Annotated in this window: 27 protein-coding genes (1 of these 27 running past the window's edge); 21 read left to right on the top strand and 6 right to left on the bottom strand. The window is 45.6% G+C overall.

Going from position 1 to position 57,671, the window contains the following annotated elements:
- From DW640_RS10615 to DW640_RS10585, 7 genes are all read left to right on the top strand, one after another.
- A protein-coding gene (locus DW640_RS10615; protein WP_199610326.1) for a glycoside hydrolase family 3 N-terminal domain-containing protein crosses the window boundary here: on the top strand, positions 1–1,166 show its final stretch. It extends 1,699 nt beyond the left edge of the window; the window shows 1,166 of its 2,865 coding nt (coding positions 1,700–2,865); the start codon falls outside the window, past its left edge; the stop codon is at positions 1,164–1,166.
- A 17-nt stretch (positions 1,167–1,183) separates the two neighbouring features.
- Positions 1,184–2,248, top strand: coding sequence for a polysaccharide deacetylase family protein (locus DW640_RS10610; protein WP_117578075.1), 1,065 nt, complete (start codon positions 1,184–1,186; stop codon positions 2,246–2,248).
- Positions 2,249–2,253: 5 nt separating this feature from the next.
- On the top strand, positions 2,254–3,972 hold the full coding sequence (locus DW640_RS10605) for a sialate O-acetylesterase (RefSeq protein ID WP_061473507.1): 1,719 nt from the start codon (positions 2,254–2,256) through the stop codon (positions 3,970–3,972).
- A gap of 34 nt (positions 3,973–4,006) precedes the next feature.
- The gene (locus tag DW640_RS10600; RefSeq protein ID WP_117578073.1) at positions 4,007–5,704 is read left to right on the top strand and encodes a family 43 glycosylhydrolase; all 1,698 of its coding nucleotides are present in this window, start codon (positions 4,007–4,009) and stop codon (positions 5,702–5,704) included.
- 22 nt (positions 5,705–5,726) lie between these two features.
- Positions 5,727–8,657, top strand: a complete 2,931-nt coding sequence (locus tag DW640_RS10595; protein WP_117578071.1) for a glycoside hydrolase family 2 protein — start codon at positions 5,727–5,729, stop codon at positions 8,655–8,657.
- Between the two features lie 25 nt (positions 8,658–8,682).
- Positions 8,683–11,244 (top strand): glycoside hydrolase family 3 C-terminal domain-containing protein, encoded by a 2,562-nt coding sequence (locus DW640_RS10590; protein ID WP_117578069.1) that lies wholly within the window; start codon positions 8,683–8,685, stop codon positions 11,242–11,244.
- A 214-nt stretch (positions 11,245–11,458) separates the two neighbouring features.
- Positions 11,459–14,518: a glycoside hydrolase N-terminal domain-containing protein gene (locus DW640_RS10585; protein WP_074858932.1), complete on the top strand. Its 3,060-nt coding sequence runs from the start codon at positions 11,459–11,461 to the stop codon at positions 14,516–14,518.
- Positions 14,519–14,966: 448 nt separating this feature from the next.
- On the opposite strand, the gene DW640_RS10580 is transcribed toward DW640_RS10585, so the two are convergent.
- Complete coding sequence (locus DW640_RS10580; protein ID WP_074858928.1) at positions 14,967–18,662, bottom strand: glycoside hydrolase family 2; 3,696 nt, start codon at positions 18,660–18,662, stop codon at positions 14,967–14,969.
- A 680-nt stretch (positions 18,663–19,342) separates the two neighbouring features.
- On the opposite strand from DW640_RS10580, the gene DW640_RS10575 reads away from it, so the two are divergent.
- From DW640_RS10575 to DW640_RS10555, 5 genes are read left to right on the top strand one after another with little or no spacing between them, the layout of a single operon-like run.
- A complete protein-coding gene (locus tag DW640_RS10575; protein WP_225637778.1) occupies positions 19,343–21,079 on the top strand; it encodes a DUF5010 domain-containing protein in 1,737 nt (578 codons plus the stop codon).
- A 36-nt stretch (positions 21,080–21,115) separates the two neighbouring features.
- Entirely contained in the window at positions 21,116–24,421 is a 3,306-nt protein-coding gene (locus DW640_RS10570) for a TonB-dependent receptor (protein ID WP_055229557.1), read from the top strand.
- 11 nt (positions 24,422–24,432) lie between these two features.
- Positions 24,433–26,439: a SusD/RagB family nutrient-binding outer membrane lipoprotein gene (locus DW640_RS10565; RefSeq protein ID WP_117578067.1), complete on the top strand. Its 2,007-nt coding sequence runs from the start codon at positions 24,433–24,435 to the stop codon at positions 26,437–26,439.
- Positions 26,440–26,460: 21 nt separating this feature from the next.
- On the top strand, positions 26,461–27,741 hold the full coding sequence (locus DW640_RS10560) for a hypothetical protein (protein WP_117578065.1): 1,281 nt from the start codon (positions 26,461–26,463) through the stop codon (positions 27,739–27,741).
- A 2-nt stretch (positions 27,742–27,743) separates the two neighbouring features.
- On the top strand, positions 27,744–29,891 hold the full coding sequence (locus DW640_RS10555) for a BACON domain-containing protein (RefSeq protein ID WP_117578063.1): 2,148 nt from the start codon (positions 27,744–27,746) through the stop codon (positions 29,889–29,891).
- Positions 29,892–30,697: 806 nt separating this feature from the next.
- Here the strand turns inward: DW640_RS10555 and DW640_RS10540 are convergent.
- From DW640_RS10540 to DW640_RS10525, 4 genes are all read right to left on the bottom strand, one after another.
- Positions 30,698–33,265 (bottom strand): hypothetical protein, encoded by a 2,568-nt coding sequence (locus DW640_RS10540; RefSeq protein WP_117578061.1) that lies wholly within the window; start codon positions 33,263–33,265, stop codon positions 30,698–30,700.
- Positions 33,266–33,481: 216 nt separating this feature from the next.
- Positions 33,482–35,737: a GH92 family glycosyl hydrolase gene (locus DW640_RS10535; protein ID WP_117578109.1), complete on the bottom strand. Its 2,256-nt coding sequence runs from the start codon at positions 35,735–35,737 to the stop codon at positions 33,482–33,484.
- Positions 35,738–35,754: 17 nt separating this feature from the next.
- Positions 35,755–39,006: a glycoside hydrolase family 2 protein gene (locus tag DW640_RS10530; RefSeq protein WP_196993379.1), complete on the bottom strand. Its 3,252-nt coding sequence runs from the start codon at positions 39,004–39,006 to the stop codon at positions 35,755–35,757.
- Positions 39,007–39,187: 181 nt separating this feature from the next.
- Positions 39,188–40,210, bottom strand: a complete 1,023-nt coding sequence (locus tag DW640_RS10525) for a YafY family protein (protein ID WP_117578057.1) — start codon at positions 40,208–40,210, stop codon at positions 39,188–39,190.
- Between the two features lie 111 nt (positions 40,211–40,321).
- On the opposite strand from DW640_RS10525, the gene DW640_RS10520 reads away from it, so the two are divergent.
- Together DW640_RS10520 and DW640_RS10515 are read left to right on the top strand one after the other, a co-directional pair.
- A complete protein-coding gene (locus DW640_RS10520) occupies positions 40,322–41,839 on the top strand; it encodes a TROVE domain-containing protein (protein WP_225665788.1) in 1,518 nt (505 codons plus the stop codon).
- Positions 41,840–42,156: 317 nt separating this feature from the next.
- On the top strand, positions 42,157–44,037 hold the full coding sequence (locus tag DW640_RS10515) for a DUF4980 domain-containing protein (protein WP_117578055.1): 1,881 nt from the start codon (positions 42,157–42,159) through the stop codon (positions 44,035–44,037).
- Between the two features lie 200 nt (positions 44,038–44,237).
- On the opposite strand, the gene DW640_RS10510 is transcribed toward DW640_RS10515, so the two are convergent.
- Positions 44,238–45,110, bottom strand: a complete 873-nt coding sequence (locus DW640_RS10510) for an aldose 1-epimerase family protein (RefSeq protein ID WP_022469961.1) — start codon at positions 45,108–45,110, stop codon at positions 44,238–44,240.
- Positions 45,111–45,421: 311 nt separating this feature from the next.
- Between DW640_RS10510 and DW640_RS10505 the strand changes: the two genes are divergently transcribed.
- The 7 genes from DW640_RS10505 to DW640_RS10475 all read left to right on the top strand — a co-directional run bounded on the left by DW640_RS10505 (position 45,422) and on the right by DW640_RS10475 (position 57,604).
- Positions 45,422–48,535, top strand: a complete 3,114-nt coding sequence (locus DW640_RS10505) for a TonB-dependent receptor (RefSeq protein ID WP_170848655.1) — start codon at positions 45,422–45,424, stop codon at positions 48,533–48,535.
- A gap of 27 nt (positions 48,536–48,562) precedes the next feature.
- On the top strand, positions 48,563–50,275 hold the full coding sequence (locus DW640_RS10500; protein ID WP_008767780.1) for a RagB/SusD family nutrient uptake outer membrane protein: 1,713 nt from the start codon (positions 48,563–48,565) through the stop codon (positions 50,273–50,275).
- Between the two features lie 26 nt (positions 50,276–50,301).
- Entirely contained in the window at positions 50,302–51,687 is a 1,386-nt protein-coding gene (locus tag DW640_RS10495) for a DUF4960 domain-containing protein (RefSeq protein ID WP_008763287.1), read from the top strand.
- Between the two features lie 18 nt (positions 51,688–51,705).
- Entirely contained in the window at positions 51,706–53,274 is a 1,569-nt protein-coding gene (locus tag DW640_RS10490; RefSeq protein ID WP_048698303.1) for a glycoside hydrolase domain-containing protein, read from the top strand.
- 129 nt (positions 53,275–53,403) lie between these two features.
- On the top strand, positions 53,404–55,233 hold the full coding sequence (locus DW640_RS10485) for a DUF4980 domain-containing protein (protein WP_117578053.1): 1,830 nt from the start codon (positions 53,404–53,406) through the stop codon (positions 55,231–55,233).
- A 279-nt stretch (positions 55,234–55,512) separates the two neighbouring features.
- The gene (locus DW640_RS10480; protein WP_117578052.1) at positions 55,513–56,682 is read left to right on the top strand and encodes a sugar MFS transporter; all 1,170 of its coding nucleotides are present in this window, start codon (positions 55,513–55,515) and stop codon (positions 56,680–56,682) included.
- Positions 56,683–56,716: 34 nt separating this feature from the next.
- Positions 56,717–57,604 carry a carbohydrate kinase gene (locus DW640_RS10475; RefSeq protein WP_117578050.1) on the top strand — a complete coding sequence of 296 codons (888 nt, stop codon included), beginning with the start codon at positions 56,717–56,719 and terminating at the stop codon, positions 57,602–57,604.
- Positions 57,605–57,671 lie beyond the last annotated feature (67 nt).

The raw sequence follows: 57,671 nt of genomic DNA, 5'->3' as shown, positions 1-57,671 counted from the left end.
GATGTGACTTTACCAATCCGGACGAAACCAATATTCCGAAAGCTGTGAAGGCAGCTTCCCAATCAGATGTCGTGATTATGGTACTGGGTGACTGCTCTACCAGTGAAGCGACCAATGATGTCCGTAAGACATGTGGAGAAAATAACGACTGGGCGACTTTAATCCTTCCGGGCAAACAGCAGGAATTGCTGGAAGCAGTCTGTGCAACAGGAAAGCCGGTGATACTGATTCTTCAGGCAGGCCGTCCTTATGATATTCTGAAAGCATCCGAAATGTGCAAGGCTATCTTAGTAAACTGGTTGCCGGGACAAGAAGGTGGTCCGGCTATGGCAGATGTACTGTTTGGTGATTACAATCCTGCCGGTCGCCTGCCGATGACATTCCCGCGTCACGTAGGACAACTTCCTTTGTATTATAACTTCAAGACTTCAGGACGCCGTTACGAATATGTAGATATGGAATATTATCCGCTTTACCGTTTCGGATTCGGACTTAGCTACACTTCATTCGAATATTCTAATCTGAAGATACAGGAAAAGGCGAATGGCAATGTGGAAGTTCAGGCTACAGTGAAGAACGTAGGAAGCCGTGCGGGTGATGAAGTCGCTCAGCTATATGTGACGGATATGTATGCCAGTGTGAAAACCCGTGTTATGGAATTGAAAGACTTTGCCCGTATTCATTTGCAGCCGGGAGAATCGAAGACTGTTTCGTTTGAAATGACTCCATATGATATTTCATTGCTCAATGACCGGATGGACAGAGTCGTGGAAAAAGGAGAGTTTAAGATCATGGTAGGCGGAATGAGTCCCGATTACGTAGCTAAAAATGAAATCAAACATAGTGTAGGCTATAGTGATAACAAGAAAGGTGTCACGGGAATGCTTAATTATACACATGAGTTTGGTGCCAATTTCGATCTTGCCGTGTCCAAGGTAGAAGAGAACCTTGTCAAGAATCAGAAGACAGTGTGGGTGAGTGTGAAAAATACAGGTACGTTGATGGATATCGGTAAGGTGGAAATGTTTGTGGATGGTAAGAAGGTGGGAGATGCCATTCATTATGAACTGGGAGCAGGCGAAGAAAAACTGATTCCGTTCAAGCTGGCAAAAGAGAATAAGCAGCCTGTAGCGTTTACGACCAAATACAAGATGGTGTCTTTATAAGATTCCTTTAATAGTAAATGAATGATAACTTTTACCGGATAAGTGATATGTATCAGAGGCTTATAACCTGTTTTGGACTGTTACTGATTGTTTCCAGTCTCTTCGTAAGGGCAACCGAACCGGTTCATGACGTACCGGTCAAGATACGAATCGCTGACTTTAAGGATGCCAAGGCCGGTGCTGTAAGCTATACATTTGATGATGGATTGCGCAATCAGTATCTGATTGCTGCTCCCATCATGGAGAAGTTGCAGATACCGGGAACATTCTTTGTCATTCCCGGGCAGGTCTCGGTTACGCTGCAGGAAGCTGAGGCCAAGAAGCCGGGTGCATGGGGAGGTGTTACCTGGGAGGAGATACGTACATTGGCGGCTAAAGGTTTTGAAATCGGTAATCATGGGTACAGTCATAAGAATCTGGTGACTCAGGTAAAAGAACCGGAAGAACTTGAACATGAGATAGAAAATAGTGCCGATATGATCCGAAAGGAAACGGGTATTTTCCCCGTTTCTTTTTGTTACCCTTACAACAGCTTCAATGAGCAAGTCGAAAAGATCGTAGAAAAACGTCATGTTGTAGCCCGTACTTTTCAGCAAGGCATTGGAGCCAGAGATACCACGGCAGAGAATATCAATCAATGGGTTGATAAACTGATTAGCCAGAGGAAATGGGGCGTAGCTATGATTCACGGTTTGACAGACGGATTTGATCCGCTTCGCCCTGATGTTTTTGAATCTCATCTGACTTATGCGAAGAAGCATGAAAAAGATCTTTGGATCGATACTTTCGGTACTATCGGCCGATACATCAGACAGCGTGATGCGACCACTATCAAGGACGTGAAAATCGATTCTAATTCAGTGTCTTTTATTCTGAATTGTAATTTAAATAAAGAACAGTTTGATATTCCGCTGACTCTCGTTATCTTAACGGAAAACAAAGTAACTGAGGCGAAGGCGAAACAAGGAAGGGAATCCCTTCCTGTCACGATACAGGATAAACAAATAATGATTCACTGTACTCCCGATTCCAAACGGGTCACAGTGAAATGGAAATATAGTAATGTAGATATAGACTTATAAATAAAATGAAACGACTTCTTTTCATATCATGGATATTCTTGTTGTCCGTAAGCTTTGGGCTGACAAAGATGAAAGCCGATGTACGGATGCCGCTGATCTTCGGTGATCACATGGTGTTGCAGCAAGACACAAAGATTGCCATCTTTGGATGGGCTGATGCCGGAGAAACCGTAGAGGTAGTCTTTGCCGGACAGAAAGTGAAAACGACTGCTGACACTGACGGAACATGGAGAGTGAACCTGAAACCGATAAAAACAAAGAAAGAAGGGCAGACTCTGACGATTGCCGGTAAGAACAAACTTGTCTACTCGGATGTGTTGGTAGGCGATGTATGGGTTGCTTCTGGACAATCGAATATGGAATGGGGAATGAAGGTAAGAAAAGAATATGCTGACGATATAGCCGCTTCGGAAGATCCTTTGCTGCGTTTGTTCTTTGTTCCCAAGAATACGTCGTTAGAGCCATTGACCGATATTGAAGTTCCTCAGGGAACATCTAACCCCGAACGGGCTGCCAGATGGGTGCTTTGTACACCGGAGATGTTGGCTAAGATCAATGGACAAGGCTTTTCGGCAACAGCTTATTACTTTGCACGTGATATGCGTGCTGCAAACGGACGCCCGTTGGGAGTTATCCAGTCCGCATGGGGAGGTACGCGTGCAGAAGCCTGGACCAGCCTTTCCGGATTGAAACAAGAACCGGCTTTGGCTCACTATGTAGCTGCGTATGAGAAGAATGTGAAAGATAATCCGGAAATACTCGCCACTTATCCACAGAAACAGAAAGAATTTGATGAAGCGGTAAGGGAATGGGATAAGACCGTAGGAAAAGAATGGAATCAGGCACAAAAAGAATGGGCGATAGCTGTGCAGGCAGCACAAGCAGCAGGAAAGCCGGCTCCTCCCAAACCACAGCCCAGAGTTCCCCGTCCGCCCAATCCGCGTAAACCGAATGGGGGAAATAACGGTCCGTCCAATCTGTTTAACGCAATGATTTCTCCTTTAATCCCTTTGAGTATAAAGGGAGTCATCTGGTATCAGGGAGAATTTAACTCCGGCGGCTCTGGAAAAGAATATGCTACCTTGTTCTCCCGGATGATTACGGATTGGAGAGAGAAATGGGGAATCGGTGATTTTCCTTTCGTATATGTGCAGCTTCCCAATTTCGAACCGGTAGATCCCGAGCCGTCTGTCGAAGGAAACGGCTGGCGCTGGGTACGGGAAGGACAGCTGAAGGCCTTGAATCTGCCCAACACGGCAATGGCTGTGACAATCGATGTAGGAGATCCTTTCGATTTGCATCCGGTAGATAAATACGATGTCGGACACCGGCTGGCTCTTGCTGCCCGGAAACTGGCGTACGGAGAGAAAATTGTCGGCATGGGACCTCTTTATAAAAAGATGTCTGTGAAAGGAAATAAGATCATTCTGGAGTTTACCAATCAGGGTAAAAAACTGGTGATGGGAACTTCTCCGTACATTCCGGCAGGAAAACCGCCTCATCCGAAACCGACGAAGCTGACAGGCTTCGGCATTGCGGGAGCGGACCGTAAGTTTGTATGGGCGGATGCGGTGATTGAAGGAAATAAGGTGATTGTGTCCAGCAGTGAAGTGGCTGTACCTGTGGCCGTACGTTACGGATTTTCCAATAGCCCCCGTTGTAACCTGTATAATGAGAAAGGCTTGCCGGCATCTCCTTTCCGTACGGATAGCTGGGATAAATAACACGAACCGGCGAACTAATAAACAGAAAAACACCATGAAAAGAGCTACTTCCCTATTAATGGCAAGCGTATTGGCAGGATGTATCGCTTCCTGCTCATCAGAGAAACGAATGCCCCGGCATCGGATTGTAACGAATCCGATCAACCTGAACTATCGTTTCCAGCCGAAAGACGAATCGCGTCGCGAAGCCGCCGATCCGGTCTTGGAATACTTTAAAGGATATTACTATCTGTTTGCTTCCAAGTCCGGAGGTTACTGGCGTTCTGAAGATTTAGCGGATTGGGAATACATTCCCTGCACTACCATACCGACTCTGGAGGATTATGCTCCTACCATTCTTCCTGTCGGAGATACGCTGTACTTTACCACTTCCAGCGGTAAAACTCAGATATTCAAGAGTGCCCATCCTGAAAAGGATGCGTGGGAACCGGTAGATACGAAGCTGACTTACCGGCTTCATGATCCGGCTTTCTATAGAGACGATGATGGGAAAGTGTATATGTATTGGGGATGCTCGGATAAAGATCCTATCATGGGCGTGGAAGTAGATCCGAAAGACGGTTTCCGTGCCATTGGAGAAGCCAGAGCGTTGATCGAACACCACGGAGATAAATATGGATGGGAAGTGCCCGGAAAGAATAATGAAGAGCCGCGTCAGGGATGGAATGAAGGACCTTGTATGCTGAAATATGAAGGACGTTATTATTTGCAGTATGCAGCTCCGGGTACTCAGTATCGCATCTATGGTGACGGGATTTATGTAGGAGATAACCCGTTGGGACCTTTTGAATATATGGAAGATAATCCATTCTCCTTTAAGCCGGGCGGATTTATCGGTGGGGCAGGGCATGGCCATACCTTTCAGGATAAGTATGGCAACTACTGGCATATAGCATCTATGACAATCTCCGTTCGCCATTCTTTTGAACGGAGACTGGGACTTTTTCCGGTAGCAATCTCTGCCCGCAACGGAATGTATGCCCATACAGCCTGGTCGGATTATCCTTTCTATATACCCGACAAAAAGGTGGACTTCAATAAGACCGATCTGAGTATGGGATGGAATCTGCTTTCTTTCCGGAAACCTGTTTCCGATTCCTCCTCTCTTCCCGGCTATGAACCGGACAAAGCCAATGATGAACAAATCGAAACCTGGTGGGCCGCTCAAACCGGAAAGAAGGGAGAATGGCTTCAGATTGACATGGAAACTCCGGTGACGGTCAATGCGATACACGTGAACTTTGCCGATCATCATTTTAAAGTATTTGCACCTCATCCTCCTGTTGTTTATCAGTTCTTGATAGAAGGTTCGGCAGATGGAAAGGAGTGGATGAATCTCGTTGATGAAAGAGAGAATAAGAAAGATGAGCCTCATCGTCTTTTCACGTTAGATAAGCCTGCAAAACTCAGATATCTGCGAATCAGTAATTCGAAAGAGCTGGAAGGATGTTTTTCTTTGTCCGGTTTCCGCATATTCGGTAAGGGGGAAGGGACTGCACCGTCCGCAGTGACCGGTTTTCGGGCGATACGGGATGACAGTGACCGGAGAATTTACCGTTTTACATGGGATGCTCAGACAGGGGCTACCGGATATATCCTGCAATGGGGAACGCAGAAAGACAAGTTAACGCATTCAGTGACGGTATACGATAATCAGTATGAGGCCCGTTACTTCAACAGGGATTCGGAATATTATTTCTCTATAAAGGCATTTAATGAGAATGGTAATTGATTGATTGAAAGGAGGGTTGAGCATGAAGAAAGATAGAAGCAGTATACGGAGAATCGTTTTGCAGAGTTTTAGATGTGGTTTGTTCATTGTTGGCGGATTACTTTCTGAGACGATGACGGCACAAAACCGGGCAGTGGTGTTCGACCGTGATTTCTCTCCGGCGGAAGGCTTGGTTATTCCACAGGAAAAGCCGTATCGGGATGAAGTCTGCCTGAACGGATTTTGGGATTTACAATGTGTTGCAGTCCTTTCTTCATGGAAAAGCGGTTCGGGAATAGCTCCGGAACTGTCTGCCCCCAAACCGGACCAGTGGGAGAAAGTAAAGATCAAAATACCTTCTGCAATCAATGTGAATGACTGGGGAAGAGGCAGTAAGGTCGGTGAAGGAACACAACGTCCGTATGCGCCGGGATCAGTCTACTTTCCAAGTTATCCCGAACATTGGGTACATACCCGTATGGGGTGGCTGCGCCGTAACTTCCGGATTCCTGCGGATTGGGAGCAAAAGCGGATTCTGCTTCATTTCGAAGCTGTTGCGGGAGATTGTGTGATACAGGTGAATGGAAAAGAGATTTGCCGGAACTTTGATGCTCATCTTCCTTTTGAGGCGGATATTACAGCGTATGTGAATCGTGAAGGTGAGAATGAGCTGTTGGTTGGAGTAAGAGATACCAAGTTATTCGACAAGTCGCATCCCGTCTATCAGAAAATGGGAGCGACTTATCCTACCGGTTCCAATACTGATTATTTATTGGGTATCTGGCAGGATGTATATATGTTTGCTGTGCCTGAGATACGGATTACGGATGTATTTGTACAACCGTGGGTAGATAAGAATGAGCTGAAGGTAGAAGTAGAATTGATAAATCTTTCACCGGAAAAGGCGAGCCTGACATTGAATGGCGAAGTCCGGGAATGGGTGAACCAGGCAGGAAAGGATATTCTGACAGCTCCGGAGATAAAATGGACGTTGGGGAGCACGGCGCTTACCATGCCTGTTACTACTGTTACGCTTCAAAAAGGAGAGAAGAAGAAAGTTGTTATTACTCAACATCCGGATCATCGATTGAAATTCTGGACTCCGGATACTCCGGACTTATATACTCTGCTGTTGACCGTAAACGGAAAGAAGCAGGTCTATGACTGCAAGGCAACCCGTTTCGGATGGAGACAGTTTAAGATTGTCGGCGATGAATTTCAGCTGAACGGAAAGAAAATACAGTGTTTCGGAGATATCCAGCATCCATTTAGTGCTTATATCTGTTCGCGACGCTTTGCTTATGCGTGGTATCAGATGATCAAGGACTTTGGTGGAAATGCGGTTCGCCCGCACGCGCAGCCCTGGCCGCGTGTTTACTATGAATTGGCAGATGAAATGGGATTGATGGTACTGGATGAAACGGCTTTGTTCGGTAGTTCCATTCGTCTGAATCTTGAAGAAGACGTAACATGGCAGCGTTCACATAAGCATTTGGAACGTCTGATCATGCGCGACCGTAACCATCCCTCGGTCATAGGATGGAGCGCGGGGAATGAAATGTTTGCTATCGCTTTATTGAATAAGCCGGCAAAGGAGGTCGCCGCCGTTTGGGATGACAAACTGGTGGAACTGACAGGAAGTGCCCGTCAGTTTGATCCGACCCGTGACTTTCTGACGTTGGACGGTGATCGCGATATGGACGGACGTCTGCCTGTATGGAGCAAACACTTTTCTCATGGTCTGAAACTGGACGATTTACCCAAAGGACTGAATAAACCTTTGATCGTAGGTGAATCCGGGGCAACTTATTACGGGCGTCCTCATCAGCTATATCCTTTTGTCGGAGAGAAAGCCTATTTGTCTTATGAAGGGCGCAGTGAAGCATTGGCAATCGATGTCTTTCAGAATGTGAAACAGATGGCCATTCCTTATCTGGCGTATTATTCTCCTTCGGAAGTATGTTGGTTCGGCTTGGAGCACATGAATCTGGGATACCATGATTTTAGCCGCCTTCCGAATCTGTCGGATGGAATCTTTGCCGGCAAACCGTATGAAGAAGGCAAACCGGGATATCAATATGAACGTATCCCTCCTTATGTAACCACTTTTAATCCGGGATTGGACAGTTCGCTTCCTTTATATAAACCGCTTCCGATGTTTAATGCACTGAAAGCGGCATTGAACGGTGGCGAATGGACTGCATTCAAAGAAGTAAAACATCCTGTGAAACCGGAATTACCTTCCCCTGTCTATGCTGTTGCATATTTAGCCGGAAAGGCGAATCCGGATTTAATCCGTTTCCTGACTGAATCCGGTATTTCATTAACAGAGAATCCGGGAAAAGCAAACCTATGGATAGTAGATGCGGAACAAGTGACAACGGCAGATTTGCAAGGATTACAATCCGCTTTGAAAAAATGGAGGAAGAAGGGCGGTATGTTGCTGGCATTGGGCAGCGGAGAGAAGTTGAGTGCGGACTTCTGCCGATGGTTGCCCGATGAAGTCAGGCTGACGAAACGTAAAGCCACTGCTTTGGAGATGAACAGAAGTACTTACTGGGGAAACTATTTTGAACTTCCCGATCTATATTTCGGTGAAATGGAAGGAGACCGTTACATCTTGAAGCAAGGGCTGGCGGGAGCATTGGTGGAAAAAGGCAATGTCATATTAAAAGCTTCCCGCACGGACTGGAATTTATTTAATACTTCTCCCGAACACTGGAAATGCGCTCAGGTCGTCTTGTATGAAGCATTACAAAAGCCGGAAGGAGCAGCTTTGATCACATATCCGTTGCAGGATAAGACAGATTTGGTTCTGTCAGTCATAGATTATCGCTTGCAGACGAAAGAAACAACTGCCTTCTGGAACTCGATGTTCCATGTAATGGGCATTGCGACAGACGGAGGCGGTTTCAAGTCTCACGGGGTAAAGGAGAAGAAACATGACTTGTTGATGGATGGTCCGGTAGATTAATAAAAACAGATAATAGGATAGAAAAATGATCATGATGAAAAGGTATAAAAAGATTTTGTTGACAGGTGTGTTGTCAGCCTTGTCTTGTTCGTTCGTTCACGCACAGGAGCTATACAAGAATGAAAATGCGCCTGTACATGAACGGGTAATGGATTTGATTTCCCGTTTGACGGTGGAAGAGAAGATCAGTTTGCTTCGTGCCACTTCTCCCGGTATTCCCCGTTTGGGTATCGATAAGTACTATCATGGCAATGAAGCATTGCATGGAGTAGTACGTCCCGGACGTTTCACCGTATTTCCACAAGCCATCGGACTGGCAGCTACCTGGAATCCGGAGTTGCAGAAAAGGGTCGCTACAGTAATCTCGGATGAGGCACGTGCCCGTTGGAACGAGCTGGATCAGGGAAGAGAACAGAAAGAACAATTCAGCGATGTGCTGACTTTCTGGTCGCCTACTGTGAACATGGCACGTGACCCGCGTTGGGGACGGACACCGGAAACGTATGGAGAAGACCCTTTCCTGAGTGGAATAATGGGAACAGCCTTTGTGAACGGACTGCAAGGAGATGATCCGCATTACCTGAAAATCGTTTCTACTCCCAAGCATTTTGCCGCCAACAACGAAGAGCATAATCGCTTTGTCTGCAATCCACAGATATCGGAGAAACAATTGCGTGAATATTACTTTCCTGCTTTCGAAATGTGTGTGAAGGAAGGAAAAGCCGCTTCCATCATGTCCGCCTATAATGCGCTGAATGATGTGCCCTGCACGCTGAATCCGTGGCTGCTGCAAAAGGTGTTGCGTCAGGACTGGGGATTTCAGGGATATGTCGTTTCCGATTGTGGCGGACCTGCCTTGCTGGTCAATGCCCATAAATATGTAAAGACGAAGGAGGCGGCCGCCACTTTATCCATCAAGGCGGGACTCGACCTTGAATGCGGTGATGATGTATATGACGGCCCTTTATTGAATGCTTACAAACAATATATGGTATCGGATGCCGATATTGACTCCGCCGCCTGTCATGTGCTGACGGCCCGCATGAAACTGGGACTTTTTGATAGCGGGGAGCGAAATCCGTATACTAAAATCTCTCCGTCAGTGATCGGTTCGAAAGAACATCAGCAGATAGCTCTGGACGCTGCCCGCCAATGTATCGTTTTACTGAAGAATCAGAAAAACAGGCTTCCGCTGAATGCTGACAAACTGAAATCGATCGCAGTAGTCGGCATCAATGCCGGCAAATGTGAATTTGGCGATTACAGCGGCGCTCCGGTAGTAGAACCGGTTTCCATACTACAAGGTATCAGAAACAGGGTGGGCGATCGGGTGAAAGTCGTCTATGCTCCCTGGAAATCGGCTGCCGATGGGCTGGAACTTATTCAGGGAGAGAACTTCCCGGAAGGACTGCAAGCTGAGTATTTTGACAATACCCGCCTCGAAGGTACACCGAGAGTGCGTAAGGAGAGTTGGATCAACTTTGAACCTGCCAATCAGGCTCCCGATCCGTTCCTGCCCAAATCTCCGTTGTCTGTCCGTTGGACGGGAAAGTTGAAACCGACCGTTTCCGGTCGCTATACTTTCAGCTTTACATCCGATGACGGTTGCCGCCTGAGCATTGATAATCAGATGCTGATTGATGCGTGGCAGGCACATGCCGTATCTACGGATTCCGCTTCCATTTATCTCGAAGCGGGAAAAGAATACCAGTTGAAAGCGGAATATTATGATAACCGGGATTATGCCATTGCAAAGTTGCAATGGAAAGTTCCGCAGATAGGCAAGGCAACTCGTCTCGATTTGTACGGAGAAGCCGGGAAAGCGGTTCGCGAATGTGAAACGGTAGTTGCTGTGATGGGTATCAATAAATCGATAGAGCGTGAAGGACAGGACCGGTATGATATTCAGCTTCCGGCAGATCAGAGAGAGTTTCTGCAGGAAATCTATAAAGTGAATCCCAACATAATTGTTGTTTTGGTAGCAGGCAGTTCATTGGCTGTTAACTGGATGGACGAGCATGTTCCTGCCATTGTGAATGCCTGGTATCCGGGTGAACAGGGAGGAACCGCTGTTGCCGAGGTATTGTTCGGTGATTATAATCCTGCCGGACGTCTGCCGCTCACCTACTACAAGTCTTTGGATGAACTGCCTCCGTTTGATGATTATGATATAACCAAAGGGCGTACTTATAAATATTTCAAAGGAGATGTCCTTTATCCGTTCGGCTACGGACTGAGTTACTCTTCTTTTACATACAGCGATCTGCAAGTAAAAGACGGGGCTGGTGAAGTCACTGTTTCATTCCGGTTAAAGAATACCGGTAAGAGAAATGGCGATGAGGTTGCTCAGGTTTATGTGCGGATACCGGATACCGGAGGAATTGTACCTTTGAAAGAATTGAAGGGATTCCGTCGTGTTCCTTTGAAATCAGGAGAAAGTCGTCGGGTAGAGATTAAGTTGAATAAAGAGCAACTTCGCTATTGGGATGTAGAAAAAGGACAGTTTGTAGTACCCAAAGGGGCATTTGACATAATGGTTGGCGCTTCTTCCAAAGATATTCGTCTGCAAACAGTCATTGATTTATAGACTTTATTTAAATTTGAACCGGAAAGAAGATTAAGATTATATTCACTGAGGTAATGCCTTCTGATTGCACAGTCTGTGCCACCCTATTGGCACAGTTGTGCCACCGCACTGGCACTGTTATGCCAAGCCTTTGGCACAGTTGTGCCAATAGGGTGGCACAAGCATGACACAGTATGGGGCAATCTTAAGGCATTACTTCTTAAAATTTAGTATTATGAGAAACAAGTATTTGCGTTTTGCAGATGTATTATTTCTACTTAGCTTTGTGGCAGGAACTACGATGACGGCTTGCTCCGAACAGCCTTATCAGCCGACCTTGAAGGCAACTTATAATAAGCCTGCCAAAAACTGGGAAAGTGAAGCCCTGCCCATCGGTAATGGTTATATGGGAGCCATGATTTTTGGTGACGTCTATGTAGATGTCATCCAGACAAACGAACATACCTTGTGGTCGGGAGGCCCCGGTGAAGATTCGTCTTACAATGGAGGACATCTGAGAACTCCGGAAGTGAACAAGGATTATCTCCACAAGGCGCGGGTGATGTTGCAACAGAAGATGAACGACTTTACGGCAAACCGTTCTGCATATATAGATGAAAATGGAAAGCTGATTACCCATAACTACGATGGAGACGGTGGCGGCACAGAATTGCGGAATCTGATTGATAATCTGGCAGGAACAAAGGAGCATTTCGGTTCTTTCCAGACATTGAGCAATATCATTGTAGAAACTGTCAATCCTCCCATTCCCGTCTTGATAAAAGAAGCAGTGCAGACCAATTATGACAATACAAAGAATCAAAGTCAGTCGATAGGCAGCCTTTTCGATCAGAGCACTACCAGCAAATGGTTTGCCGATAACGACCGGTTTTCCGGTGCGGGAAGCCTGCCATGCGTTATCAAGTGGGCATATACCCATGCTCCCAAGGCTGTTTCCTATAGTCTGACCTCGGCCAATGATATGCCGGGCAGAGATCCGAAATCATGGAAACTCTACGGTTCGACAGACGGAAAATCATACGACTTGCTGGATCAGCAGTCCGGCACTTTTTGGGGGGATGATAAGGACGGAAAGGGGAGTCGCAATAAGACCCTGTCTTTTCCTTTGAAGGCGGACAAGTACACCTTCTTCAAACTCGAAATCACAGAATTAATCGATAACAAACAGAAACCGCAATTGGCGGAACTCTCGATAGATGCCTCTACCGAACTGCCTTATTCCGACTATACCCGTACGCTTGATATAGATAATGCGATTCATACGGTGATGTATAAGGAGAATGGAATCACCTTTAAGCGCGAATACTTTATGAGTTATCCGGATAATGTAATGGTGATGCGTCTCACCTCAGATTCGAAGAAGGGAAAACTTTCACGCATCATTTCTCTTGAATCGCTGCATACCGATAAAACCATTACGGCAGACAGTCATACTATTACCATGACGGGATATCCGACTCCGGTCAGCGGAGACAAGCGAGTAGGGGATGCCTGGAAGAATGGACTGAAATATGCGCAGCAACTGGTCGTGAAGAATAAAGGAGGAAAGATTTCGGTAGTGGACGGAACGAAGCTGAAAGTAGAGGATGCCGATGAAATAATCGTTCTGATGTCTGCCGCCACAAACTATGTACAGTGCATGGACGACTCCTACAATTATTTCTCTCAAGAAGATCCGTTGGAAAAAGTGCAGGCTATGCTGCATAAAGTAGCTGATAAGAAGTACACGGCTCTGTTGGCTACTCACCAGAAAGACTATCATTCGTTATACGACAGAATGCGACTGAATCTCGGTAACTTGCCGGAGGCACCCGTTGCTCCTACGGACAGTTTGCTGAAAGGTATGGACGAGAATACCAACTCGGAACAGGAAAACCAGTATCTTGAAATGCTGTATTTCCAGTTCGGCCGTTATCTTTTGATATCTTCTTCACGAGAAGGTTCTTTGCCCGCCAACTTGCAAGGAGTATGGGGTGAAAGACTTTCCAATCCGTGGAATGCCGATTACCATACGAATATCAATATACAGATGAATTATTGGCCGACACAGTCTACCAATCTGAGTCCGTGTCATCTGCCTATGGTAGAGTATGTCAGAAGTCTGGTGCCTCGTGGAAAGTATACAGCGCAACAATATTATTGCAAACCCGATGGCGGCAATGTTCGCGGCTGGGTGACGCATCATGAGAATAATATCTGGGGCAATACGGCACCAGCCAAGAAAAGCACGCCTCATCATTTTCCGGCAGGGGCAATATGGATGTGTCAGGATATTTGGGAGTATTATCAGTTCAACCTTGATAAAGACTTCTTGAAAAAGTATTATGATACAATGCTCGATGCTGCTCTTTTTTGGGTAGACAATCTTTGGACAGACGAACGCGACGGTACACTGGTAGCAAACCCGTCTCACTCTCCCGAACATGGCGAGTTCTCACTGGGCTGTTCAACTTCGCAGGCTATGATTTGTGAAATGTTCGACATGATGATCAAAGCCAGCAAAGAACTGGGAAGGGACAAAGACCCTGAAATCATAGAGATAGCAACAGCTATGAGCAAACTCTCCGGACCGAAAATCGGTTTGGGTGGGCAGTTTATGGAATGGAAAGATGAAGTAACGAAGGATGTTACCGGAGATGGTGGGCACCGGCATACGAATCATCTTTTCTGGTTGCATCCGGGTTCGCAGATTGTAATCGGAAGAAGCGAACAGGACGATAAATATGCAGATGCCATGAAAGTGACGCTGAATACACGCGGCGACGAAGGAACCGGGTGGAGCAAAGCATGGAAACTGAACTTTTGGGCACGTCTGCATGACGGCAATCGTTCTCATAAACTGTTGAGAAGTGCCATGAAACTGACTGTTCCCGGAAGCCATGTAGGCGGTGTATATACTAATTTGTTTGATGCGCATCCGCCTTTCCAGATTGATGGAAACTTTGGTTGTACGGCTGGTATCGCAGAAATGCTGATGCAAAGTCAGGGCGGATATATCGAATTGCTTCCCGCTTTGCCCGATGCATGGAAAGATGGTTCATTCAAAGGAATGAAAGCGAGAGGAAACTTTGAAGTAGATGCGGCATGGACTGACGGGAAGATAACAGCTGTAGAGATTCTTTCTAATTCCGGTGCGGAATGTGTGATTAAATATCCGAATGCAAAGGATCTGAAAGTTTCCGGAGCGAAGGTAAAGGTACTTGCTGATGATCAAATCTCTTTTGCTACTGTGAAGGGTAAAACGTATATTATTAAAAACGTATCTTCTTTATAAAGAGAAAACTAAGTGTATAAGGAGGTAATGTAGTCTGTCCAGAGACAACTATTAACGACTGAAACCAAAAGGCAATTGATTCGCAATGAATCAGTTGCCTTTTGGTTTGAATCTATGTTCAATAGAATAAAGATGTGAATAGTTTGGATAAGGCTCGTTCTTGGGTTTGATTAAAAGTCGAAACTATCTTCATTGAGATTGACTAAAAAGGAGATTCGAGATACTACCGACTTTTTAGTCAGTCCTCAATGAAGACACTAAGAATTCTACTGAATTGGGAAGTTTTTATTATTTCTTATCTTTTGTGAATTAACTCAGGGATTGCAATTGTAAGAACATCTTTGCTAATTACTTCGATTATAATCAAAAACAAAACTGCCCGTCTCCTCTAATGGGAAGACGGGCAGGAAGAATGGAAAAACTCCACTCAATGATATTAATTACATACCTATTTCAATAATTCATTCACCATGTTTACCAGCAGTTTACCTGCTATCGGATCAGTGGTTGCCTTTTCTGTACATAGAGTTGAAACGAGAGACTTTCCTTTATTGTCGGCTATCTGTAGCAGTGTCAGTCCGCGCATAGATTCGATACGTGCGATACGTTCCTCCGGCTTACCACCGTCGATATAAGCATGGATCTTCATTTGGGCGGCGAGTTCCTTCACATTCTCGTGGCGGATAGCTTTCAATGTAGCGGTGCAAGCTAGTGGAATTTCACGCTTGTTGTTATTGAAATAGCGTAATTCCAGTGCACCGATTCCATCGAATACAGGGGCATCATTCCGTTCCATCACCACGATGTCTCCCTCAGTGGGAATAATCCATCCGGTGATATATTCGGGATAGACTTTTTGTGCTGCCTCTTTGCTGTTCAGGAAGAGAATCCGACCGCCTTTTGACTGATATTCACGCAGTAATCTTGCTTCTTCATCGGTACATTCTTTCAAGCCCGATATAATGCAGAGATTAGCTTTTTGCTTGGCATTCAGTAGTTCCTTGATAGACGGTACTGTCTGGCAGGCGATGTCCAGGAAGTCAAGGGTAACTTTCATATGATCTTTATCCAGTAAAAGAATCTTCTTGCTGGCAGTTACTTGACCGATATTCCATTCCTTGCGTGCCACTAATAATCCGTATTCATTCTGGGATAAAGTGACTCCGCTTTCGGTGAGAGTGAGTTTCAGTTTTACATTAACCTTGTCTGCCGGTAAATTGGAAGGCATATGGATGTTCGGTTCGATGTATTTACGACCATAATATTCCACTGCCGGAAATTGTTCCGTGCCGGAAGCCAGTACCTTATTGGTTTCGTCTACAATGCTCCATGCCAGTGACGTAGGCTTTAAGTCACGTCCTTCTTCATTATCATTTACTACATAGATACGTGTATGTAACTTCTCACCTGCATAAAGATTGCGTCCCCACAGTTCCGCACTGACAAGTACGGGCTGCATAGCACGTTGCATAGCGTAGTAAGTGGGATACGGTTGTATATTCTGGTGATCATAGCATTGGCGGAACCAAGTCATATAGGCAAAGTGCATGATGCCCGAAGCCTGTTCGTTGGTGCGACGGAGGGTTTCGGCCAACTCTCCCGTGATGAACGATTGTGTATTAAGGAAACTGGCGGGATCTCCCCAGTCATATGCTTCATATCCAATTAATGAATAGGGATTCTGATGGATCAGCTGATAAGAGCGGGTCGGATGACCGGTTTCAGCATTCGGATAACCTGTACTCATTTCCTGGCTGATCAACGGACGTCCGGGACTCTTGAATTGTTTCTGGAATTCTCCGTTGAAGAAGCGGAATACCGAATAGTCATACCAATTATAGTAGGCATGGTTGTCATCAATATCTCCGTCATCAACTGTTTTCAGAAAGTCATCACCAAAGCGTTTGCTGGCTTTGTTGTGAAGATAGTTGGAGTCGAAACATACAGGACGTGTCGGGTCAGTCTTTCTCATATCTTTCACTACATCGGATACGATGCGGAATTTTTGCTTGGCACGTTCCGTGTCGGCATCCAGATCGTAGAATTTCATTTCATTGTTCACAGTCCAGAAGAATACGGAAGGATGATTTCTGTACTTTTTCATCACACGCAGCCATTCACTGCTCCAAAGATCCAGCACACCTTTGTCCGGTATCGGGGTGGAGTGTATCATGAGCCACGACCAAGTACCCTCAAAGCTGATAGCGATACCGTTGCGGTCTGCTGCCGACACCCAAAGTTCGTTCCAGGGGGTGGTATGTGTTCGGGTAGACTGTACATTACCTTCTTTCATCAATTTCATGAACTTGTCTGCAAGGAGCGAATCATTGGGACAGAGAGCGAAAGGAATATGGTTACCTCCACGCAGCCAATATTTGCGGCCGTTCAGATAAAGGAATCCATCTTTGCTTTCAAACGTGCGGAATCCCGAAGTTACGGTGATGCAGTCCGTCACTTTGTTTTTTCCTTCCGTCAGGCTCACGCGAAAATCATAAAGATTAGGAGTGGCAGGTTCCCAAAGTTTGGGTTTCAGCCCTTTGATATCACAGGTAAATGTTTCTTGTGCGCTTGTCGCTAATGAGAGTTTGCTACGTACAGGTGCACCGTACAACGTTTCCCCCGTTTGTTTGTCTATAATATCTATACGGATATCGAAGTTTTTCTTTTTGGGCGCATGATTTTTGATGGTGACATCTATTGATGCACCGTCCAGAGCCGGTTTGATAAAGATATCTTCTACTTTCAGCGGGTTGCTGACAATGAGTTTTACGGGCTGCCATATACCGGCAGGGTTATCACCATAGAATCCATGAGGGATGTCTGTCAATACGGCTTTGTTGGCCTGCTGGTCGTTCTGGTTATCCTCCACTTCCTTGCGTACTGACGAATAGTAGTTTTCCATGGCGTCACTGGTTTGTGCGGCTTTTCCGTTGATGTCACGTGTCACTTTTACTGCGATCAGGTTGCGTCCCGGACGCAGGAATCGGGTGGCGTCTACTTGGAAATCACCGAACATACCGATGTTGGAACCTGCCGATTCACCATTAATATATACTTCCGCCATTTTGGATACGGCGTCGAATGAAAGAGTCAGCTGTTTTCCCTTCACGTCGGCGGGCAGTTCCAGCCATTGGCGATACCAGGCAGCACCGGTTTTCCGGTAGTTGAACGTATAGTTCTCGCATCGGTCGGTTTCTTGTTGGTAGTAGGTGTCCGATACCCCTTTATGTTGGGGACCGGTGGGCGATGGCATGGTTTCTCCATGCAGCCAGATACGGATAGGGTTCCAGAAAGCGGGAACAGGCATTATATGCCAGTCGTTGTCGTTAGTCTGCATGGAGATAGCCTTCGTCTTATCGTTCAGTTGGTAGTCGGGCATGAACAGCCAGTTTCCGTCCAGCGATAGTTCGGTTCGGTCGGCAGTCAGTTTATCCAGTTTGACGGAGGTATATTGCGCCCGCTCTTCGCGGCGTATCTTTTCCTTTTCCTGTGTGGTGAGTGCCATACGATACTCCTGAACCTTGACATCTTTGAGAGCGTCTTCTGCCAATGGGGTGACAGTGAGGTCATCAAATTCCGTATCTATCCATCCGCCTCCCAGTGCTACTTCACCGGTGGGAGCCAGATTGCTGTTTTTATCTTCCAAATCAATATGAGGAAGCTTTTCGTCGTTTACAAAAACCCGGATACGGTTACCGCATACTTCCACTTTCACTTTGTACCACTCTCCCGGCACGGGGTGAAAGCCCAGCGGACGGACTCCCATGAATTCGTCTGTACCCATATATCCGGTACGCATCAGGTAGAGATCGTCTTGCAACCCGCCTTTGATACCTATCACATAACGGTCAAAGCGGTTATGTGTACGGAAGCCTGCCCATATCTGTACCTGTTCGGCGTCTTTCGGGGCACGTGCCTTGAAAGACAGGGTATAATCTTTCCACTCAGGATTGCCGAAGAGGGCATAAGCGCTGCGCGAATGAAATACTCCATCGTTCACCCGGCAGACACCACGTCCCACAGTATTCAGTGGTTGGGAGGCATTGGAGAAATCATTGCTCCATACGGTTTGATCTTGGGCTTGCGTTGTCAGACCGGACAGGCTACAGGCGCAAGCTAAAAATACTTTGCTAATTTGATTCATGATATGATTTTGTAGTTTAAAAGTTCATTGTATTTAAAATTATGATTTGGCAAAGACTGCAATTCACAGTTTGATCACGAAAAATGATGTGGCAAATATAGAGACAGGTAGTTAAGTGAGAGCTTAATTTTCGCTTAATTGACTATTAAATATCCCTTAAATGCGGAATTTATGCAAATAATCACGGGAGCGCTTTGAAAATCTACCAGGAATAACGCCATTGTAATACTAAAAATCCACATCTTATATAATCGGATAAGTTACTAATTGGATATCTCCTGATTTGTGTTATGTTTGTATAGTATTTGCCTTATTCCCCTTTTTAGCCTTTCTACTTGAAATATTCTTCTTTTTGCAGGAAATGAATGTTCATTTGGATAAATAAATAGGGTATGGACAGCATATTATAGGATATAAAACTTCCCCCTTTTCCCGAAATTAATACCTAAGATTGCGAAAAATTATAAGAAGATAGTATTAGTTTTAAAATTAATTAGAAATTAATCAGAGTTTAATCGTATTTTATAAAAAATCTTAAGCAGGCTCTTGTTACTTTGCATCAGAACTCAAAAATAACCTTAAATATTAAGTTTGTTCAGTCGACGCTTTCTTAAATAATAGATAAAAAGGGTGTTTTCGAGGTGTAACAAATAGCAAATGTATAATATAAAAAAGAGACCGTGAAAAATTATTTGAAAATCACGATGGGGCTTGTATTAGCTTCCATGATTGTTAGCTGTTCTGATGAGGACAATACTATTGTTCCTGAGACTAATCCGGACCCGGTTATACCGACAGAAGGGACGTTCATACTTCCTGCTCCTGCGGTAGAGAGTAACATTCCCGAACATAATTTCCTGATGGGTGCATTGTTCAGCTTCCAGAAGAATCTCCGCAATGGAGAAGATGCTGCCAGTGGCGGGACAAGTTCTACAACCTTTTATAATAAGCCGCTTTTCGAAGTGAAGTCTTTTGGAGCTACGGAAACAGAGTGGTGGGATAATCTGGTGGAAGAGATGGTGTATAGTGGTTTGGATTATGTAGCTCCCAATTGCCGCGGACGCTTGCCGAAGGCCGACACTGATCCTGCTTATGACAGAGATCATGGTGATCCTACCCGTATCAAAGATTTCATTGCTGCTTTACAGCGCCGGAATGAAGAAAATCTGAAGATTGCCATCTTCGATGACTGTCCGGCTTCTTGGGCGGCTGCCCGCAATTTTGATTTGTACCAGACTTATGCTACATTCATTAATGCCGAAACTCAGCAAAACAAGGGACTGACCGATGAAGAGGTGATGTATCCGCTGGACAATTTGGACGATATATATAAGTATATATGGGACTACAATATAAAACTGGCCTTCGATAACTTTTATGGCGAGAATAAAGCCAATAACAAGTATCTTCTTCGCATAGACGGCAAACCTGTCCTATTTTTGTGGAGCATCAATGGTTTCCTTAATGTAGACTATGCTGCATTGGGCAATAAGAAAATAGACTGTAAGGGCAAATTAAAGACTATTCTGAACAAGATTCATGCTGACTTCAAGTCGGCTTATGGCGAAGATCTCTTTATTTGTGCCGACAGAGCCTTTCAGGACCGTGATAAAGAGGTGGACGAATCAGTCGTAGAATCACTGAACGATTGGTTTATTGCTGCTGAGCAGGCTCCCACCCGTAGTTCCTGGACGGTACGTACCTTCAATGGAAAAACTGTAGGTGTGGCTGTTCCGGCTTTCTATACCAATGATAAATCGGGTACCCGTATGTTTTTTGATGCAGATCACGGCAAACGTTTGACGGATGCTTTGGACGATATGGTTGCGAAGAGTGCTGATCTGGTCTTCCTGGAAGGTTTTACCGATATGGCCGAGAATGCTGCTTATTGGAGAAGTACCGACAACATTTACTATGACTTCCCCAATCAGCGTCTGAACATTCTCCGTAAATACAGTAGCAGCCGGGCATGGGCCGAATCATTCCGTGTAGAAATGGAGGCCTGCGATTACTTCTTCGATGTATCTGCTAAGAATAGCGGTAATCAATACCGTACCGGAAGTCTGGATGTTGCCAAAATAGCCGGTGTGGCTCCGGATAAGAACACCGAATGGTACGTCACCAGCACAGAGGCGGGTGAGTGGATGGAATGGAAAGAACTGCCTTATGCTGCCGGAGATATTACAGTCAAGGTATGTTATGCTGCCAAAGAAGATGCTAAAATCCGTTTTGACTTTGGCGAAGGCACGAAAAGAAGACAAGGTCCTGTCGTAGAACTTCCTGCTACCGGAGGCGAATGGGTTACTGTCGACGCTTTCACCATGAAGAGCGATGTGAACGGCTGGCGCCGTACCGTGCTGAACATTGTGGCGGGTAAACCTGATTTGAACTACTTCACCATCACTGTAGAAAAATGAAAAGAACAAATTTATTAATTATAAACTTAAGCTAATATGGAGAAACTTTATCTGAAAAGAAGCTGGAGGATAGGGACGTGCCTGATGGTATTGCTCACGTTCTTCGCACTTTCACTTTCGGCGCAAAACCGAAAGGTCACTGGAGTCGTTGTTGACGAGTTTGGTGATCCGCTTCCAGGTGCTAATATTACGGTGGTTGGAAACCAAAACTTAGCTACTGCGACAAATATGGAGGGACAATTTACCTTGAACAATGTGCCGAAAGATGCTATTCTGAATGTAAGATTCATAGGTTATGCTGTAAAGACTATCAGACTGGCTACCTTGAAAAACAATGATCTGCTGCGCATCGTTCTAAGTGAGGATGTCAAAGAACTGAACGATGTCGTGGTTACGGCATTGGGTATCAGCCGTGAATCCAAATCGTTGGGATATGCCCGTCAGTCCATTGACACGGAATCTTTGCTGGATACACGTGACCCGAACTTATTGAATAGCCTGAGCGGTAAAGTTTCGGGCGTTAATTTTATCTCGAATGGCGGTCCGTTGTCTTCTACCCGTGTAGAAATTCGTGGTAACAACTCCTTGACCGGAAATAACCAGCCGTTGTACGTAATTGACGGTGTGCCCATCATGAACCCGATGGGAGAAGATGGAGACCTGGACTACGGTAATCCTGCTTCAGCTATCAGCCCGGACGATATTGAATCAATCGAAGTTTTGAAAGGTGCCAATGCGGCTGCCTTGTATGGATCTGATGCTGCCAATGGCGTTATTCTGATCACTACCCGTAAGGCTACAAAGAAATCCGGACTCGGTGTTTCTTATGGCTACAATATGCAGTTTACTTTCTTGCGTGAATTTCCTGCCTATCAGAATGTTTATGGTTCGGCCAGCCTTCCGGCTGTCGGTGTGGGTGACGGATTCAACTATTATGGTTCCAACTCAAAGAACGGTTATGCTTATGACCCCAGCCTGCCTTATGGTATTTTTGTATTTAACTGGGCAAATCCGAATCAACGCTCATGGGGGTTGCCGATGTTAGGCTTTGACCTGGTGGGACGTAATAATCAGATACGTTCTTATGTACCTAATAAGGATGGTATCACGGATATGTACGAAATGGGTGTAGCCATGACTCATAGTGTTTCGGTCAATAAAGTGTTTAATGGAGCAGGTATCCGTTTCAACTATACGGGTATCGACTACGACGGAATGCTGAAGAACTTCGATAACATGAAGCGTCACACATTTGACCTGCGTGTGAATATGGATCTGGCTAAATGGCTGTCCAGTGAAATCTCCGTTAACTATCAGCTGGAAACAGCCGATAACCGTGATTATAAAGGTGACAGTAACCGTAACCCGATGCGTGCCATCATGAATATGCCGCGTGACGTTGTTATGGAGGAATTACTGCCGTGGAAGCGCGAGACAGGTGAAGCCTTCACGCGTGGTAACGGATTCTACAATCCTTACTGGCTGCTGAACGAAATCAGCAATGGTGACGGCCGTAATAACTTCCGTGGTAACCTGACTCTTAATATCAAACCGATTCAGGGAATGAATATCCGTTTGCGTGCCAGTGTGGAAAAGGCAAACAAGAACGGTTGGAAGTTCGATAATTATTATACCATGTGGGATATCGATGGACAGTACGAAACTTTCCGTGAGGCCTCCAACAACTACAACTATGAAGGAGTTATTTCTTATAACCGCAATATCAAGAAGGTCAGCCTCAGTGCTAACTTGGGTACTTCCATGCAAAAGAATGACTGGTATAAACTCTGGAATCAGGTTTCTCAATTGGCAGCTCCGGATGTGAAGTCATTGTCCAACAATGCCTCAATATTGAGTGGGACGGAAAGTGTGAACGCGAAAGAGAAGCAGTCCGTATTCGGTATGTTGTCTTTGGGATATCATGGTTTGTTTTTAGACGGAACTTTCCGTAATGACTGGTCAAGTTCTTTGCCGAAAGCTAACAATTCTTACTTCTATGCCTCCGGTAGTGCCAGTGCCGTGTTGACGGAAATCTTCCCCAAACTGAAGAGCAAGACATTCTCATTCGCCAAGTTGCGTGGTTCTATTGCCCGCGTGGGTAACGATGCCGGTTTCGACCGTTTGATTAACAGTTACAGCTACGGAGGTCTGTTCCGTAATGACATGGCATGGTTCCAGGGCGACGCCGTACGTAAGAATCCGAACTTGAAACCGGAAACAACCATCTCAAAAGAAATCGGTGCGGAAGTCCGTTTGCTGGACGGACGCCTGACAGCAGATGTTACTTACTATGACAAATACACTCGTGATCAGATTGTCGAGTCGGAACTTTCTTATTTATCCAATTATCAGCGTGTAATCATCAACTCCGGTAAAATATCCAATAAGGGTTGGGAAATCTCCGTGAGCGGTGTACCGGTGAAGGTGAAGAACTTCGAGTGGAAAACTATTTTCAACTGGTCAAAGAACAATTCCATGGTAGAATCATTGCCTGAAGGTATCGACAAGATACAGATTGGTAGCGGTGTGTACAACGTGAAGTCTTATGCGGAAGTAGGCAAGCCCTACGGTGCTATCTATGCGAAGACATTTAAGCGCGATGCCGAAGGATACATTCTTTGTCAGCTCGACGGGTCGCCGAAAGAAGGACAGGACTATGAATATTTAGGCTGTGTACAAGCTGACTGGCGAGGTGGCTGGAACAACGTGTTCCGTTTGGGTAATTTCTCCTTCTCTGTCATGTTCGACTTCCAGAAGGGTGGTAAGTTCTTCTCTCAGACATCCATCCAGAGTTCTGTAGACGGACAATCCGTCAAATCATTGGAAGGTCGTGACGCGGATTTCTTCTCCAGAAAGATTTTGGGTGAGTCGGACGAAGAGCGATATGGCTTCATGCGTCCTCAGAACGCCAACACACCGACTGCAAACGGACAGATTTATCCTGACTGGGGACGTCCTAAAGGGGTAGTTCTTCCTAATTGCCGTTATGACGAAGACGTAGAAGGGCTGGCTGGACAACAAGTATTGGGTTATTGTACCCCCGAACGCTATTGGATGCACTATACCTCTCGTGATATTTCCCGTTTCATCTACGATGCTTCTTATGTGAAGTTGCGTGAAATCACTGTCAGCTACGATTTACCGAAAAAATGGCTGAGAAAGACTCCGTTCCAGACATTCCGTGTGGCGGCTGTCGGACGAAATATTGCTACCCTGTTTGCCAATACACCGCACGGGCTGGATCCGCAGGCAACGAGTACAACAGGAAATGCACAAGGTTTCGAACGTGGTTTCAACCTGCCTTCCGCAACCTATGGATTTGATATTAAAGTTTCTTTTTAAATTCGTAAAGCATGAAATTGAAAAACAAAATATTACCGTTACTCCTGCTGGCATCGACTGCCGTGGGGTGTACGGACGGTTTCGAAACCACCAACTCGGACCCGAACAAATTGTATGAGGTAAATCTACAGAGTATTTTCCCCGGTACGGTTTACAAAACAATGAATGCGATCAGTGAATTGAATAATAACCGTATGTGGAGTTATTCACGTTACATTACTAACGTCGCTTTCCAGACACCGTGGAACGAAAGGGGAGACGGATTCTACCGTAAGTTTTATGTAGAGATTCTGCGCGACCTGGAAGAGCTGGCAAAAGCATACGATGATGGCTCTTTGCCTAACAGTCTGGCTGTTGTAAAGACATGGAAAGCATTCACTTACTACCAGTTACTGTCACTCTATGGTCCGGTCGGACTAAGCCATGCCGGTATGGACGGAGGAACGGACAAGCGTATCTTTGATTATGATTCGGAAGCCGATGCTTACTATTCCATTTTGGGTTGGCTGGATCAGGCAGTCGATGAGTTCGACGAATCATCCACTGATAAGATTCTGAAAGACCCTGTTTATAACGGAGATGTGCAGAAATGGCGTAAACTGGCTAATACATTACGCCTGGAGATAGCCATGAATATCCAGAACATCAGCGAAGAGAAAGCACGCGAATATGTTGCGAAATCTATGGGACATGAAGAATGGCTGTTCAGTTCTCTGGACGATGCGTTTGCTCCCAAATATGGAACGGTGATCGACAAAGACTGTTCCTGGTATTACACTCGTTTGTATAAAGAAGAAATTCAGACGAAAGCAAACTGGGGACTGATCCCTTCCATGAACGAATATTTCGCCATTTATCTGTTCTCATACAACGATCCGCGTATGGAGACTTACTTCGACGGCTCCAACGTTTATTGGCCGGAACGCCAGCCTTATCGTATGACGGATGTGCTGACTCGTTCACACGACTGTGATGTGAGCGGTTGTTCTGCCAGCGATCAGCAGGAACATCTGCAATGGATGATAGATGGATATGAAGTGCGTGATTCATTGCGTGTACGTTACTCCATTCCATACGTTCCTACACCGGACAATCCGGGTGCCCGTACACCGTTCGGCTGGAGAAGACCGATCGACCCGACCGACCCGAACGGTACAAGAGAAATCCCTGATCCGTTGTCAATGAATGAAGACAACAGATGCTACATCAACCCGAGATATTATGCAATGGACGCTACGATGCCTTTACTGCGCTGGGCAGATGCTTGTTTCCTTTGCGCTGAGGCGAAAGTGAAGTTCGACTTGGGATCCAAGGATGCACAGACCTATTATGAAGAAGGCATCCGTGCTTCGTTCGAAGAGAACGGCTTGTCTGCTTCTTCTGCTGCCTATATGGCTCAGGAAGGAATCGCCTGGGGAACCAGTCATAAAGGATTCTATGATACCCGTAAACTGATGACTGCCGACATCAACGGAGCAGACGGTAAAGAAGGACAGTTGGAACAAATCTACAAACAACGCTGGTTTGCCGACTTCCTGGATGGAATGTCTGCCTGGCGTATGGAACGCCGCACACGTGCATTGAACCTTCCGCCTCTGTTTCTGAACGGATCTCAGGCTTATGAAGAAGGCGGAAATATGTACTATGGCTGGCCCGAACGCCTTTACTTCCCGGATGCGGAACGTCAGACAAATGCAGAGGCTTATTACAGAGCTATCGATTTGTTACAGAAGAATAGCCCGAAGCCTAATGCCGCCCGTTGGGGAGACAATATCTTCACAATGCTTCAGTTCGCAAAACCTGTACCTAATCAGGAAGAAATGATAGCCAGCTGGGAGAATATTGATTATGTACAGTTCAACATGGATTTCCAAGCCAAGAAGTATGGACAGACTTATGAAGAGTTCTTGAAGAATGCCCGTGAGCTGACTGGTATCAAGGATGCCGAAGAGGCTTTGGACAAGGCTTATAACTTCTTGATAGAAGCTACACTTTTAGTTTATAAGGTAGAAAAGTAGTAATTAAGTAATGACTGAAAAATGAAAAAGTATAAGATTTTTAATAAGACAGGTCTTGCAATATGCCTGACGTTGGGACTGGTGGCCGGATCGGCCTGTTCACCGACAGATGACGGTCCTTCCATCGATGATCATTTCTTGAACTATGAGATTCCGCAAATCAGACCGAGCAGCGATATTCCGGTAGGAGCCATTTATTGGAACTTGGGTAGTACGGGGGTGGATGAAAAGAAGTATGCGCGGTTGATTGGTGAATATAATCAGAGCGGACAGTATCCACAGCTTTGTCCGAATGTGCGTCCGGTGCTGGGACGTTATTCGATGGATATCAATAAAGCCGAAACTGCTGACTTGATTCAGCAGCACCTTACCTGGGCAAATAATGCCGGTATCAATTTCCTTATCTTGCCGAACATCGGTCTGGATACCAGTAAGGGAGATTTGCTGAACGAAGGTAACGTGAATTTCGTGAACTATATGGCGGGACTGAATCCCAACTCGGAAGGTATTGAGTGGGGAGGTTTGCGTTATGCGGTTTCTATGGATATGAATAATTTTGCAAGCGGACTGAATAATACCGCCATGATAGAAGATGATGCCGATGAAAATGGTGTCTCTGCACGTTGTGAGCAACTTTATAGCTTTTTTGTCAACCTGACAAGCCGTTTCTGTACGAACAACGATCTTTACTATACTGTAGACGGCAAACCGATGATTGTAGTCTGGAATGCTGATAAGTTGTATGCACGCGATTCTGAGAAACTTTATAATACGATCCGTGAAAGAGTACGTGAAAATGTAAAAGACGGCAATGGCAATGGGCTTGAGATCTATATCTTAGCACGTCAGGAACGCTGGACGCCTCCCGCACGCTGGCATAACTTCTTCCTAAGCGGAAAAGTGGATGCTGTGTACATGGATAATATGTACAATCAGACCGACTGGTTCCGTCCTACCTGCTATCCGCAGTGCATCGACCAGAACTTTAAGTACAACCGCGAATATGAGTGGGCTAATTACGGAGTAGACTTCGTACCTAGCGTTTCACCTTCGTTCAATCAGTGGATAGATGGTGATGGAACTCAGTTCTATAACTTCCCGGTGGTATTTAAGGATGAAGATATGTTCCGTAAGATGTGTAATGTTGCCAAGATGAATTTGGGAAAGCGTCCGATGGTCATCATCGATTCTTTTAACCGTTGGAATGTGGATCAGGCTATCGAACCGACTGACCCGAATTACGGGAATGGATACGGTATGAAATACCTTAATATTGTAAAAGAAGAATTTAAAGTGAAATAAGCATGAAAGCGATAAATTTTATCAATTGGAAATATATCGGCTTGACCGGATGTTTGGTGGCATCGTTACTGACTGCATGTGGTGACGATGAAACCGGTCCGGAAGTGGTGACGCCGCTAGAGCCTAAATTGGAGATCGTGAACGAAGCGTCCACCTTCAGTTTTTCTTCTGCGGGAAATTCCGCTCAAGTACTGACATTCAATGCCAATCAGGATTGGCATATCGTACTGGATGATTCGGAAGGTGTGGATAATAGCTGGGTAGTGCTGTTTGAACGCGAAGGAACGGCCGGCGAAGGCAACAAAGTATGGGTAGCTGCAGCCGAAAATGTGGAACCGGATGCACGCCGTGCTAATTTTTCTCTCGTGTCCGGTGGCTTTAAGTTTGATTTCGTTATCTATCAGGCACAGAAGGATGCGGTGGTAATCACCGACCCGAAGGCCTACGAAAACCTGGATGCCGGTGAGCATATTATTTCCGTAGAGTTTGGAATCAACACAGGAGAGTATAAAACCAGTTTCCTCTATTCCGGTGACACGGGCTGGATCATGCCGACAGACGAACGCCCCGCAGGTGAACCGGAGACACGTGCGATGGAAAACCATACACTGTACTTTAAGGTGTTGCCGAATCAGAAGTTTGATATTCGTAGAGGTACCATTGAAATCTCTTCGAAAGATAATGATAATGTAAAGGCTACGATGAATATCTTCCAGACCGGTCTACCCAAACCTGTCATTACGGTCGATAACAAGGAAATGTTCACTAACCTGGCATCGAAAGAAGATTCGATTCTGTTGAAATATAAGGCAACCAATACCAACGGACCGAGGGATTTGACGATTGATATTGATAAGAACGATCAGGATTGGATTTCGTTCAAGCCTGCTATAGATGCCAAGGGCGACTCTACCTTCCTTGTTTCCGTGAAAGAAAATACCGGTGGCGAACGTACGGCAACGATCGCGCTTTGTGCCGCTGCCGACAAGAAGGTGAGAGAAGAGTTTATCGTGACTCAAGCTCAGGCAAGCGATGTGGAACTGGTTATTACCAACAAGAACGATTTCAGAATAAGTTTGGATAAGCTGGGCAGTGCCGCTACCGTGAAGTATAGCGTACAGTCTACGTTGACCGATCCGAAGAACGAGATTTTGGTGGATATCGTATATCCGGAAGAAAGTGGCTATACGGCAGAGAATGGTTGGCTGCATATGGCAAACAACTCCATGCCCGAACGTGTCATCTTCACGTACGATGTGAATAAGGTACTGAGAGAACGTCAGGCTACCGTTTACATCTATCGCAAGGGTTATGAAAACAAGAAAGACTATATGGTTATCCGTCAGGCTGCGGCCACTCAGATTGAAATTCCGGCTCCGGGAGGTTTGACAAATGTATTGCAGAGTCTTATTGATGACGAAATCTATAAAGATTGGGAATCCATCACTAGCCTGGAGTTGAAGGGCAGACTCAACGATACCGATTTGAACTTACTGAAGAACATGATGACAGCGGGTAAGGGCTACAACCTGAAAACTTTGGATATGACGGAAGTGGAGAATGAAACGCTGAAGAATGGTGTATTCAACGGATGTAACCTTCTGGAGAATATTTCATTCCCGACAGGATTGCAATACGTACCGAGAGAAGCTTGTCGTAACTGTACCAAGTTGAGAACGGTAGTGGTGAACGAAGGTCCGACTTATATCGGTCGCCATGCATTCGGTAATTCGGTAGTAAATGAAGCTTGGTTCCCGAGTACCATGACTTATGTTTACGGATACATCTTTGATAATGTGACGGCACTCAAGACTTTGCACTTAAAGTCATTACCGTTCCAGTGCAAGGAAGTTGCCCGTAGTGATGCCGATGAAGGTGCTACCCAACCGACAACATGGTGTACTGTCTTTAAGACATGGCCGAGCACGGTATATGTACCGATGGAATATTTGGAATATTACAAGAATCCGGACCCGAAACACGTAGTTTCCATGCACTTCCAAGACCTGTTGAATACATTGACATCCGAATCGGAAGAATGGACGAAGGGACCGAAGGTTCAGCAACCGTACTTGAAGTCCAATTCGGCATTGAAGAGCAACTTTACTTGGGGATCATCTGCCACTACTATCATGGGAGAATCCAATTGATATAGAGTCAAGTAGGTAAATACTATAAAAAGAGCGGACTATCAGTCGGCGGGAAGATTCCCGCCATTGATAGTCTGCTTTTCTTTTGAGTCAGTAGTAAAGTCATGCATTGTTTCCTTGTCGATTCATTCGTAATGGTACAGTAAGGTTTTCAGTCCTATGACATAAAAAAAGAAAAGAGTAATTGTTGTAATAATTCATTTGCTTATTTAAAGGACAAAGAACTTTTCAAGGTCAGCACCCATATCTATACGAAAGATATTGACCGATTATGCAGTAACTTCCAATCGTTTATTAATAAATTCTTTCATCGTTTATTATAAACATCCCCCAAGTTTATTATAAACCCGAATATTGCTATTTTAGTAATAAATATCAATATAAAGCAACAAAAAGGGCTGCAATTCCCATAAAGAATCGCAGCCCTTAGCTTGTATCAGACTATCTGACAAGCATTATCCGAAGTGGAAATGCCTGTAATCTGTTATTATATTATACTTATTATCGCTCATTTTTCGTCTATATTATCAATGTTATCGAATTTTCTTCCGGTTTCTACTTACAAATATACAATATAAAAAGCGGTTTGTCAAGTCCTCCATGCTTCTTTCGTACATCTGATTATCCATTCATACAGTTTAGCTCATTCCCGTACAGTTTTGAACTAAATGATAGTCGGTTCTATCTTCCATTCTCCTCCTTCCCGAAGGAGGAGAATGGAGATGGTACCGACTTTTTAGTTACCCCCAATGGAGATACTACTGTTTGATTCATTTTTCATTTAGGAAAGAAGTAAAGCTGTACAGTTATAAATCTGCGAATGGTGTTTTATAATCTTCTCCCATCGAGTCCCGATACTCCTTGCAGAAACGGTCATACAGATTTCGTGCAATCCCTTTCTTTCCCTGTGCGGAGAACACAGCGCATTTGGCGGCCAATGCTTCTTCATTCAGCGGGTCGTGCAGGAACATGATGTCTGCCAGGCGGAGAATCATGTCCGGATGATTACGTTGTTTTTCAATTTCAAACAGATCCTTCAACAAGTCGATGGAGTGGCTGGAGTATGTTTCTTTGAAGTCATCCAACCAATCGAGAATGGTGTTGGGCAACAATGGTCCATACAACAGAAGTTCCAAGATACGGTTGAGTAATTCGTCGTTTTCTTTCTCCTTGAATTGCTGGATACGTGCAAGCACTTCGCGATAGTCGCAGAATACGTTCTCGCCCCATTTAATGTGCATGAAGTTGTTTTCCGTCACGACTTCTACATCACCGATACTCTCCAATAATACCCGAAGCTTGCGTAAGTTTACATTACGGTTGTTGCGGGCAGCCGTCTCTTCCTTATCCGGCCATAGGATTCCCGTTGTTTTGGAGGTCAGGATACCGTTCGGATTCTTTTCTGTATATAATATCAGCAAAATAAGCAAGTGTTTCAAGCGGGGAGTGAAATTGGCGGTGATATCATTTCCCTCTTTATCGCGTACATTGAAGCACCCTAACAATGAGATGGAGGAACGGCTACGGTCATAGTAGTTGACTATCTCTTTCGGTGCGGGATCGCTTTCTTGTTCCGGCATCATCGGAGTAACTTTCTCTTGATTCTCAGAGATGGCTTTTGGAGCGGCAACCGATTGAGGAACTTCTTTTGAGGTTGCAGCCGATTGGGTTGGCTGACGTTTGCTTTTTGAACGATAGAACAGCCAGGCACCACAGGCTAGTATTGCCAGAACACCGATGACATACAGCAGATTCCACCATTTGCCGGAGCCCATTTCATCCACCGACTGACGGATATCTATCTCGTTGACTAGAGGCATATTGATGGAATAGATCTTTATATCGTGTGTACGATTGTTCAGTATCTTGTCCAGCACAAGGAACAGTTTCCTGTGAGTCGGTGAATAGTAGAGGTTAAAATCGCAGTCCTGATAATCCAGTCGGTTATTGATCGGTTTTGAAACTTCTGTATAAACAGGGCTTTTCATGGAAATTTTCCACAGTGTTCCCCCGTTGTCCGTAGATACGGCATAGAAAGAACTGTCTGCCGGTTCGAAGTACATGGAGGAAGCCATGATGGTTTCCTTGTTATCATCTTTTTTCTCCCAGATGGTGCGGGACTGTTTACTTTTTAAATTGATGGCATACAGGCCGAGGTAGTAATGGGTAGTCAATTCCTGTTTACCATATTTGTTTCCTTTGCCTCCAAAGATATATAGTTCGTCGCCCACTACTGCCATAGCAGCAGAATAGCGGGGATAAAGAGGATGATCATATTTAATTTGCTCCATAATTTCACTGCCGGACTTCATGCGGAACAGGTCATTACGGTATTTATAGAAGCCATATCCACCGAAAAAGTAGAATGAGGAGTCGGCGGGGTTAAATGCTTTGGCATGGTTATAGTTGTTGGGTTCTTTGGTATTCCGCACTTCGTTGCTCCACTTGCCGTCGGCGAACGAAAAGCGGGAGATGATGTTTTCCGTCAGTGAGTAAGATACCAGTGCATTGCTTAGCGTATCATACAGCAGGTGGTTGGGATATTCTACGGCAGGATATCCTCCGCGTACGGCAGTCTCTTGTTTGAGTCTTCCGTCTTCGTCCAGCACTTTTACCGATTCGGGACTGACTACATAGAATAAGGCGCAACGGGCGTCGAATGCTATGCCTACTCTGCTGGAAGTAGTGATCTTATTGATAGTTTTCCATTCGATATGGTTGTCTATCAGCCAGAGAGGCTGGACAGCATGCGCGACGGCTCCCTCTTTTTCGTCATAGCAGAGGTTGTCATTATGTTTCCATAATTTCCATTCTCTTGTCAGTTTGCCGTCCTGTATGATGTTGATATCCCTTAAGTTGACAGGGGCTACTTCCGCCTGATAGCCTAGCATCTGGCCGAATGTAATCGTTACGCTGTTTGTTTCTTGCAGGGGGAAGGTGGACGACATCTTTTTTTTGTCGTATTCTATTTCGATCACATTGTCTTTCTGACGCAGATTCAGCGAGACATTGATCCATTTTTCCAGTTCTATGGGTTTGTCAATGATGATAATCTCATCATTGAGCATTAAAGCGGGAGCATGGTTTTGCTCGCCTGCAACAAACGAAAAGCGTATTATCTGGCCTTTGTCTGTCTTCAGATGAAGAATGGAGCCATAGTCGGCTTCATTGGCACGTATATATATCTGAAAAGAAATGGTTAAGTCGTTTTTTACGGAGAAAGGTTGGTTGTCATCCAAATATAAGGTAGACCTTTCCGGTGCCGGTACGGCATGAGACTTAAGATAAAGTCCGTAATCATATAAAGGAGACGCATCCAGTCTGCCCGCCAGGCAAAGCAGGATAAAAATCAATAATTGCAGTTGATATTTCATAGTACTTCTACTTGAATCTGTTCCTATGTGGCAAAAGTACGAAAAACAATATGATATTCATAAGAATCGGGGACTTATTTTATATAACCAAAGTGTTGGAATACTCGTATATGATAGCCGACATCCGGGGAATATGACAAGAGGTATTGTCGAAGAATCAGATGTTATTTCGATGATTCTTCGACAACCCTCTTGCGTTTAATCGCTAGAATATAGCTACTTGATTTCTAATGATGGAGGAACATCCTCTGCTCCGCTGGCCCATGCCTTGTTGGGTTTGCTGCCCATTACCAATACTAGCTTGCCACCGTTCATCAGGTCATCATGGCTGAACCATGATTTGTTCCATTCTTTGCCATTCAGTGTGGCGGACTGGATGTATTTGTTGTCATTGGAAGCGTTCTTGGCTTCGATTTCAAATACGGCTCCGTTGCTGAGTGTAATCTTGGCATCTGTGAAAAGCGGACTTCCGATGGTGTAGGCCGGCAATCCCGGAGTGACAGGGTAGAAGCCCAGAGAAGAGAAGACCACAAATGACGTCATACCTCCGCCGTCCTCATCTCCCGGAATACCCATCAGGTCATTGCGGAACCATGTTTTCAGCATTTGACGGATGCGCTTCTGTGTTTTCCACGGCTGTCCGGCATAGTTATAAAGATAAGGAACGTGCAGAGACGGTTCGTTCGCCATCGAGAATTGGCCTACATTACCCGTATGGTCGGGCAGTTTTGCGTAGAATGCATATTTGCTCCGTCCCAGCGGTTCGGTGAAAGTGCGGTCAAGGTTGGCGATGAACTGCTCGTTTCCTCCCATAAGGCTGATGAGGTCGGCTACATTGTGTGGCACGTCCCAGCGGTAAACCCAGCCGTTGTTTTCTCCATAATACTCACGGGCTCCCATGCCTCCGGGGAAACGGTAGTCGAATGGCTCAATCCATTGTCCTTCCTTATCTTTCGGATGGAAGAAAGCGGTTTCTTTATTGTAGAGATTCCGGTAGTTATACGAACATTTCAGATAGTATTCGGCTTCTTCCTTCTTGTTCAGAGCTTGGGCGATACGGGAGAGACACCACTGGTCGTAGCTGGTTCCCAGAGTGACAGCGACAGGCTGGCGCTTCTCGAAAGGATGTACGTTCGGGTCGTTTTCCGGTTCATCTACACGGAGAGCGGGGATATAACCGTTTTCACGGTAGAAATTGTCCAGCCAGCCGGCCGGTGCTCCCGACCACGGGGCGAGCGTCTTTTCTTCAATCCCTTTCCGGCAAGCCTCGTAGGCTTTTGCCGTGTCTACTTTCAACCCTTTGGCCAGTGCGTCGGCTACCGTGGCAACGGCATGATTGGAGTTCATGCGACGTGTGTCACCTGTTACTTCGGGGAAAGTAGGCATCCACATATTGCCCATTTGTTCCGCCATGCGCAGGTAGGATGCGATGATGTCTTCTTCCTTTTGTTGGTCGATCAGTGTGCGGAGAGGATGTGCGGCACGGTAAGTGTCCCAAATCCAGTCGTCGGTGTAGAAAGGAGTACTGTTGTCTTCGTGTACCTTTCCATCGAAGGCGCTGAAGTAACGGCCGTCTTCGCTCATGCAGATGGGACGTTCGAAGGTACGGTAGAAAGAAGAGTAGAATACGGTTTTGTCATCTTCCGTTCCTCCTTCTACTTGGATACGTCCCAACGTTTCGTTCCAGATTTGGCGTCCCGCTTCTGCCAGTGCTTTGATGTTATAGTCTTTTAATTCGCGGTGCAGGTTCTTTTCGGCCTGTTCCTCGCTGATGAAAGAAATACCGTAGCGGAGGTTGACCGTTGTGGTTCCATCGGCAAAGCGCCATGCCGCACAGGCATTTGCGCCTTCGGCATTATCCTTGCTTGTTTCAATAGTGCCGTTTTCGAGGATGCCGGCGCTTATCGGCTTCTCCTGTGCTTCTATATATACATAGACATTGGTGTTGTCATTTAGTTGCTGGCGACCGCTGATGAAGTTCTCGTTGGCGTGAATAGAGCCATTGCGGGAGTTTACGATGAGATAAGCCGGTTTGTCTGCCTCATACGTTATCCGGTAGATAGCCGACTGATGGGAAAGCGCATATTCCGCTTTCATACGGTTGTCATCCAGTTCCACATCGAAAGAATAAGGAGTAATGTGCTCGTTGTCATAGTTATACGTTATGACCGGACGCAGCTTTTCTCCCTGATAGGGACTGAAATTGAATGCAGAACGTTCCCGGTGGTTGGTGACGATCAATGGAAGCCCCTTCAGCAGTTCGGAGGTGTAATCGGCACGTTCCGGGTAAACACGAAGCATACTGTTGGGTAACTGGATGGTGGGGAACGTGGGAACCAGCAGATGGCTGATGTTGCCGATATACGGGTTGACGTAATCGACCGGGGTCCGATCCGCTGTTTGCAGGCTACCGTTACATGCACTCAGCGTTGAAATGATAGCCGCCGAGGCTAAAATGTGTGTAAGTTTCATCATTTGTTTATTTACTATTATTTGGTTTCCGGATTCACGAAAGCTGCTTTCAACAGCGGAAGGAAATCTTTCTTGTTATCGCATTTGAAATAACCGGTGAAGTCGTTCCGGTCTCCGGCTCCTAGTTTGATCACCAGTTTATTCCATCCTTGCAGCAAGGGCAATTCTTTGTAGATGATTTCGTTGCGTCCGTCGTGGGATACAGCCGTATAAGGTTTGTCGTTGATGAGCAGCGCACGTTTCTTTGCTTTCACAAAGAGGGATAGTTTCGGCATGTTCGGTTCTATCAACAGGTCGTCCAAAGGGCGTGGACTGAATACATAAAGTTCCAGTGTCCATTCACCGTCGCTGTCCTTCACCAGTTTCTCTTTGGTGGCTACGGGGAAGTTGATCTGTTCGTCGCGCAGGAAGAAGACCTCGTCGATATTGACTTCCGGCTTTTGGAAGGCTATTCCGGCATTCTTCAGAATAGCGCTCAAAGTGTTGAATCCCTTCTCTGAGTTGGCAAATTCGGTTAATGTGTTCAGATAGAAAGTGGAAGCATTCTGCTGGCATTTTACAAATACAGGAGTGGCGGCTGTACATTCGTATTCACTGCGAATCGTTCCGGCAGTCTTGATCTCTTCCGGGCGTTTGTTCCACTTTCTCCAGTCGGTCTTACAGGCGTTCAGCAAGACGTCGCCTTCTTCTACGAAAGCTCCTTTCAGCGAGTAGCTGGAAGCGTTGGTCTTCTGAAGTTCACAGAAGTAGAAGTCGGAATTATTGAGTCCGTGCATCCATGACTTTTGTACGGGCAGGAAAGAAGAACGCTGCAGATTATCCAAGGACACCGGAAGCGGAAGAATTTCATTGTATGCGGCTACCGTTTCCGGTGTGAGTCCCCATATCCATACATCCGCTCCTTTGGCGATTTGCTTTTGTATCTCATCCTTGGTAGAAGCATCCAACTTTTGGCTACCGTCTACGATATAGAGCAACAGGGAAGGAGTGTTTGCCTTCTTGGAGAATATGACTCCTTGCGCATCAATCAGCTGCTTTAATTTACTGTTCTGACTACCGATAAAGATGACTTCCTTATACTTTTTGGAAGGAGTTGTTGCTTTGCGATGGTCGTACTGTTGTTTGTCGATTACAGCATAAGGAGACCAGGCCGGTTTGCCCGGAGCATTGGCTGCGCGTAAGGCACTGTACATCGGCCATTCCTGATAGAGCGGCAAGGTCGGGTCATACCCGGGGTTGAACGTCGTGCAATAAGGGCCTACACGTTCGGGCTGTACGCCCGGAACTCCTTCTTTGTAATCACCGAAGAAGACTCCGTCAGCCTCAACGGTGGGAGCTTTGCTTTTGTCTTTCTTGCCGAGTGGAAGCGGTTTCAAGGCATACCATGCCATATTGAAGACTGTGCTGTAAGAGGCTCCCATCTGTCTTTGGTTGACGATGAGGTTGTAACATTCGTTAGCCAATCCTTCCATACGGCCTTCCTGTGATTCGTAAGCACGTTCTCCGTTATATTTGGCAACCTGTTCCGGGGTGCCGTAATAAGCCATACTGTGTTCGCCGATTCCCCAAGGTTTTCCGATTTCAATCCAGCGTTTCATGGAGTTGATGTCTCCGTAGTGTCCTACGGTTACGGGCAATATACCGTCACCGTCATCTTCTCCGTCTGCTGAAATCCACGGGCGGGTAGGGTCGTACTGATGTACAATGTCACGCCATTCTTCCCATGCCTTCTTTTGTACCGGCATCAGTTCGGGGCGATTGTAAACGTGCAGGATAACGGGTTTGTTTTCGTTGCTGATACTCCAGCCGAAAACGGACGCGTGATTTCTGTCGCGCAGGACAAAACGTTTCAGGTGTTCTTTGGATGCTTCCCAAAAGAGGTCGGAGTCCAGTTTCGGACCACCGTCGCTGGCCCAGTTGGCTGTTTCATTCAGCACGCAGATACCCATTTCATCGGCCATGTCGAGGTAGAAGCGGGGATAGACTTGCGCGTGCGGACGGACTGCGTTGGCATTCATCCCTTTAATGGCGGTGAACCAGGCCCACGCATAACGGCGGGTCATCTGCGGGATACCCATAAAATGCCAGGAGTCACCATGTAATGCGTAAGGTTCGCCGTTCAGATATTGAGTAGTACCCTGCAATGTCCATTCACGCCAGCCGAAACGTTCGTATTTGGTATCGACAGTCTGTTTCTGGTTATTGACGGAAAGTAACAGGGCATATAGGTTGGGATGCCCCGGAGTCCAGTATTTTAATATATCCTTGCCGACAGGTACTTGTAAGGTCACTTTCTGTGAAGCCTTGGCTGGCAGGGACACTTTCGTAGGAGCGACTTTCAATGCTTCATTACCAAGCGTCCAGTTCGGAACGGGAGCGGAGTTGACGTCCGTTCCTGCGCAGTTCACCCATTCGCGGATATTGCCTTGCAGTTGTATGTCAGTCTTCTTCTCTGTCAGGTTCTGAAGAGTTACTTCTATTTCCAGTGTATTCTTTGATACCAGCGGTTTTACGTATACGTCTTCCAGATGGATTTTTGGCAAGGCCAACAGGTATACATCCTGCCAGATACCGTTGATCTGATACCCCCACATCGAGCCGCCCGGAACAATGCGGCGTCCGATGGTCGCATTGTTTTCGAATAACGACTGGCTTCGTACGCCTACCAGTATCTCTATGTTTTCGCCGGCAGTCACTTTATCGGTGATGTCAAAGCTGAACGGTAAGAACAAATCGAAGTTCTCGCCTACCTTTTCTTTATTTATATAGACTTCGGAATATCCGGCTACGGCCTCAAAGTAAAGTTTGATTTGCTGCCCTGACCAATCGGCAGGGATGGTGACATTCTTCTTCATCCATGCCATTTTCACTTGTTCCCATTCTTTAGGGTATGAAGGATAGTTGCGGTGGTCGGGACCTTCCAGGTCACGGTAAGCAAAAGCATTGATATTCCACGGTGAAGGGATTTTGATACGAGTTTTGCTCCATTCGCTGTCGTTTTCCGGCAATGGAAGTTCGGGAGCGATACCTTTTCCCTGAACGTATTCTTTCGGCAAGCGGACAGGCTGGAAATCCCAATAACCGTTGATGCAAATCTCTTGTCGATGTTCTTTTTCTGTTTGGTTCACCAGACCTTCGCTGGGGGCAAAGGTGTAGGGATAGACCAGTTTCTGGTCATTAGCCACTGTTTGTGTCTGCGCGTTTACCTTTGTAGATTGCAAGGTAAAGCCGGTCAGCAGACCGCATAGTAAAATTAAACTTCTCTTCATATTCATAATTTAATGAGTTTTCCGGTATTATCAAGGGCAAAGTAAAGGTCGAACCATTAAAAAGAGAGGATAAAGCAAATTAATTCTTCATTAAAATGGAATTAATTGTATCATAAAATGTCTTTTTCTCTCCGGAAAGGGTGAAAATGGTCCGGTTACTTGCTTTTTATCCGAATGTAACTCACTTGGGCTTTTCGTATTGTTCTACCGCCCTCCTTAATTTCTTTTCTATTAGCTCCACCAGTGTCTGCGGATAAAGAACTTGTATTCCGTTGGCATATCCGAAGAATACCCGTTCCAGTTCATGGTTGATGACTACTTCTATTTCAAGAATCACACTTCCGTCTTCCAATGTTTCTATGGTTCGTTGGCTGTGGTGTATCGGTTTGGTCAGGATGTAGGGGGCTTCGTTGGCGGCTACTTTAAAACCGACCTTCTCGGCTTTGCTTCCGGAGTTTTTGGTCACCCCTACCAAGTCGTCAAAGAATGTGTTCGGGTCGAAGAATGTATTCTTTATAAAGGGTTCCCGCGATAACACCTCTAATGAATGGATTCTGTCCAGAGCCAGATTCTGCAATATCCGTCCGCTTTTTCTGACTCCAAATACGAACCAACGGTTGCGATATTCCTTTAATAGATAAGGATAGAAGATGAAGCTGTTTGCCGAACGGGCCTTGAACGAACGGTATTTAAGTTGCAGGGGATGTTCGTTGACGATGGCATGGTAAATGGAATCCAGATAATCCAGCCCTTTCAGAGATTCGTTCTTTTCGAAGTCGATGACCGGAGTCGTCTTCATTCGGGCGGAGGCTACGTGATCTTCCAGCCGGTTCACAATCTCACTCATCTCCGTGAAGTAGGAGAAACCCTTGAACTGCCGCAGAACTTCCACGGCTTCCGACATCGTTTTCAGGTCCTGTTCGTTCAGCGGAGTTTGTGTGATGCTGTATTCCGGGTCTTCGTACTTGTAATACTTGTTTTCGTATACCACAATCGGTGCGTTATAACCCAGCTTCTCGCTGCGCATCATCTGTATATCCATTTGTACGGCACGTTTGCTGATTCCCTTGTCGATTCCTTCATATTCGTAAAGGGCATCCGAGCAGGCATCTACCAAGTCTTCCAGTGTCCAGCGACGATAAGGATTACGCAGACAGTTATCAATCGTTTTATAACGAATCAAGGCATTTCTATTGACCGGCATAGGCGGAAGTATAAAGATTTTCTCCAAAAGTAGAAAAATAATTTGAGGTACGCAAAAAGGCTGCGTACCCACCCCCGTATCTTTGCAAAAGAAAACAAATAAAGAGTATAAATGATGAAGTTTAACTGGATAAATAAAGGAATGAATAAAGTGCTGAACAAAGAATCGGCACCGGCTTACCGGCTGACACCCGAATGGGAATTGTACACATCCGTGGTAACTACTTCATTGAACAACAGTTTCTATGAGCAGGCGGAAGAGAGAATAGAAAGGGTCCGTACGCTGATCGGAAAATGTGATCCTTTGTTTGTGGCGCAACTGGCGGCGTACGCAAGAGAAACGATGAACCTGCGTTCCATCCCTTTGGTGATGGCGGTAGAACTGGCGCGTATCCATCAGGGCGACAATCTGGTGAAGCGGGTAACTGCCCGTACCGTTCGGCGTGCCGATGAAATCACCGAACTGCTGGCCTGTTATCAGCAGGCAAACCGGCGGACGGGGACAAAGAAACTGAACCGTCTTTCCAAACAGTTGCAGGCAGGGCTACAGGATGCATTCAATACATTCGATGCGTACCAGTTTGCCAAATATAACCGTTCGGCAGAAGTTTGTCTGAAAGATGCCTTGTTTCTTGTGCACCCGAAAGCGAAAGATGAACGGCAACAGGAAATTTTCAATGGAATAGTCAATGATAATCTTCCGGTTCCCTATACTTGGGAGACAGAATTGTCAGCTTTAGGTCAGTGTACCTTTGCTACGGAAGAAGAACGGCGAAAAGCTTTCCGTGCCAAATGGGAAGAATTGATAGACAGTGGTAAACTAGGATACATGGCTTTGCTGCGCAATCTGAGGAATATACTGGAAGCGGAAGTTTCTGCAGACCATATTCTGACAGTAGGGAAGAGGCTGTCTTCCGAAAAGGCGGTTGAAAACTCCAGGCAGTTGCCTTTCCGCTTTTTGGCTGCTTACCGTGAGTTGTCGAAGACTCCTTCGCTCTATGCTACGATGTTGATGACGGCTTTGGAACGTGCCGTGCAGGTGTCTGCCCGCAATATTACCGGATTTGATGAATCTACCCGTGTGCTGATAGCCTGTGACGTATCCGGTTCCATGCAGTGTCCGGTTTCGGCAAAGAGTAAAGTATTGTACTATGACATCGGTTTGCTGCTGGGAATGTTGTTGAAGTCACGTTGCAAACAGGTGATGACGGGTATCTTTGGCGATAGATGGAAGATTATCAATCTGCCCGATACGGGTATCTTGTCCAATGTCGATGCTTTCTATAAAAGGGAAGGTGAAGTGGGATACTCTACAAACGGGTATTTGGTTATCAAAGACCTAATAGACCGAAAGGCGCAGATGGATAAGATAATGATGTTCACTGACTGTCAGTTGTGGAATAGCCATAGTGACTTGCAGATAACGGATTTGTGGAGGAAGTACAAGAAAATTTGTCCGGTAGCTAAGTTGTATCTGTTTGACTTAAGCGGATATGGCAACACTCCGCTGGGTATCACTCGTGACGATGTATTTTTAATAGCGGGATGGTCGGATAAGATATTTGATATTTTGTCTGCAATCGACAAGGGAAATGATGCGTTGCAGGAGATAAAAAAGATAGTAGTATAACCGGAGTTCTCAGGATTCCGGTTTACGAAAGAAACAAGTGTCGTAGAGAAGAGTTACTTCGTCTCATTTTAGGGGAGGAATAGTGGAGTTGTAAAATCAGCAAGACTATCCGGTTCGACTCCGGCATTGACGTGCCCCATTTCTCTTTTCGCCTGTTACTTCTGCTTTTCTATATGCCTGTAGCTCCCTTTTTTCAATGATGTATCAAAAGTGTTACTCTTTGAAACAAAGTTTATAGACGAAGGTGAAGATAGCCCCTATCTTTGCCTTCGTCTATTTTTGACTAACACTCGTATAACTCTGAATATCCTGTTACCATGAAAACAACTTCTTGGATAAAACAATGTAAAGGTGCCGCACTCGCACTGGCTGTTTCCTTTGGACTGACCTATTGCCAGTCAACCAAAAGCACATTCACCCTTGAACAGAAAGGTGATAGCCTGACAATCGTCCACATCATTCATCCTACCCATTATATATTACTCCCCATCGAGGAAGAAGCCGATGAAAGTCAGGTGCGGCTCGATACGGGGAATGCAACGGATACCGATATGGATATCCGTCTGGCACAGACAAAGGTCGATTATTTTGTTCCCTTTGCCTTGCCGGCTGATACAAAGGCAGCCACTTTGCGCATTCAAAGGAAATCGAAAGACGCCCTCTGCTGGGAAGAAATCAGATTATCCGATACGTTTGATACTGCCAATACGGATAAATTCCGTCCTGTCTACCATCATACTCCCCTTTATGGCTGGATGAATGATGCAAACGGATTGGTATATAAAGATGGAGAGTATCATTTGTATTATCAGCATAACCCTTATGGCTCCAAATGGGGAAATATGCATTGGGGACATTCAGTCAGCAAGGACCTGATGCATTGGGAACATCTGGCGCCTGCCATTGCCCGTGATACATTAGGGCATATCTTTTCCGGCAGTTCTATTGTCGATCAGGAGGATGTGGCGGGCTACGGGGCAGGTTCCATCCTCGCTTACTATACTTCTGCCAGCGATAAGAACGGACAGATTCAGTGTCTGGCTTATAGCAAAGACAACGGACGGACATTTACTAAATACGAAAAGAATCCTGTCCTGCGTCCTTCCGATGGTCTGAAAGATTTCCGTGACCCGAAAGTCTTCTGGTATGCACCGGAGAGTAAATGGGTGATGATTGTCTCTGCCGATAAGGAAATGCGTTTCTATGACTCCCAAAATCTGAAAGACTGGAACTACCTGAGTAGCTTTGGCGAAGGATACGGTGTGCAACCCTGTCAGTTTGAATGTCCGGATATGGTGGAACTGCCTGTAGATGGCGATATCAACCATAAGAAATGGGCATTGATTGTCAATGTAAATCCGGGATGTTACTTCGGAGGGAGCGCTACTGAATATTTTATCGGTGACTTTGACGGCACAAAATTTATTTGTGACAATCAGCCGAATGTCACGAAATGGCTGGACTGGGGGAAAGATCACTATGCTACTGTCTGTTTCTCAAATACGGGAGACCGTGTGGTGGCAGTGCCTTGGATGAGCAACTGGCAGTATTGCAATATCGTTCCGACCCGGCAGTTCCGTAGTGCCAATGCGCTGCCCCGTGAATTGGGACTCTATACACAGGATAATGATATTTATCTTTCCGCCGCACCGGTAGCGGAAACTAAGAACTTACGAAAAGAAAGCAAGGATATTCCGTCTTTCACGGTAGACAAGGATTATCACATCGAATCTTTATTGACTGATAATAAAGGAGCTTATGAGCTTTCTCTGAACATCAAAACTGGAAAGGCGGAAATTATGGGATTCAGTCTTTTCAATGACAAGGGAGAGAAGGTGGATATTTACCTTAATCTTCCGGAAAAGAAACTGGTGATGGACCGTACGAAAAGCGGCATCGTAGATTTCGGGAAAAACAGCTCTCCGCACGAGATCGAGGCGCACGATCGACGGAAGACGATTTCTATCAATTATATAGATGATTTCGCATTGGCTACATGGGCACCTATCAAAAAGGAAGATGAATACAAACTGGATGTCTTTGTTGATAAGTGTTCGGTAGAAATATTTCTGGATGGTGGGAAGATAGCGATGACTAATCTGATTTTCCCTACAGAGCCGTACAATCGTATGTGTTTTTACAGTAAGGGCGGTACATTCGCAGTCGATTCATTCAGTGTGCATAGGTTAGGTTTATAAAAGGATAGATTTGTTTTTCAGTAGGTATTTATCAAGAATATAATCAAGTGTTTATCACTTGTATCATCTGTATTTCATAGATTAGATTTATGAGTTAGTTTTTAAGTTAGGTTTTGTAGATTAGGTGTTTGACAGCTGCCGTCCGTGAGGTTCGGCAGCTGTTCTGTGTTTAATCTATTCGCAGAATAGGTTGTCATTACTTATTCATTGATCTCAATCGTATACCCTCCTTTGAAAGTTTCTTTCGGTTGCAGGTGTTGCATCCAGCCTTTGTCTTTGTATTCGCCTGTGTAATGTGCGCGGTCGCAGCGACCGTACCACGGTTCGATGCAGACAAAAGGGGCATTCTTTGCAGGCGGAGACCATAGACCGACTACGGGAGCATGAAAGTGCAGGCTTAAATAAGCTTTCTTTTCCTTGGTATAAAGGGTCACTTTATGGATTTGCTCATTCTCTATTATCAAAGCATCTTTATCGAAAGTATGTGTATCCAATGGCAATAACCCGTCTGTAAGTTCCAGAGAATATTCAGTGGAAGGATCTGCACATCCTTTTTCTGAAATGAGGATATACTTCAATCCTTCTTCCTTGTCAAAACCGAAGAAACCACGATTCTGTGTATCTGCATTAAAATCCGGCCAATAGAATGCAGGATGCGCACCGATTTGAAAATACATTTCTTTTTCTCCGGTATTCTTAACTTCCCATATAACCTCGATCTGCTTACCCTGAATACGATAACCTATTTCCAGACAAAACGGGAAAGGAAATTTCCATAATGTCTCTTCATTACTGACAAGGCGGTATCGTACTTCGTCTTCTTTCTCTGAAACAAGAGTAAATTCCATATCGCGGGCAAAGCCGTGTTGACTCAATGTATAAGCGATACCTTCATTACGATACTGGTTTTCCCACACACTTCCTACAATCGGGAAAAGTACAGGAGAGTGGCGTTTCCAAAAAGCAGGGTCGGCTTGCCACAGATACTCTTTCCCATTGGCGAAGATACTGCAAAGTTCGGCTCCATGCGGAGATACCTGAATAGTAAGTTGTTCGTTGGAGATTGTTTTCATATCATTCAGTTTTCTGTTGGTTACTTTGAGTGATTATATGCTTGTTATATGAATAATATCCCTTTTTACAAGGACTTAAATTACTATACAAAGGTAGTATTTTCTATGATTGAGAGAGAATATAATCCCGACTTTCTTATGATGGAGAATTATTCTTATAAAACCCTATAAAATAGCGTTCTATGCAACATATCTTACAGCATTTGAAACATTTTTTTCAGTCGGTTGACTTAAATCAACCGTAATTTGCATCATCGAAAAGAGAAAATTCGTACTTTTAAATTAATAACATTAAACTAATGCCTGGTATCATGAAGAACAAAAAACTTCTTTGCAGCGTTTGTTTCCTGTTTGCTTTCATGTCGGCCCTGTGGGGGCAAAACATAACGGTGAAGGGAAACGTTACTTCTAAAACGGATGGGCAACCGATTATCGGTGCTTCTGTCGTTGAAACTACAGCTACAACCAACGGAACAATTACAGACTTCGATGGTAATTTCACTCTTTCAGTTCCGGTCAACTCTACTTTAAAGATTACGTATATTGGTTATAAACCGGTGACCGTAAAAGCGGCTGCTATCGTTAATGTACTACTGGAAGAAGATACCCAGATGGTAGATGAAGTTGTCGTAACAGGTTATACTACACAGCGTAAAGCCGACCTGACAGGTGCTGTTTCTGTAGTAAAAGTAGACGAAATCCAGAAGCAAGGTGAAAACAATCCGGTGAAAGCCCTTCAGGGACGTGTCCCCGGAATGAACATCACCGCTGATGGTAATCCGAGTGGATCGGCTACCGTACGTATCCGCGGTATCGGTACGCTGAACAATAACGACCCGCTTTATATAATCGACGGTGTTCCTACCAAAGCCGGTATGCACGAACTGAATGGTAATGATATTGAATCCATTCAGGTTTTGAAAGATGCCGCATCCGCTTCTATCTACGGTTCGCGTGCAGCGAACGGCGTGATCATCATTACTACCAAACAAGGAAAGAAAGGACAGATCAAAATCAATTTCGACGCTTCTGTTTCCGCCTCCATGTATCAGAGTAAAATGAACGTACTGAACACTGAGCAATACGGACGAGCTATGTGGCAAGCCTACGTGAACGACGGTGAAAATCCGAACGGTAATGCTTTGGGATATGCTTACAATTGGGGATATAATGCCGACGGCAATCCGGTATTATACGGAATGACTCTTTCCAAATACCTGGATTCAAAGAATACAATGCCTGTGGCGGACACAGACTGGTTTGACGAGATCACTCGTACTGGTGTTATTCAGCAATACAATCTTTCCGTCAGCAACGGTTCGGAGAAAGGTTCTTCTTTCTTTTCTCTGGGATATTACAAGAATCTGGGTGTTATCAAAGACACGGACTTCGACCGTTTCTCGGCTCGTATGAACAGCGATTATAAGTTGATTGATGATATCCTGACCATCGGTCAGCATTTTACATTAAATCGCACGTCGGAAGTGCAGGCTCCGGGTGGAATTATTGAAACCGCACTGGACATTCCTTCCGCTATTCCCGTATATGCTTCGGATGGTTCATGGGGCGGACCGGTAGGCGGATGGCCCGACCGTCGTAACCCTCGTGCCGTACTTGAATACAATAAAGACAACCGATACACTTACTGGCGTATGTTCGGTGATGCCTATGTCAATCTGACTCCTTTCAAGGGATTCAATCTACGTTCCACTTTCGGTCTGGACTATGCCAACAAGCAGGCACGTTACTTCACTTATCCTTATCAGGAAGGAACGCAGACCAATAATGGCAAGAGCGCAGTGGAAGCCAAGCAGGAACACTGGACGAAATGGATGTGGAACGCCATTGCTACCTACCAACTGGAAGTAGGCAAACATCGTGGAGATGTAATGGTAGGTATGGAGTTGAACCGTGAAGACGACAGCCATTTCTCCGGATACAAAGAAGACTTCTCTATCCTTACCCCCGACTATATGTGGCCCGATGCAGGTAGTGGCACGGCACAGGCATACGGTGCCGGTGAAGGTTATTCACTCGTCTCTTTCTTCGGCAAAATGAACTATTCTTATGCCGATAGATATCTGCTTTCGTTAACTCTCCGTCGGGACGGTTCTTCCCGGTTCGGTAAAAACCACCGTTATGCCACTTTCCCTTCCGTATCTTTGGGATGGCGCATCACACAGGAGAACTTCATGAAAGAACTGACCTGGCTTGATGATCTGAAATTGCGTGCTTCGTGGGGACAGACCGGTAATCAGGAAATCTCCAACCTTGCCCGTTATACTATCTATGCACCTAACTATGGTACAACCGATTCTTTCGGCGGACAGAGCTACGGTACGGCATACGATATCACAGGTTCTAACGGTGGCGGTGTACTTCCTTCCGGTTTCAAACGCAACCAGATCGGTAACGACAATATCAAATGGGAAACAACGACACAGACCAATGTCGGTATCGACTTCAGCCTGTTCAAGCAATCACTGTACGGTTCACTGGAATACTACTACAAGAAAACAACAGATATCCTGACTGAAATGGCAGGAGTAGGAGTGCTGGGAGAAGGCGGCAGCCGTTGGATAAATTCGGGTGCAATGAAAAACCAGGGTTTTGAATTTAATCTGGGTTATCGTAACAAGACTGCCTTTGGACTGACTTACGACCTGAACGGAAACATATCCACTTATCGGAATGAAATTCTTGAATTGCCGGAAACGGTAGCTGCCAACGGCAAGTTTGGTGGTAATGGTGTGAAGAGTGTAGTCGGACATACTTACGGCGCACAAGTCGGTTACATTGCTGATGGCATTTTTAAGTCGCAGGATGAAGTAGACAACCATGCTACTCAAGAAGGCGCTGCTGTCGGCCGTATCCGTTACCGTGATATTGACCATAACGGTGTGATTGACGAAAGAGATCAGAACTGGATTTATGATCCTACTCCCTCTTTCAGCTACGGATTGAATATTTATCTGGAATATAAGAACTTCGATCTGACAATGTTCTGGCAAGGCGTTCAGGGAGTGGATATAATCAGTGACGTGAAGAAGAAAAGCGATTTTTGGAGTGCTTCCAATGTCGGTTTCCTGAATAAGGGAACCCGTTTGCTTAATGCCTGGTCACCTACGAACCCAAACTCTGATATTCCGGCATTGACCCGCAGTGATACGAACAATGAACAGCGTGTCTCTACTTACTTCGTAGAAAACGGTTCTTTCCTGAAACTGCGTAATATCCAGTTAGGATACACCGTTCCCGCTGTTATCTCCAAAAAAATGAGAATGGACCGCTTGCGTTTCTATTGCAGTGCACAGAATCTGCTGACCATCAAGAGCAAGAATTTTACCGGAGAAGATCCGGAGAACCCGAACTTTTCTTATCCGATCCCTGTGAATATCACGTTCGGACTTAACATCGGATTTTAACTTACTTCATCAATAAAACGAATGATCATGAAAAAGATAATATATATAGCAACAATCGGAATTACCTTGCTGACAACCAGTTGTGACGATTTTTTGGACCGTCAGGTTCCTCAGGGTATTGTGACCGGTGATCAGATCGCTTCTCCCGAATATGTAGATAATCTGGTGATTTCTGCCTACGCCATCTGGGCGACAGGTGATGATATCAACTCTTCCTTCTCTCTCTGGAATTATGATGTACGTTCCGACGATTGCTATAAAGGCGGTTCGGGAACAGAAGACGGCGGTGTGTTCAACGCACTGGAAATATCCAAAGGTATCAATACCACCGACTGGAATATCAATGATATATGGAAAAGACTGTATCAATGCATCACCCGTGCCAACACAGCTCTGCAATCACTCGACCAAATGGATGAAAAGACCTATCCGTTGAAGAACCAGCGCATTGCCGAAATGAGATTCCTGCGCGGACACGCTCACTTCATGTTGAAACAGCTGTTCAAGAAGATCGTTATTGTAAACGATGAAAACATGGAACCGGATGCTTACAATGAACTGTCGAATACCACTTATACCAATGACGAGCAATGGCAAAAGATAGCAGACGACTTCCAGTTTGCCTACGACAACCTGCCGGAAGTACAAATAGAAAAAGGACGCCCTGCACAGGCAGCCGCTGCTGCTTACCTTGCAAAAACTTACCTGTATAAAGCTTACCGCCAGGACGGAGCCGATAATGCCCTTACCGGAATCAACGAAGAAGACCTGAAACAGGTCGTGAAATACACCGATCCCCTGATCATGGCTAAAGGCGGTTACGGACTGGAAACGGACTACAGTATGAACTTCCTGCCGCAATACGAAAACGGTGCAGAGTCTGTATGGGCCATTCAGTATTCCATCAACGACGGTACTTATAACGGTAACCTGAATTGGGGAATGGGACTGACCACTCCGCAGATACTGGGCTGCTGCGACTTCCATAAGCCGAGCCAGAATCTAGTGAATGCTTTCAAAACCGATTCGCAGGGAAAGCCCTTGTTCAGTACCTACGACAATGAGAATTACGAAGTGGCTACGGACAATGTCGATCCCCGTCTGTTCCATACGGTGGGTATGCCGGGCTTTCCTTATAAGTACAACGAAGGTTACATCATCCAGAAGAATGATGACTGGAGCCGCAGCAAGGGACTTTATGGATATTATGTTTCTCTCAAAGAGAATGTAGATCCCGATTGTGACTGTCTGAAGAAAGGTTCTTATTGGGCCAGTTCTCTGAATCACATTGTGATCCGTTATGCAGATGTATTGCTGATGCGTGCCGAAGCACTGATTCAGTTGAACGACGGACGTATCACCGATGCCATCTCATTAATCAATGAGGTACGCAGCCGTGCTGCCGGAAGCACCATGCTGATCTTCAATTATAAAGAAGACTACGGAGTGAACTTCAAAGTGACTCCTTACGACCTGAAAGCTTACGCTCAGGACGAAGCCATGAAAATGCTGAAATGGGAACGCCGCGTAGAGTTCGGTATGGAAAGCTCACGTTTCTTTGACCTTGTAAGATGGGGAGAAGCCAAAGATGTCATCAATGCTTATTACGTGACGGAAGCATCCCGTTGCTCTATCTACAAGAATGCGGGCTTTACGGAAAATAAGAACGAATATCTTCCTGTTCCATTCGAACAGATCAGCGCAAGTAATGGAAATTATACACAGAATTTCGGTTGGTAACTAACCATCTTAAAACAAAGAATACAATGAAATCAATCATAAAACAACTTTATACTATCCTGTTGGTGACTGTGGCATGCCTTACAGTCACAGGATGTAGTGATGACTTCAAATCCGGCCTTCGTCTGGACGGAGATGTTTGGGTGAACTCTATCCGGCTGGATGAATACGCAGGAACTGTCGACTATCAGAATAAGGCAATCGTAGTAGGAGTGCCCTACGATTACGATATTACCCGCATGGTGGTCACAGAAATGAATCTTTCCGAAGGAGCCAAGGCTAGCATCGCTATCGGTGAGACAATCGACTTTTCTCTTCCCGTATCTTTGACGGTGAAGAATGGCGATGTACAAATGAGCTACACGATTACTGTGAAGAGAGATGAGGCGAAGATACTGACCTTCAAATTGAATGATACTTATGTAGGAAAGGTAGACCAGTTATCGAAAACCATTTCTGTAGTCGTTCCGCTGACAGTGGATATCACTCAGTTGAAAGGTACGTTTACCGTAACGGACGGAGCTACCGTGACTCCGGCATCCGGAAGTATTCAGGACTTTACGAACCCCGTTACTTACACGGCAACTTACCGTTCGGCAGTAACTCCTTATGTGGTAACGGTTACTCAGGGAAATGTGATTCCGACTGCCTTTGTCGGTACGGCTTCTTCCGTCAGCCTTCTGACGAGTCCCGAAGAGAAAGCCGCTGCCCAATGGATGATGGATAATGTATCGATGTCCGAATATATCTCATTCAAGGATGTAGTGGACGGAAAAGTGGATTTAGGTAAATATACCGCTATCTGGTGGCATTTCCACGCAGACAATGGTGACAATCCTCCTTTGCCGGATGACGCGAAAGCGGCAGCGGAGAAGTTTAAAGTCTACTATCAGAATGGTGGTAATCTGCTGCTGACCCGTTACGCTACTTTCTATATCGCCAATCTCGGCATCGCCAAAGACGAGCGTGTACCGAACAATAGCTGGGGAGGAAACGAAGACTCGCCCGAAATCACCTCTGCTCCGTGGAGCTTCCTGATTACTGGTAGCGAATCACATCCGTTATTCCAGGATTTAAGATGGAAAGATGGAGACAAGTCGACAGTCTATACCTGTGATGCCGGCTATGCGATCACCAATAGCACAGCGCAGTGGCATATCGGGACAGACTGGGGAGGTTATGACGACCTGAACGCATGGCGTAACCTGACAGGAGGAATCGATTTGGCACATGGAGGCGACGGGGCGGTAGTCATTGCCGAATTTGAACCGCGTTCCAATAGCGGACGTACGCTCTGTATCGGTTCCGGCTGCTATGATTGGTACGGCAAGGGAGTAGACGCTTCTGCCGACTACTATCACTACAACGTAGAGCAAATGACTCTCAATGCAATCAACTACTTGTGTAAATAAAAAGAATAAGCAACAATGATGAAAAATATGATCTTACCTATAGCATTTACCGCACTGATAGCTTCGATGACTGCTTGCAGTGACGAGACTGACCCCATCTTGACTCAGAAAGACTGGGACGGTACAGCCACATACTTCCAATCGAGTGATGAGCATGGCTTCTCGATGTACTATAAGCCACAGGTCGGCTTTGTAGGTGACCCGATGCCATTCTATGATCCGGTTGCCAAGGACTTTAAAGTGATGTACCTGCAAGATTACCGTCCGAACCCCGAAGCTACGTACCATCCCATTTTCGGGGTGGCTACCAAAGACGGTGCTACTTACGAATCTCTCGGCGAACTGATTTCCTGCGGAGGGCGTGACGAACAGGATGCTGCCATCGGCACAGGAGGAACGATCTATAACCCTGCCGACAAACTGTATTATACCTTCTACACCGGTAATAAGTTCAAGCCTTCTTCCGACCAGAATGCTCAGGTAGTGATGGTAGCTACTTCTCCCGATTTCAAGACATGGACCAAGAACCGTACCTTCTACCTGAAAGGAGATACGTATGGTTATGACAAGAATGACTTCCGTGACCCGTTCCTGTTCCAGACCGAAGACGGTGTGTATCACATGCTGATCGCTACCCGCAAGAACGGAAAAGGGCATATCGCCGAATTTACCTCTGCCGACCTGAAAGAGTGGGAATCTGCCGGAACCTTTATGACCATGATGTGGGATCGTTTCTACGAATGTCCGGATGTATTCAAGATGGGGGACTGGTGGTATCTGATTTATTCGGAACAGGCTTCCTTCATGCGTAAAGTACAATATTTCAAAGGCAGAACGCTGGAAGATTTGAAAGCAACTACCGCCAATGATGCCGGAATATGGCCGGACAATCGTGAAGGAATGCTGGACAGCCGCGCATTCTATGCCGGAAAGACCGCTTCCGACGGAACAAACCGCTACATTTGGGGTTGGTGTCCCACACGTGCCGGAAATGATAATGGAAATGTTGGTGATGTAGAACCCGAATGGGCAGGCAATCTGGTAGCACAACGTCTGATTCAACACGAAGACGGTACTTTAACCCTCGGAGTACCCGATGCAATCGACCGTAAATACACTTCCGCACAAGAAGTGAAAGTAATGGCAAAAGATGGTAACGTGATCGAAAGCGGTAAAACCTATACTTTGGGCGAAGGTGCCTCCGTCATCTTCAACCGTCTGAAAGTACATAACAAGATTTCTTTCACCGTAAAGACCGCTTCGAATACGGACCGTTTCGGAATCTCTTTTGTACGTGGAACGGATTCCGCTTCCTGGTATAGTATCCATGTCAATGCCGATGAAGGCAAAGCGAATTTTGAGAAAGACGGTGACGATGCCAAATACTTATTCGATAATAAATTCAATATTCCGGCAGATAATGAATATCGTGTGACGATTTACAGTGACCAGTCCGTCTGCGTGACTTATATCAACGACCAGTTATCTTTCACCAACCGTATCTACCAAATGCAGAAGAACCCGTGGTCACTCTGCTGTTATAAAGGTGAAATAACTGTATCAGACGTTCAGGTAAGCACTTATTGATGAAAACTACACCGGCAAGTAACATCTTTTACAGCGTTTGAAACAAAAGTGATAGGCGCTAACCTTGGAAGCGCCTATCTTTGCACTGTAACAACTATCAAAAGTATAACAACCTTAATACCATAGAACATGAATGTATTTTTGCCTGTCAAACAACTTCAGACCTTTCTGATTTGTTTTATTCTCATGACTATTTCTGTTTCAACCCGAGCGGCGGATTCTCCTTTGCTGATTAAGAATCTGGGAGAAGGTCATTGCCTTGTACGTGTCAATACTTCCCAGAAGTACCTGCTTCTGCCCGTAGAGGATGCGTCTCCCGATGTACGTATCAGCATGATCGTTAATAATAAAGAGGTGAAAAACTTCGACGTGCGTCTCGCCATACATAAAGTAGATTACTTTGTTCCGGTAGACCTTTCCGACTTTTCCGGCAAAACGGTCTCTTTCAAGTTCAAGATGAACTCCAACGATCCGATCCGTGTCAATCTTTCGCCGGATAATACCGCTTGCTGCAAGGAAATGAAACTCTCCGACACCTTCGATACGACCAACCGTGAAAAGTTTCGTCCGACCTATCACTTCTCTCCCCTTTACGGATGGATGAACGACCCGAACGGAATGGTCTATAAAGACGGTGAATACCATCTTTTTTACCAGTACAACCCTTATGGCTCCAAATGGGGAAACATGAACTGGGGACACGCTATCAGCAAAGACCTCGTAAACTGGGAACACCGCACCGTTGCGATAGCACCGGATGCGCTCGGTACTATCTTCAGCGGCTCTGCCGTGGTAGATCATAACAATACAGCCGGCTTCGGAGCAGGCGCAATCATCGCCATTTATACACAAAACAGCGACCGTCAGGTACAAAGCATCGCTTATAGCACTGACAACGGACGCACTTTCACCAAATACGAAAACAACCCCGTACTTGTATCCGAAGCTCGTGACTTCCGCGACCCGAAAGTTTTTTGGTACGAAGCAACAAAACGCTGGATCATGGTGCTCGCAGTGGGACAGGAAATGCAGATTTTCTCTTCTCCCAATCTGAAAGACTGGGCATTTGAAAGCAGCTTCGGCGAAGGATACGGTGCTCACGGCAACGTATGGGAATGCCCCGATTTATTCGAACTTCCGGTAGAGGGCACCAACGAAAAGAAATGGGTATTGCTTTGTAGCCTCGGTGACGGTCCTTTCGGTGACTCCGCTACTCAATACTTTATCGGTAGCTTCGACGGCAAGAAATTTAGTTGTGACAATCAGCCGAATGTCACGAAATGGATGGACTGGGGAAAAGACCATTATGCTACAGTTACTTGGAGCGATGCCCCCGACAACCGCCGTATCGCCATTGCATGGATGAGCAACTGGCAATATGCAAATGACGTGCCAACTTCTCAATATCGTAGTCCGAACTCCGTTCCTCGTGATTTGAGTCTCTTTGCCATCGACGGTGGGATTTATCTTCAATCCGCTCCTTCTCCCGAATTGTTGAAACTGCGTGACGTTTCCAAAAAGCGCTCGTTCAAGGTTAACGGAACACGTATCGTGAAAGATTTGATTCCGAACAATGAAGGTGCTTACGAAATAGAATTATCCCTCAAGAATCAGCAGGCAGAAGTCATCGGTTTCCGTCTCTACAATGACAAGGGTGAAGAAGTAGATATGCAGTATGACATGAAAGAGAAGAAATTCTCGATGGACCGTCGCAAGAGTGGCGAGGTAAGTTTCAACGAAAACTTCCCGATGCTGACTTGGACTGCGATAGGGGATAAGGATGAAATGAAACTCCGCCTGTTTGTAGACAGATCAAGTGTAGAGGCTTTCGGTGACGGTGGACGCTTCGCTATGACCAATCAGGTATTCCCTTCGGAACCTTACAATCATATCAGCTTCTACAGCAAAGGCGGCGCCTATAAAGTAGATTCATTCGTGGTTTACAAACTAAAGAAATAAAAAACGACTTTCTTCTCCCTGCGCTCTTTTTGATACACGCTAACATACCTTTATCCGTGCGTTAACATGCCTTTATGTTCTCCTTATGTATAGGAGATAGATAGCGTTTCACCTACGTGATACGATCTGTTCATTACTGTGATAAGGCCTTATCACCCTTGTGATACGGTCTGTTCACAGCCGTGATAAGCAAAGAAAATAGGAGGCTAAAAGAAAAAGGATCAATGGGAAAGGAAATTAATTACTGTGCTAATATACGAAATTATAATAGATAAAACAATGGAAAATACTAAAAACGCTTCTCTCTCCAAGCTAGTCCCGGTGATGCTTTGTTTCTTCGCCATGGGATTCGTTGATCTGGTGGGTATTGCCTCCAATTATGTAAAAGCAGACCTGGGTCTGACAGACTCACAAGCAAACATCTTCCCTTCATTGGTGTTCTTCTGGTTTCTGATTTTCTCCGTACCGACAGGTATGCTGATGAGCCGTATCGGTCAGAAGAAAACCGTGTTGCTCAGTTTGATCGTGACTTTTGCTTCTTTACTGTTGCCTGTCTTCGGGGACAGTTACGCACTGATGCTGATTTCTTTTTCCCTGTTAGGTATTGGAAACGCACTGATGCAGACTTCACTGAACCCGCTTCTTTCCAATATTGTTCGTGGTGACCGTCTGGCAAGCAGCCTTACCTTCGGACAATTTGTGAAAGCGATCGCTTCTTTCCTTGCACCGTACATTGCCATGTGGGGAGCAACGCAGGCGATTCCTTCTTTCGATCTGGGGTGGCGTGTATTATTCCCTATTTATATGGTAATAGCCATCCTTGCCATTCTGCTGCTCAACGCGACACAGATTGAAGAAGAGAAGGAAGAAGGCAAACCTTCCACTTTCGGACAGTGCCTGGCATTGCTCGGCAAACCGTTTATCTTGCTTTGTTTTATCGGAATCATGTGTCACGTTGGTATCGACGTTGGTACAAACACTACTGCGCCTAAGATTCTGATGGAACGTATCGGCATGACACTGGATGATGCTGCTTTTGCAACCAGCCTCTATTTTATCTTCCGTACGGCAGGCTGTTTTCTGGGATCATTCATCCTGCGTCAGATGTCTCCGAAATCTTTCTTCGGTATCAGTGTTGTTATGATGCTGGCTGCTATGGTAGGGTTGTTCATCTTCCATGATAAGACGGTGATTTACGCTTGTATCGCTCTGATCGGTTTTGGTAATTCGAATGTGTTCTCTGTTATTTTCTCGCAGGCATTGCTTTATCTGCCGGGAAAGAAAAACGAAGTTTCCGGTCTGATGATTATGGGACTCTTCGGAGGAACCGTTTTCCCGTTGGCTATGGGAGTTGCTTCGGATACTTCTATGGGGCAGAATGGTGCGATTGCTGTGATGACAGTCGGTGTACTTTACTTGCTGTTCTATACCTTCCGTATCAAAAAATAATTTTATATTTGGAAAACAATTAAATCCGTAGATCATGAATAATATAATTGTAGGAATGGGCGAAGCATTATGGGATGTATTGCCCGAAGGAAAGAAGATAGGCGGTGCTCCGGCTAATTTCGCTTATCATGTTTCACAGTTTGGTTTCGACAGCCGTGTAGTAAGTGCGGTGGGCAATGACGAACTGGGAGATGAAATCATGAAAGTATTCAAAGAAAAGCAACTCAAAACTCAGATCGAGCGGGTGGATTACCCTACCGGTACGGTGCAGGTGACACTGGATGACGAAGGGGTGCCCTGTTACGAAATCAAAGAAGGAGTGGCATGGGATAACATTCCTTTCACGGACGAACTGAAGCGGCTGGCTTTGAATACGCGTGCCGTTTGTTTCGGTTCGTTGGCTCAACGCAATGAAGTGAGCCGTGCTACAATTAACCGATTCCTCGATACAATGCCCGATATAGACGGACAGCTGAAGATATTCGACATCAACCTCCGTCAGGACTTCTACACGAAAGAAGTATTGCGCGAGTCTTTCAAACGCTGCAACATTCTGAAGATAAACGATGAAGAACTGGTGACAATCAGCCGTATGTTCGGTTATCCGGGCATCGACTTACAGGATAAGTGCTGGATTCTATTGGCCAAGTACAATCTGAAAATGTTGATTCTTACTTGCGGTATCAATGGTAGTTATGTGTTTACTCCGGGAGTCGTTTCTTTTCAGGAAACGCCGAAGGTTCCGGTAGCCGATACGGTAGGAGCGGGGGATTCCTTTACTGCTGCTTTCTGTGCTTCCATTCTGAACGGCAAGTCTGTTCCCGAAGCTCATAAGCTGGCTGTCGAAGTTTCCGCTTATGTTTGTACGCAGAGCGGTGCAATGCCCGAACTTCCGGTTATTCTGAAAGACAGATTGTTGTAGAATCTCTTTAAATTCAAAAAGAGGGTGAATTCTAAGTCCTCTCCAAACAATATCTATAAAATCTTAC

Source organism: Bacteroides sp. AM23-12, from assembly GCF_003434395.1.
In the GTDB taxonomy this organism is placed as follows: Bacteria; Bacteroidota; Bacteroidia; order Bacteroidales; family Bacteroidaceae; genus Bacteroides; species Bacteroides thetaiotaomicron.
This window is presented reverse-complemented; position numbering and strand designations above follow the sequence as displayed.

What these genes read in the sequence shown, in the direction of transcription:
- DW640_RS10490 (WP_048698303.1), top strand. Translation starts at nt 51,706, where the DNA reads ATGAAAAATATGATCTTACCTATAGCATTTACCGCACTGATAGCTTCG.
- DW640_RS10520 (WP_225665788.1), top strand. Translation starts at nt 40,322, where the DNA reads ATGATGAAGTTTAACTGGATAAATAAAGGAATGAATAAAGTGCTGAAC.
- DW640_RS10600 (WP_117578073.1), top strand. Translation starts at nt 4,007, where the DNA reads ATGAAAAGAGCTACTTCCCTATTAATGGCAAGCGTATTGGCAGGATGT.
- DW640_RS10605 (WP_061473507.1), top strand. Translation starts at nt 2,254, where the DNA reads ATGAAACGACTTCTTTTCATATCATGGATATTCTTGTTGTCCGTAAGC.
- DW640_RS10595 (WP_117578071.1), top strand. Translation starts at nt 5,727, where the DNA reads ATGAAGAAAGATAGAAGCAGTATACGGAGAATCGTTTTGCAGAGTTTT.
- DW640_RS10555 (WP_117578063.1), top strand. Translation starts at nt 27,744, where the DNA reads ATGAAAGCGATAAATTTTATCAATTGGAAATATATCGGCTTGACCGGA.
- DW640_RS10530 (WP_196993379.1), bottom strand. Translation starts at nt 39,006, where the DNA reads ATGAAGAGAAGTTTAATTTTACTATGCGGTCTGCTGACCGGCTTTACC.
- DW640_RS10525 (WP_117578057.1), bottom strand. Translation starts at nt 40,210, where the DNA reads ATGCCGGTCAATAGAAATGCCTTGATTCGTTATAAAACGATTGATAAC.
- DW640_RS10500 (WP_008767780.1), top strand. Translation starts at nt 48,563, where the DNA reads ATGAAAAAGATAATATATATAGCAACAATCGGAATTACCTTGCTGACA.
- DW640_RS10480 (WP_117578052.1), top strand. Translation starts at nt 55,513, where the DNA reads ATGGAAAATACTAAAAACGCTTCTCTCTCCAAGCTAGTCCCGGTGATG.
- DW640_RS10560 (WP_117578065.1), top strand. Translation starts at nt 26,461, where the DNA reads ATGAAAAAGTATAAGATTTTTAATAAGACAGGTCTTGCAATATGCCTG.
- DW640_RS10590 (WP_117578069.1), top strand. Translation starts at nt 8,683, where the DNA reads ATGATCATGATGAAAAGGTATAAAAAGATTTTGTTGACAGGTGTGTTG.
- DW640_RS10485 (WP_117578053.1), top strand. Translation starts at nt 53,404, where the DNA reads ATGAATGTATTTTTGCCTGTCAAACAACTTCAGACCTTTCTGATTTGT.
- DW640_RS10570 (WP_055229557.1), top strand. Translation starts at nt 21,116, where the DNA reads ATGGAGAAACTTTATCTGAAAAGAAGCTGGAGGATAGGGACGTGCCTG.
- DW640_RS10510 (WP_022469961.1), bottom strand. Translation starts at nt 45,110, where the DNA reads ATGAAAACAATCTCCAACGAACAACTTACTATTCAGGTATCTCCGCAT.
- DW640_RS10565 (WP_117578067.1), top strand. Translation starts at nt 24,433, where the DNA reads ATGAAATTGAAAAACAAAATATTACCGTTACTCCTGCTGGCATCGACT.
- DW640_RS10515 (WP_117578055.1), top strand. Translation starts at nt 42,157, where the DNA reads ATGAAAACAACTTCTTGGATAAAACAATGTAAAGGTGCCGCACTCGCA.
- DW640_RS10540 (WP_117578061.1), bottom strand. Translation starts at nt 33,265, where the DNA reads ATGAAATATCAACTGCAATTATTGATTTTTATCCTGCTTTGCCTGGCG.
- DW640_RS10610 (WP_117578075.1), top strand. Translation starts at nt 1,184, where the DNA reads ATGAATGATAACTTTTACCGGATAAGTGATATGTATCAGAGGCTTATA.
- DW640_RS10505 (WP_170848655.1), top strand. Translation starts at nt 45,422, where the DNA reads ATGAAGAACAAAAAACTTCTTTGCAGCGTTTGTTTCCTGTTTGCTTTC.
- DW640_RS10535 (WP_117578109.1), bottom strand. Translation starts at nt 35,737, where the DNA reads ATGAAACTTACACACATTTTAGCCTCGGCGGCTATCATTTCAACGCTG.
- DW640_RS10475 (WP_117578050.1), top strand. Translation starts at nt 56,717, where the DNA reads ATGAATAATATAATTGTAGGAATGGGCGAAGCATTATGGGATGTATTG.
- DW640_RS10585 (WP_074858932.1), top strand. Translation starts at nt 11,459, where the DNA reads ATGAGAAACAAGTATTTGCGTTTTGCAGATGTATTATTTCTACTTAGC.
- DW640_RS10495 (WP_008763287.1), top strand. Translation starts at nt 50,302, where the DNA reads ATGAAATCAATCATAAAACAACTTTATACTATCCTGTTGGTGACTGTG.
- DW640_RS10580 (WP_074858928.1), bottom strand. Translation starts at nt 18,662, where the DNA reads ATGAATCAAATTAGCAAAGTATTTTTAGCTTGCGCCTGTAGCCTGTCC.